The sequence below is a fragment of the Cupriavidus sp. HMR-1 genome (assembly GCF_000319775.1).
GTDB classification, from domain to species: Bacteria; Pseudomonadota; Gammaproteobacteria; order Burkholderiales; family Burkholderiaceae; genus Cupriavidus; species Cupriavidus metallidurans.
In genome coordinates, this window is sequence record NZ_ANKP01000039.1 from 1 (window position 1) to 48,837 (window position 48,837).

Consider the following 48,837-nt stretch of genomic DNA (forward strand, 5'->3'; position numbering starts at 1 on the left):
CTGGCGTCCGAGATCGGCAGGGAGGTATTCGCGATGCCGGGATCGATCCATGCCGAGCTGGCCCGAGGCTGCCACAAGCTGATCCGTCAGGGCGCCAAGCTGGTCGAGACACCGGCCGACGTGTTCGAAGAGTTCGGCGATCCGGGCGGGGCGGCTTCAGTCGCTCCGGTACCCGTACCCGATTCGGCGCCAGCGCCCGGTGATCCGTTCGGCGCCGCCCTCGCCTATGATCCTGTCACGTTCGATGCGTTGTGCGAGCGGTCTGGTCTCGCGCCGCATATGGCGGCGGCAATGCTTCTGGAGCTTGAGCTTGGGGGGACGGTCGAACGCATGGCCGGCAATCGTTACCGACGTCTGGCATGATCCGCGGTATCGCAACCGTCTCATTTTTCGCGCGCAATGACCGTTTACTTCCCCGAGCGAGATCTCGCAGGCATCCGTCAGGCTTTGGCGGCGTGCCCAGGCGGCCGTCTGGTTGCGTGCCTGTGCGCAGACTGGTGTGGGACCTGCAAGGAATATGTGAGCGGGTTTGCGGCGTTGGCGGCACGCTATCCGGACGACTGTTTTGTTTGGGTCGATATCGAAACCCATGCCGATCGGCTGGGTGAGGACATCGATATCGAAAACTTTCCTACTGTATTGATTCAGCCCATTGCCGGAGGGGCACCGCACTTTTACGGAACGGTGTTGCCCCACCTGGAAGTTCTGGACCGGATGCTGGCGCGTGGCAGTGCGATGCCGGCAACGGCGTCGGAGATTCCTCAAGTGCTCGACTGGTTGCTTGGGTAGGAAGCAGGCCGGCGTTGCGTGGTGCCGCGTTTGGGCGCGGCATCAGCTTGCACCGCCGTCCGAACCGCGCTTATTATTGGCGCCTCAAAGCCCAGCCGTGCTGTTTACATAGTTTGTCGTGAATTTCAAGAGGCGCGCACTGCCCTTGCGCAGTGGTGCCACAAGGACCCGTTGAATGTCTAAAGCCCTCATCATCGCGGAAAAGCCATCGGTCGCCGCCGATATCGCGCGCGCCCTCGGGGGCTTTACCAAGCACGACGAGTATTTCGAGAGCGACGACTACGTGCTGTCCTCGGCCGTCGGTCACTTGGTAGAGATCGCGGCGCCCGACGATTACGAGGTGAAGCGTGGCAAGTGGAGCTTCGCCAATCTGCCGGTGATCCCGCCGCACTTCGATCTGCGCCCGATCGCCAAGACCGAGTCGCGCCTCAAGGTGCTGAACCGCCTGATCAAGCGCAAGGACGTGACCGCGCTGATCAATGCCTGTGACGCGGGGCGCGAAGGGGAACTGATCTTCCGACTGATCGCCCAGCAGGCCAAGGCCAAGCAGCCGGTGCGCCGCCTGTGGCTGCAGTCAATGACGCCGCAGGCCATCCGCGACGGGTTTGCCGCGCTGCGCGAGGACGAGGAAATGCTCCCGCTGGCCGACGCGGCCCGCTGCCGTTCCGAAGCCGACTGGCTGGTCGGCATCAACGGCACGCGCGCCATGACGGCCTTCAACAGCAAGGGCGGCGGCTTCTTCCTGACCACCGTGGGCCGGGTACAGACGCCGACGCTGTCGATCGTGGTCGAGCGCGAGGAGAAGATCAAACACTTCGTCCCCCGCGACTACTGGGAGGTGCGGGCCGAGTTCATCGCCGCCGCGGGCCTCTACGAAGGCCGCTGGTTCGACCCGAAGTTCAAGAAGAACGAGTTCGATCCCGAGGCGCGCGACTCGCGCCTGTGGAGCGAGGCGGAAGCCAAGAGCATCGTGGCGGCCTGCCGTGACAAGCAAGGCACGGTCACCGAGGAATCCAAGCCGTCGACGCAGCAGTCGCCTGCCCTGTTCGACCTGACCACGCTGCAGCGCGAAGCCAACTCGCGCTTCGGATTCTCGGCCAAGAACACGCTGGGCCTGGCCCAGGCGCTGTACGAAAAGCACAAGGTGCTGACGTACCCGCGTACCGACGCGCGCGCGCTGCCGGAGGACTACCTGGACACGGTCAAGCAGACCATGGACATGCTGGCCGACAGCTCGCCGAACTATCTGCCGCACGCGAAGAAAATTCTGTCGAGCGGCTGGGTGAAGCCGAACAAGCGGATCTTCGACAACAGCAAGATCAGCGATCACTTCGCTATCATCCCGACCCTGCAGGCGCCCAAGAACCTGTCCGAGCCCGAACAGAAACTGTACGACCTGGTCGTGCGACGTTTCCTGGCCGTGTTCTTCCCGACCGCCGAGTTCCAGGTGACCACGCGGATCACCGAGGTTGCCGGCCACCACTTCAAGACCGAGGGCAAGATCCTGGTCAATCCGGGCTGGCTGGTGATCTACGGCCGCGAGGCACAGGGCAAGGACGACAAGGACGCCAATCTGGTGCCGGTGCAGAAGGACGAGAAGGTCAAGACCGACAAGGTCGAGTCCGTCGGCCTGACCACGCGCCCGCCGGCCCGCTATAACGAAGCGACGCTGCTGTCGGCCATGGAAGGTGCCGGCAAGCTCGTGGACGACGATGCGCTACGCGAGGCGATGGCAGGCAAGGGCCTGGGCACGCCGGCCACGCGCGCGGCCATCATCGAAGGCCTGCTGGCTGAGAAGTATCTGGTCCGCGAAGGCCGCGAGCTGATTCCCACGGCCAAGGCGTTCCAGCTGATGACGCTGTTGCGCGGACTGGGTGTGGAGGAACTGACCCAGGCCGAGCTGACGGGTGAGTGGGAACACAAGCTGTCGCAGATCGAGCGCGGACGTCTAAAGCGTGACGAGTTCATGCGCGAGATCGCGCAGATGACGCAGCAGATCGTCAAGCGTGCCAAGGAATACGACAACGACACGATTCCGGGCGATTACGCGACGCTCGACACGCCGTGCCCGCAGTGCGGTGGCCAGGTCAAGGAGAACTACCGTCGCTTCGCCTGCACGGCCTGCGAATTCTCGATCAGCAAGATCCCTGGCGGCCGCCAGTTCGAGATCGAGGAAGTCGAGGAACTGCTGCTGAAGAAGGAAATCGGCCCGTTGCAGGGATTCCGCAGCAAGATGGGCCGGCCGTTCGCGGCCATCCTGAAGTTGGCCAAGGATGACGACGGCAACTGGAAGATGGAGTTCGACTTCGGCCAGAACGACGACGAAGGCGATGGCGAACCGGTGGACTTCAGCGAACAGACCCCGGTCGGCAAGTGTCCGAAGTGCGGCGGCTCGGTCTACGAGCACGGCATGAAGTACGTCTGCGAGAACGCCGTGGGCAGTGCGAAATCGTGCGACTTCACCAGCGGCAAGATCATCCTGCAGCAGGAAATCTCGCGTGAGCAGATCGGCAAGCTGCTGACGGATGGCAAGACCGACCTGCTGACTGGCTTCAAGTCGTCGCGTACGGGCCGCAACTTCAAGGCTTTCCTGGTCAAGCAGCCGGACGGCAAGATCGGTTTCGAGTTTGAGGCGCGTGAACCCAAGGCGGGCGCGGCGGCCAAGACCGCGAAGCCTGCGGCCAAGTCGGCGGCCAAGGCAGAGTCGGCGCCTGCAAAGGTGGCCGCCAAGAAGGCGCCGGCAGCGAAGAAGGCCGCCACGAAGACGGCGACAAAGACGGCTGCTACAAAGACGGCTGCTGCCAAGAAGACGCGCGCAACCACAAAGCAGACAGCCGACGCCGAAGAGTAATCACTCACCTTCTGGCATCACGGGAAGGTAAAACGGCGGGGCGTGAGCCCCGCCGTTTTCATTTTGCCGCGGTCATCTGCGGCTTGTTCTCCGTGTCCACCGCCCGTTGCTGGCTTTCCTCCAGCAGGAAGTCGATGAAGGCCCTGACCTTGGTCGGCAGGAACTTGCGGCTTGGATAGACCACGCTCACGTCGCGGCGCGGCAACTGGTACTGGGGCAGGATATGCGTCAGCCGCCCTGCCTCGATGTTCGGTCGTGCCAGGTACGACGACAGCATCGCGATGCCCATATTGGTCAGCGCCGCCTGGTGCGCCAGTTCGGCATTGCTGCACAGCAGGCCTGGGCGAATCGGCACGGTCACCTCGCCTTCGGGGCCGGACAGTGTCCATTCGTGCTCGGCGTTGGGCAGCCGCATCGCGATGGCGCGGTGGTTGGACAGGTCATGCGCATTGCGCAGCGGCGGGTGTTCGCGCAGATAGCCCGGCGAGGCGCAAAGAATGACTTCGGCGGAGATCAGCGGGCGCGCCACGAGGTGCGAGCCGAGCCCGAGATCGGACAGCATCACGCCTACGTCCCGCCCTTCCTCGACGATGTCGATCATTCGGTCCGAAAGCTGCACGTCGAAAACGACCTCGGGATACAGCTGCTGGAAGCGTTCCAGGATCTGCGGCAGCAGATGCAGGCCGAACATGACCGGGGTGACAAGCCGTAGCGTGCCGGATAGTGACTGGCTGCGCGCGGCAACGATCGACTCGGCTTCCTCCACGTCTTCGAGAATCTGCGAACAGCGCTGCAGATACGTCTCGCCGGCGTCGGTCAGGGAGAGGCTTCGGGTGGTCCGGTTCAGCAACCGGGTGCCGAGATGGCTTTCCAGATCAGCGACATAGCGCGTCACGACCGCATTGGACATTTCCAATTGCTGCGCCGCACGGGCAAAACTGCCCAGTTCGACGACTTTGGCGAAGACGCGCATCGATTGAAGCCGATCCATGACATAGTCTCCCTGTTCACCGGTGAATTTTTACACGATCCGGGTGATTTATTGTTGAAAGCACAACCAATCATTGTGGACGGCGCTATTTATTCATATCAGGGAAATGCCTAATATCGCACCATCTGATGCCGCATTGCAGCACCGGTCCTGGGACCACCGGCATCCTTGAATGTGAAAAAGGATTCCATCATGAAGCGCCAATTCGCCCTGATCGCTGCCCTGACCGTTGCCCTGTCGGCAGCTCCCGCCTTCGCCAAGGCAGGCAAGTTCGATACCTACACCGACGGTGCCAAGGCAGGCAAGTTTGACACCTACACCGATGGCGCCAAGGCCGGCAAGTTCGATACCTACACCGACGGCGCCAAGAGCGGCAAGTTTGACACGTACACCGATGGCGCGAAGGGCTTCGACGTCTACTCGGACGGCGCCAAGCTCTGATCCCAGCCAGGCATTCCGCAAAAGCCCGTACCCTCACCGGTACGGGCTTTTTGTTTGGGCTTCGGCCAGAGACCGGCCGGACAAAAGAAAACGGGCCCGTTCAGGGCCCGTAGTCTATTCCTTTGTGACTCAGTCGTCGTGGTGGTGGTGACGGTGCTTGCTGCGCTTGTACCCACGGTTGTATCGACGATCATCGTCGTACGAGTTGCTGCGCGACACATTGCCACCCAGCGCCGCGCCTGCAGCGCCACCCAGGCCAGCGCCAACCAGGCCGCCGGTACGGCCGCCCATGGCGTTGCCGGCCGCTGTACCTGCACCACCGCCCAGTGCGCCACCAATGATGGCGCCGGTGCGTTCGCGACGGTTCGAAGTGATGGCGCCACCGGCACCACCGCCCACGGCGCCACCGATCACGGCGCCGGTGCTACCACCCAGCGCGCCGCCCACCGCGGCGCCAGCGACGCCGCCCAGGCCACCGCCCAGTGCGTTGTTCAGATCTCCCCCTGCGAACACCGGCAGCGCAGCTGCCGAAAGGGCAAGGGCCAGGGTCAGGTTGCGAAGAGGACGAGACATCGTTTTTCCTTTATATGGCGGGTATCTGGTTCGAGAGTGTAGAGAAGGAGTCCCCCCGTTGCTGTAACGAGTTGTGAGGCCCTGTAACCCTCTGCAGAAACGGTATCAAGGCGTTAGCAGTCGATGTGCTGGCGCAACGCCATATGGCATTTGCGTCGCATATGGCCACCAGTAAAAAAGGCGACCCAGGTGGGTCGCCTTGTCTTGCCTGCGCCAGAGGCGTCAGGTGAGTCTGGTCAGCAGCACTTTCCCTGTCCGCCACCGTAGCGCGCCTCCTGACGCTCGCGGAAGAATTCCTCGTACGTCATCGGCTCGCGGTCGGGGTGGGTGCTTTCCATATGGGCCACGTAGGTCTGATAGTCGGGCAGGCCGACCATCAGACGCAGCGACTGGCCCAGGTAACGTCCCATGGTTCCGAGCTGTTCCAGCATGATGGCCTCCAGGTGATCATTGCGACCCTGCCGAAGCCTGGGCCGGCATCGGCTCGAACGGCGTTTCGCGGTCCGTGCGCTTCGAGATGGTGCGGGCCGACATCGCGGTCTTGAACCCATAGAACACGATCGACAGCACCACGAACATGAACAGCGCGCACAGGCCGGCATCCAGGTAGTCGTTGAAGACGATGCGCTGCATCTGCTCCATCGTCTTGGCCGGAGCCAGTACCTTGCCTTCGGCGATTGCGGCGCTGAACTTCGATGCGTGGGTCAGGAAGCTGACCTTCGGATCGGCGTCGAACAGCTTCTGCCAGCCGGCGGTCAGCGTGCAGATCAGCAGCCAGCAGGTCGGCAGCAGCGTTACCCAGGCGTACTGCCCGCGCTTCATCTTGACCAGCACGCAGGTGCTCAGCACCAGCGCCACGGCGGCCAGCATCTGGTTGGAGATACCGAACAGCGGCCACAGCGTGTTGATGCCGCCCAGCGGATCGACCACGCCCTGGTACAGGAAGTAGCCCCAGGCCGCCACGGTCAGCGCGGTGGCGATCAGGTTGGCCGGCAGCGAGTCGGTACGCTGCAGGGACGGCACGAAGCTGCCCAGCAGATCCTGCAGCATGAAGCGGCCGGCACGGGTGCCCGCGTCCACGGCGGTCAGGATGAACAGCGCCTCGAACAGGATCGCGAAGTGGTACCAGAAGGCCATCATGGCCTGGCCACCCACCACCTGATGCAGGATGTGGGCGATGCCGACGGCCAGCGTCGGGGCGCCACCGGCGCGCGAGATGATCGTGTTCTCGCCCACGTCCTTGGCGGTCTGGATCAGCACGTCCGGCGTGATCACGAAGCCCCAGGTGGAGACCACGTGCGCCACGGCTTCCGGCGTATTGCCGATCACGGCCGCCGGGCTGTTCATCGCGAAGTACACGCCCGGCTCGATCACCGAGGCGGCCACCAGCGCCATGATGGCGACGAACGACTCGGCCAGCATCGCGCCGTAGCCAATGAAGCGCGCGTGCGATTCATTTTCCAGCAGCTTCGGCGTGGTGCCCGACGAGATCAGCGCGTGGAAGCCCGATACGGCGCCGCAGGCGATCGTGATGAAGAGGAACGGGAACAGGTTGCCCGACCACACCGGACCGCCACCTTGCGCGAACTGCGTGAACGCCGGCATCTTCAGTTCCGGCGCGACGATCAGGATGCCGATGGCCAGCGCGATGATCGTGCCGATCTTCAGGAAGGTCGACAGATAGTCACGCGGGGCCAGCAGCAGCCACACCGGCAGCACGGCGGCGATAAAGCCGTAGATGATCAGCATCCATGTCAGGGCCTTGCCGTCGTACGTGAACAGCGGCGCCAGCACAGCGCTTTCATGTACGTACTGGCCGCCGATAATGGCGAGCATCAGCAGCACGAAGCCGATGACCGACACTTCGCCGATGCGGCCCGGACGGATGTAGCGCGTGTAGATGCCCATGAACAGCGCGATGGGAATTGTCACCGCCACGGTGAACGTGCCCCACGGCGAGCCGGCCAGTGCCTTCACCACGATCAGCGCCAGCACGGCCAGGATGATGATCATGATCATGAAGCAGCCGAACAGGGCGATCATGCCCGGCACGGTGCCCATTTCGGACTTGACCAGGTCGCCCAGCGAACGGCCGTCGCGGCGCGTGGAGATGAACAGGATCATGAAATCCTGCACCGCACCGGCGAATACCACGCCGGCCAGAATCCACAACATGCCCGGCATATAGCCCATTTGCGCGGCCAGCACGGGGCCCACCAGCGGCCCGGCGCCGGCGATGGCGGCGAAATGGTGGCCGAACAGCACCGCCTTGTTGGTCGGCACGTAGTCCAGGCCATCGTTGTGGCGCCAGGCGGGCGTCATGCGATTGGGGTCGAGCTGCATCACCTTGTCGGCGATGAAGCGGCTGTAGTAGCGGTAGGCGATCAGGTAGATGCAGAGCGCGGCAACCACGATCCACAGGGCACTGACGGCCTCGCCACGCGACAGCGCGACAGTGGCAAAGGCGAAGGCGCCGAGCACGGCGACGGCCAGCCACAACAGGTGTTGTCCGATGCGATTCATTTGAAGGGTCTCCTCAGACCGGCTGAAAAGGCCTGCGGCGACGGGAGGCGGGCAGCGGGGGCGTGCCGGATGGCGGCCGCCGACGATCGCTTGGAAGATTGCCTCCTGGATGTCCGCGGCGCCCGGTCTGTTCTCGTCTGAACCGGATCTTGTCGTGCAGGTGGTCAGTGCGCTCGACAGCGAGATCACCGAGATTCGCAGTGGATCGAGGCACACCAATTGTGTCAGATCGCGCCAAGGGCAGGGCCCCCGGATCAATCCGGCGTGTAGTATTGACACCCGCCCAGGCCGCCACAAGCGCGGAACTACGCAACGCACCTGCGTAGTAGTGCGTAGATCGACGGTTTCATGCGGTCTTCCCGGCGTCGGTGTTTACCCCCGGTTCAGATGAAACTCCGCCAAAAGATACTTTTGCTTGCCGTGGCGCCGCTGGCCGTTGCCATGCTCGGCATCGCGCTGGCCGTCCGTTTCCAGGCCACTGCGCTGGTCCGGCACGAGCGCATGCTGGTGGAGGCCGCCTACCTGCAAAGCAAGGAAACCGAGCTGCGCCACTACGTAGAGCTGGCGCAAAGCGCGATCGCGCCGATGGTCCAATCCGGCCGCACGGACGAGGCCACCCGGCAGGCCGCCATGGACGCGCTGGCCCGGCTCGATTACGGCCGGGACGGCTATTTCTTCCTATATGACCTGCAGGGGCGCAACCTGATGCACCCGCGCCAGCCCGAACTTGTGGGCCAGGACCTCTGGCTGATGCGCGACCCCGAAGGAGCGCTGACAATCCAGAAGCTGGTGGCTGCCGCCAAGGCGGGTGGTGGCTCGGTGCGTTATCTGTGGAAAAAGCCGTCCTCGCAGCAGGTGGCGCCCAAACTGGGCTATGTGGTGGCCGTGCCGGCCTGGAACTGGATGCTCGGCACCGGCATTTATCTTGACGATGTAGAGCAGACGCTGCGCCAGCTCGACGCGCGCGCCGAGACCGACATCCGCGAAACCATGGCCTGGATCGGGGTGATCGCCGCCATCAGTATCCTGCTGGTGGCCGCCAGCGGCCTGGCGCTCAACGTCAGCGAACACCGCGAGGCCGACGCCAAGCTACGGCAGCTTGCCCAGCGTGTGGTGCAGTCGCAGGAAGAGGAACGCGCGCGATTGTCCCGTGAGCTCCATGACGGCATCAGCCAGTTGCTGGTGTCGGTCAAACTGGTGCTCGAAGCTGCAACGAACCGCATCCGCCTGGCCCCGACCGAGGGAGCGTCGGTGGCGCCGATCCTCGGCATGGCGCTGAACCGGCTCGATTCCGTCTTCAACGAAGTGCGCCGCGTGGCGCGCAACCTGCGCCCTGCCTTGCTCGACGATCTTGGCCTGTACGCCGCGCTTCAGCATCTGGCGCGCGAGATGCAGGCCGGCAGCTCGCTTATGATCAACGTGACGCAGACCGGCAAGCCGCGTCTGCTGGCCGACGAGCCGGCGACCGCGCTGTTCCGGATTGCGCAGGAGGCGCTGACCAATGTCGAGCGCCACGCCCATGCCACGCGCGTCGATGTGACACTCGACTTTGCCGACCGTGCCACGCGCCTGACGGTGCGGGACAACGGCACGGGTTTTGACGTGGCCCGCATGCAGATCGATCCGAGCCGCGGCATCGGCCTGCGCAACCTGCGCGAGCGGGTAGCCGCGCTGGGCGGAAGTTTCGAAATCCTCTCCGCTTCCACCGGCACGCTGCTCACCGCTTCGCTGCCCACCGCTCCGCAGCCCTTTTCCCCCGAGACTTCGCAGTCATGATCGCACCCCACGACGCCGATCCGGCCGTCACCACCTCCTCCGCCGCACGCGTATTGCTGATCGACGATCACGCACTGGTGCGCGACGGCATGCGTATGCACCTGACGCTGCAACCGGGGCTGGAAGTGGTCGGGGAAGCCGACGATGGCGAGGCCGCGCTGGCGTGGCTGGCGGCAGCCGAAGCCGGACGCATGCCGGACCTCGTGATCACCGACATCGGCATGCGCGGCATGGGCGGTATTGCCCTGGCGGGCGCCCTGCACGATCGCTACCCGGAACTGGCCGTGCTGATCGTGTCGATGCATGACAACCTGGAATACGTGCGCCAGGCGATCCGCGCGGGCGCGCGCGGCTACGTGCTCAAGGACGCACCAGCCGATGAGTTACTGGCCGCGATCCATGCGGTGCTGGCGGGACGTGTGTTCTACAGCGCCCGTATCGCGCGCGGCATGGCGGAGCAGGCTGTGAGTCCGCTCGACGCGCTGACACCGCGCGAACGCGACATCCTCCACGGCATCGGACGCGGACAGGCCAACAAGGACATCGCGGTTCAACTCGGCGTATCGGTGCGCACGGTTGAGACCCACCGCCTCAACCTGAAACGCAAGCTTGGCATCGAGGGCCGGGCGGAACTGGTGAAGTATGCGGTGCAGCAGCTTGGGCTGGATGTCGAGGGTGGTTGAGGGGCCGTTCACGAGAAAACGATAGCCCAAACAAAAAAACGCCGAACGGCGGCAAGCCGTTCGGCGTTTTTCCTTAACGCGGGAAGACTCAGGCCGACAGGCGCTTGGCCAGTGCGTCCTTGGTTTCCGCCAGCGCTTGCGGCAGGTTGTGCTTGAGCTGCGTGAACAGTTCGTCGTGCAGCGCCAGTTCCTTCTGCCATGCGTCACGGTCGATCGACGTGACCTGGGTGAATTGCTCGGCCGTGAAGGCCAGGCCGTCCCAGTTCAGGTCCGTGTAGCGCGGCGACGTGCCGAACACGTGCTCGGCGCCTTCGCCACGGCCTTCCACGCGGTCGATCATCCACGACAGCACGCGCATGTTCTCGCCAAAGCCCGGCCACACGAAGTTGCCGTCGGCATCCTTGCGGAACCAGTTCACGCAGTAGATGCGCGGCAGCTTGGCGCCGGCGGCTTCGAGCTTCTTGCCCAGTGCCAGCCAGTGGCCGAAGTAGTCGCTCATGTTGTAGCCGCAGAACGGCAGCATCGCGAACGGATCGCGGCGGACCACGCCTTGCTGGCCGGCAGCGGCGGCGGTGGTTTCCGAACCCATCGTGGCGGCCATGTAGACGCCTTCGGTCCAGTTGCGGGCTTCGGTCACCAGCGGCACGGTGGAGCTGCGGCGGCCGCCGAAGATGAATGCATCGATGGCCACGCCAGCCGGGTTGTCCCAGTTGTCGTCGATCGACGGGCATTGCGAGGCCGGCGCCGTGAAGCGGGCGTTCGGGTGGGCAGCCTTGGCGCCGGTCGACTTGGCGATCTCGGGCGTCCAGTCCTTGCCCTGCCAGTCGATCAGGTGCGCCGGGGCTTCCTTCGTCATGCCTTCCCACCACACGTCGCCGTCGTCGGTCAGCGCCACGTTGGTGAAGATGACGTTTTCCTTGAGCGTCGCCATCGCGTTGAAGTTGGTCTTCTCGCTCGTGCCCGGGGCCACGCCGAAGTAGCCGGCTTCCGGGTTGATGGCGTACAGGCGGCCATCGTTGCCCGGCTTGATCCAGGCGATGTCGTCACCGATCGTCGTGACCTTCCAGCCCTCGAAGCCCTTGGGCGGGATCAGCATGGCGAAGTTGGTCTTGCCGCAGGCCGACGGGAACGCGGCGGCCACGTGGTACTTCTTGCCTTCCGGCGAGGTCACGCCGAGGATCAGCATGTGCTCGGCCAGCCAGCCTTCGTCGCGGCCCATCGTCGAGGCGATCCGCAGGGCGAAGCACTTCTTGCCCAGCAGCGCATTGCCGCCGTAGCCCGAACCGAACGACCAGATTTCGCGCGTCTCGGGGAAGTGCACGATGTACTTGGTCGGGTTGCACGGCCATGCCACGTCCTTCTCGCCAGCGGCCAGGGGCTTGCCCACGGTATGCACGCACGGCACGAACTCGCCGTCGGCGCCCAGCACGTCGTACACGGCGCGGCCCATGCGGGTCATGATGCGCATGTTCACGGCGACGTACGGCGAGTCGGACAGCTCGACGCCGATGTGGGCGATCGGCGAACCCAGCGGGCCCATCGAGAACGGCACCACGTACAGGGTGCGGCCACGCATGCAGCCGTCGAACAGGCCGTTCAGCGTCTGGCGCATTTCGGCCGGTGCGGTCCAGTTGTTGGTCGGGCCGGCGTCTTCCTGCTTCTGCGAGCAGATGAAAGTGCGGTCTTCGACACGTGCCACATCGGAGGGATCCGACAGGGCCAGGAACGAGTTCTTGCGCTTGGCCGGGTTCAGGCGGCGCATCGTGCCGGCGGCGACCATCTGCTCGCACAGGCGGTCATATTCTTCCTGCGAGCCATCGCACCAGTAGACCTGGTCGGGCTTGGTCAATGCGGCGATGTCGGCAACCCAGGCGACCAGTTTCTGGTTCTTGACCCAAGCCGGCACGTTCAGTGCCGGAGTGCCTTGCATTGTGGGGTGGTTCATACTGCGACTCCAAAGCGAAAAAGAAATCGTGCAATGTCCGAGCGGCGGTTCGCGGATGAGCGGGCCGGGAAAGTCGGGGCCGGGCCGGCTGCCTGCCTTGTTCGGCATGGCGCACTTGCCTTCTGACCGTGACATCCCGTTACAACTCGGCGGCGACCAAATTCTTTCAAATGGTCGCGAGGGGCCCTGTTGCTGCGATACAGTTGCGCTTCGCCTGCTTTTGGCGGGCGACAGGGGCCGGGCGGGCATTGTCCGGCGACGAACGGGGTGTGGGAGCGTAGCTCAACCGCACTGTGCGCGTCGCGGGAGCGGGCAAGGATACCATTGCACGGATCACCTGTTTTTTGCTGCGCAACATTGTTACCTCAGCCGACATGCCTTTTCGCCACCGCCGCGGGTCGTCGCGGACACGGTTGGGGACGATGATGTTCGCTTTCAATGTTGTGTCAGGACATCCAACAATACTGTCGGTTGCGCACTGATTCTGTGGCCGTGCGCACCGAGCCCGAGGTCAAAGAGTCACCAATGAAGATTGCAGTTCTCGACGATTACCAGGACGCCGTGCGCAAGCTGCCCTGCTTTGCGCTGCTCGAAGGCCATGACGTCAAGGTCTTCAACAACACCGTGAAGGGCGTGGGCCAGCTGGCCGCGCGCCTCTCGGATGTCGAGGCATTGGTGCTGATTCGCGAGCGCACCCGTGTGACGCGTCAGCTACTCGAGAAGCTGCCCAAGCTCAGGATCATCAGCCAGACCGGCCGGGCGGGGAACCACGTCGACATCGAGGCCTGTACCGAGCGCGGCGTGGTCGTGCTGGAAGGCGTCGGTTCTCCTGTGGCGCCCGCCGAACTGACCTGGGCGCTGATCATGGCGGCCCAGCGCCGCATTCCCCAGTACGTTGCCAGCCTCAAGCACGGCGCCTGGCAGCAGTCGGGCCTGAAATCGACCACGATGCCGCCGAACTTCGGCCTGGGGCAGGTTCTGCGCGGACAGACGCTCGGCATCTGGGGCTATGGCAAGATCGGCCGCCTGCTGGCGGGCTACGGCCGTGCCTTTGGCATGAATGTGCTGGTCTGGGGCCGCGAGGCTTCGCAGCAGGGCGCCCGGGAGGCGGGCCTTAACGTGGCGGAATCGGTCGAACAGCTGTTTGCCGACTCCGACGTGCTGTCGCTGCACCTGCGCCTGAACGACGAGACGCGCGGCATCGTCAAGCTGGCCGATCTGCAGCGCATGAAGCCCACATCGTTGTTTGTGAACACCAGCCGCGCCGAGCTGATCGAGGAAAACGCGCTGGTCGCCGCGCTGAATCGCGGGCGTCCGGGCATGGCCGCCATCGACGTGTTCGAGTCCGAGCCCATCCTGCAGGGTCATGCCCTGCTGCGCATGGAAAACTGCATCTGCACGCCGCACCTGGGCTATGTGGAGCGCGAAAGCTACGAACTCTACTTCCGCGCGGCGTTCCAGAACATCCTTGATGTGCTGGCCGGCAAGCACGACAGCATCGCCAATCCCAAGGCACTCACCCCCACGCTTGCACGCTGACTCGAGCGCTGGCTTCAGTCAAGTCACATTCTGACGCCGTGAAATGATGTTTGGAGCGCAGGGCGCGCGTGACTATTATTCCTCTTGGTCGCCTGCTTTCGGCGGGCGGTCCTGACATTGCCAGAGCAGGCAATGCTGAACCGTAAATTTCAGGAGGAGAGGGAAAAATGACTGTCCGTACACCTGTAGTTGGTTTGGCCGTAGCCGTAACACTGGCGCTCGCTGCTTTCGGGGCGAACGCTCAGCAGACACAGCAGCCCGCAGCGCAACCGGCGACGGGGTCCGCCGAGGTTCCTCCGATGCCGCCAACCTCCCAGGCCAAGGCCATGATTTCCGAGAAGTTCAAGGCCGCGGACACCAACCATGACGGCAAGCTGACCCGCGACGAGGCCAAGGCCGGCATGCCGGAGGTCTACAAGCGCTTCTCTCAAATCGATGTGAAGAAGAAGGGCTACGTCACCGAGCGTCAGATCGGTGCCTACTGGCATTCGAAGACCGCCGAGCAGATGCAGAAGGAAAATCCCATCTGGAACTGAGCGTTCGAGCGCTTCCCGGACCCGCGCCATGAGGCATGGCGCGACGTCCGGGCGGGACGCCTGACCGGCAGACGCCCCGCCCCGCCAGACGCCTGGAACGTGCGTCTGTTTCCCCACATTCCCTTGCTCAAACGAGCGCCCAAGTCGGTACACTCGGTGCAAAGCCGACGCGCGGCAGCATGACGCGCGCGCAGCCCCGCACACGCAAGGAGAGCGTACCGTGGCCGAAACCGATCCGCGTCCGAACCCCGCCGGCGCCGGTGGCAGGAGCATTGGCCGTGTGCTGGCCGTCAATGTTGGCACCGCACTGCCGCTCGTGGTGGCAGGCGCAGGCACGGAGGCGGTGGTGATGTCGGCCATCCGCAAACACCCGCTCAGTACATTGCATCATCCGATTGCCGTGGGCGTGCACCGCCTGGGGCTGGCCGGCGACGAGCAGGTGGACCGCAGCGTCCACGGCGGACCCGAGCGGGCCGTCTATGCCTATCCGATCGAGCACTACACCTGGTGGAACACGCGCCGGCGCGATGCCGGGGTCGAGGAATCCGAGCGTCCGCTGGCGTTCGGCGCGATGGGCGAGAACCTGACGACCCAGGGCTTGCTGGAGTCCGCGTTGTGGGTGGACGACCGCCTGCTCATCGGCGACGTCGAACTTGTGGTGAATGCGCCACGGCGGCCCTGCTACAAGTTCAATGCGGCGATGGGGTACGCCCACGCCGCGCGCGACATGCTGGAAAGCAGTTTTTCCGGCGTGTACCTGGGCGTCGTCCAGCCTGGCGTGCTGCGTGCAGGCGACGCCGTGATCCTGGTTCCCGGCCCGCGCGATGTGCCGCTGAATACCCTGCTGCACCGGAACGGCCGGCAAATCTCCCGCTAGATTGTTGCCAATCCCGCGTTAGTCCGGGGTGGCCGCCACTGGCTTTTCTGCTAATGTTTTAGAACTCATACAAGCGGTTCGGCCATCCCTTCCCTGTCGGCCAGACATCCATCCCCAGCGGAGCTGTAATGGGTTGTAATACAACGCACTAGCCGGAAGCGGCCTAGGCGCGGTACTAGTAGCGGTTTGCGCGGATAAAGCCGGCCCCAATGAAGCCGGCGCCAAGGGGGAGTCGCGCGCCGTGCAGTATTTGAGGGTCCTCATAATGAAAACAGATGGAATCGACCAGCCGAAGGGCTTTGTCGATGGCAACTGGAGCGCGGCCGCCGGTACGGGGCGCGGCCGCACTTCGCGCTGGCCAGTCGTCGTGGCCGTGCTCGTGATCGTTGTCGCCGGCTGGTTTGGCTGGAAGCACTGGTTCGCGCCGAAGCCGGCCGCCAAGGGCGCGGCCGTGACCACGGTTGCCACGGCGGTCGTCCAGCAGGGCGATGTGCCGCTGGAAGTGAACGCCAACGGCAATGTGGTGGCGATGCAGACCGTGGAGGTGCGCCCGCAGGTGTCGAGCACCGTCCGCGCGGTCCATATCAAGGAAGGTCAAAGCGTCAAGCCGGGCGACCTGCTGTTCTCGCTCGATACCCGCATGGACGAGGCCAATCTGGACAAGGCGCGCGCCCAGCTCATGCGCGACCAGGCCGATTTGTCCGACGCACGCCGCACGCTGACACGTAGCCAGGAGTTGCTGCAGCGCAACTTCATCTCGCGCAGTGCCGTGGATACGGCACAGGCCAAGGTCGACGGTTTCGAAGCGACGATTCGCGCCGACCAGGCGGCCATCGAAGCGAGCCGCGTGGCCATCAGCTACGGCACGATTCGCGCGACGATCGGCGGCCGGACCGGCGTCATCAACGTCTTCCCGGGCTCGCTGGTCACGCCGACGACTGCGACGCCGATGGTCATCGTGGCGCAGATCGCGCCGATCACGGTCATGTTCACGCTGCCCGAACGGCAGCTTGCCGCCCTGCGCGAGGCACTGCGCAGCGGACCGGTATCGGTGACGGCGCTGCCTAACGACGGCAGCAAGCAGCCCGTGACCGGCAAGATCACGTTCGTCGACAACACCGTCGATCCGCAGTACGGCAGCATCCGCGTCAAGGCGATGTTCGCCAACGAGGAGCACCGCCTCTGGCCCGGCACCTACGCCAATGTCAACGCGACGGTGCAGGTGCTGAAGGATGCGCTGTCCGTGCCGCCGCAGGCCATCGTGGCCGGCCCCGAGGGACGCTTCGTCTACACCGTGCAGGCCGACAACAAGGTGGCGCGCGTGCCGGTGCAGGTCATCGCTACCACGGCCGCTGCCGCCGTGATCGAAGGTGTGCAACCCGGCGCGCGCGTGGTGACCGAGGGCGCGCAGAATCTGCGCCCGGGAAGTCTGGTGCGGGAAGCCGCCGCTCGCGGCGCGTCGGCCCCGGCCGCCGCCACCAAGCATTGATGCCATGACGCTGTCCGAGCTTTGTATCCGCCGGCCCGTCATGACGGTGCTGCTGTGCCTGGCCGTCATCGTGACCGGTATCGTGCTGTATCCGACGATTCCGATTGCGGCGCTGCCCAGTTTCAATTCGCCCGTGATCCAGGTCACGGCCACGCTGCCGGGGGCGAGCCCGGAGACGATGGCGGCATCCGTCGCCACGCAGCTCGAGAAGCAGTTCGCAACGATTCCGGGCGTCTCGGTCATCAGCTCGTCGAACACGCTCGGCAATTCGAGCATCACGATCGAGTTCAACAACGACCGCGATATCGATGCCGCCGCCGTGGACGTGCAGGCCGCGCTGTTCCGCGCGCAGCGGTCGCTGCCGATCGAGATGACGCTGCCGCCGTCGTATCGCAAGGTGAACCCTGCCGATGCGCCGGTGATCCTGCTGGCGATCAATTCGCCGTCGATGAGCCTCGGGGAGCTGAACGCGTTTGGCGATAACCTGATTTCGCCGACGCTGGCCACACTGCCCGGCGTTGCGCAGGTGCAGATTTTTGGCCAGAAGCGCTTCTCAGTGCGCGTGCGCGCCCACCCCGACGCGCTGGCCGCGCGCGGCCTGACGCTTGATGAGCTAGCCACCGCGCTCAATCGCGCCAATGCGAACACGCCGGTCGGCACGCTCGACGGCGCGCGCCAGACGCTGACGATCCAGGCCAACCGCCAGATGACCAGCGCGGACGCGTTCCGCAACATCATTGTGGCCAGCCAGCCGAGCGGCGCCGTGGTGCGGCTGTCGGACGTGGCGGAAGTGGAAGACAGCGTCGAGACGATCAAGACCGGCAGCTGGCTCAACAACGAACGCTCGATCGTGCTGGCTGTGCAGCGCCAGCCAGATGCCAACACGGTGGCCGTGGTCGATGCGATCCGGAGCGCCCTGCCGCGCCTGCTGGCGCAGATGCCGGGCTCCGTCAACGTGAACGTGGTGAACGACCGGTCGATGTCGATCCGGGAATCGATCCACGATGTGCAGTTCACGCTGGCGCTGACCGTCGCGCTGGTGGTGATGGTGATCTTCCTGTTCCTGCGCCGCGCCGCCGCGACGCTGATTCCCACGGTATCGCTGCCGATCTCGCTGATCGGCACCGTGGCGCTGATGAAGGCATTTGGCTACAGCCTGGATAACGTGTCGCTGCTCGCCATCACGCTGGCCGTGGGCCTGGTGGTGGACGACGCGATCGTGATGCTCGAGAACATCGTGCGTCATATCGAGGAAGGCGTGCCGCCGCTCAAGGCAGCGCTGGTGGGCTCGCGCGAAATGGGTTTCACCATCCTGTCGATTTCGATTTCGCTGGTGGCCGTGTTCATCCCGATCTTCTTCATGCCGGGTGTGATCGGCCTGCTGTTCCACGAATTCGCCGCGGTGGTGTCGCTGTCGATTCTCGTGTCGGCGCTCGTGTCGCTGACGCTGATCCCGATGCTGTGCGCGCGTTTCCTGTCGGCCGAGAACGTGCCGGTGGACGAATCGCAGCACATGTATGGAGAAACGGCAGGCGATCACGCGACGGGCGCGCCCGTGCATCGCGTAGAGCAGAAGCAGACGATCGGGATGCGTTCCACGCAGTGGTTCGAGGACCTGTTCGAATGGACGCTCCGCAAGTACGCGAGCGGACTGGACTGGTGCCTGGCGCACCGCCGCGTGGTGCTTGCCGCAGCCGGCCTGACTTTCGTGCTGACCGCTGTGCTGTTCGTGAAGATCCCGAAGGGCTTCTTCCCCGAGGAGGACATCGGCCAGATCCAGGTCAACGCGGAAGGCCCGCAGGACATCTCGTTCGATGCGATGTCCGATCGCCTGCGCGATGCCGCCGAACGTATCCGCGCGAATCCGGCCGTGAAGAGCGTGGTGGCGTCGATCGGCGGTGGCCCGTCGCCAGCCATCAACACGGGCCGGATGTTCGTCGAGCTGAAGCCGCTCGGCGAGCGCCCGAAGATGCCGCAAGTGGTGGAGTCGCTGCGCAAGGATGTTGCCGGGGTGCCCGGGCTGGCGGTCTACTTCTCGCCGGTGCAGAACCTGCGCCTCGGCGGGCGTCAAAGCAAGAGCCGCTACCAGTACACGCTGCAGAGCGTGAAGCCGGGGCAGTTGCAGGAGTTCAGCGACAAGCTCATGGCCAAGATGCGCACCGAGCCGATCTTCCGTGACGTGACCAGCGATTCGCAGCAGTCGGGCCTCGAGGCGCAACTGACGATCGACCGCGACAAGGCCAATGCGCTCGGTGTGCAGATGCAGGACGTGCGCACGGCGCTGTACACCGCGTTTGGCGAGCGTCAGGTATCGACGATCTACACGCCGATCGACAACTACTACGTGATCCTGACCGCGGCAGATATCGACCGCGCGGATGAGACGGCGTTCTCCAAGCTTTACGTGCGCAGCCGGACGGGCCAGATGGTGCCGGTGTCGGCGTTCGCCACGACCGAGCGCCGCGTGGGACCGATCGCGGTGAACCACCAGGGTCAGTTGCCCTCGGTCACGGTGTCGTTCAACCTCGCGCCGGGCGCCGCGCTTGGCGATGCGTCGAAGCTGATCGACCGCTATCGCGAGGAGATCGCGATGCCGACATCGATATTCACGAGCTGGGGTGGCGATGCGGCGGTGTTCCAGTCGTCGCAGGCCACGCAGGTGGTGCTGCTGGTGGCCGCGATCGCGGTGATCTACACGCTGCTGGGCGTGCTCTACGAGAGCTACATCCACCCGCTGACGATTCTGGCTGGCCTGCCCTCCGCGGCCGTCGGCGCGTTGTTGACGCTGTTCCTGTTCAACGTGGAGCTGTCGCTGATCGCGACGATTGGCGTGCTGATGCTGATCGGCATCGTCAAGAAGAACGCGATCATGATGATTGACTTCGCGCTGGCGGCGCAGCGCGAACAGGGCATGGCGCCCGCGAAGGCGATCCGGCAGGCGTGCCTGCTGCGCTTCCGCCCGATCATGATGACCACGTTCGCGGCCGTGATGGGCGCTCTGCCGCTGGCATTGGGCCTGGGCGCAGGCGCGGAACTGCGCCAGCCGCTCGGCTTGGCGGTGGTGGGTGGTTTGCTGTTCTCGCAGGTGATCACGCTGTTCATCACGCCGGTGATTTACCTCGCGCTCGATCGCTACTCTGGCACCGGCCCGTTGCAGATCGATTCGGAAGGCAATCTGCTGGACGAACAGCAGCCGGCAACGGTGGCGCACTGATCGCCAATCTCGCCGAGAGTTGTGCCGTTGCTGTGCTGTGGCCGTGCTGTAGTTGTGCCGCAGTGTGTTTGCTCTTATGCGCCGGTTCCCAGATCGTAACGGGACCGGCGCACCTTCCCCGATTCAGCCGCAATTCGCGAGCGTTCTCCTCCCCCAGCCTCAACATGCCGACAGTCCTCGCCACCGAGGCTTGTCATGCCTTTTGTAAACGCGAATAATCTTCACCTGCATGGGTGTGGCCAAGAATCAAAAACATAAGGCCTGCCCGCTCACGCCAGCCAGTCATCGCCTCCCGACGCGCGCGGTCTTCGATCGCGATCCGCCGTAGCCAGCCAGCGTTTCGTTTTCTTTCAAAGGAAAATCCAATGAAACGCTGTTTCCTGGCGCGTCGCCTGCGCGCCTCAGTCAGGGTCACGCCGGTCGCGGCGGTCTGGGCCACGTTCTGCACGCCGCTCTGGGCAGAAGACGTCCAGCAGCTTCGCGAAGTGGTGGTCACGGCCACGCGCACGGAAGAACGTGCCGATGCCGTGGCCTCGACCATTACCGTGGAAGATCCACGCAAGATCGAACGGTCGATGCCGGTCGATGAAACGGGCCTGTTCGCCGACGAGCCCGACATCGATGTGCCGCGCGACCGCCGCCGTTTTGGAGCCGGCAGCATCAACATCCGTGGCATCGAGGACAACCGTGTGCTGCAGATGGTTGACGGTGTGCGGCTGCCAGACTTCTACAACGGGGGCGGGCCGTCGAACATCACCACGTCCACGCGTGACGCGCCGGAGTTCTCGTTCCTGAAGCGCGTGGAAGTGCTGCGCGGCCCTGCATCGAGTTTGTACGGGTCCGATGCGATCGGTGGCGTGGTCTCGTATGCCACGAAGGACCCAACGGATCTCATGCGCGACAAGTCGGTCGGTGCTGAAGTCGGGCTGAACTGGAACGGCATCGACAATGGCTTCGGTCAGACCGTCGGCGTGGCCGGTGGCAACGATCTGATCCAGGGGTTGTTCATGTACGCGCACCGTCGCGCACACGAGACGAAGAACATGGGTGGCGACGATTCGGTGTCAGTGTCGCGCACCGCGCCTAACCCGCAGGATGTTGATACCAACGCCTACCTCGGCAAAATCGTGCTCAATGCCACGGCACGGCAGCGCCTCAGGCTGAGCTACGAGCACCGCGATGCCGCCAGCGATACGGACATGTTGCGCTTGTCACGGTCGCTACCGCGTGTGACGTCCGCCAACGGTACGGAGGACCTGGCGCGCGACCGCGTATCGCTTGACTACGAGTGGCGTCCCGACAGCGGCGCGCTCGATCGCCTGACCGCTGCGATCTACTATCAAAAGAGCCGCACCACGAACGTCACGAACCAGGTGCGCAGCCGTACCAGCCGCGGCTGTTCCGCTACCCTCGCCGGTGCCAACCTTTGCGATGTGAGGCTCGATTTCGGCTTCGAGCAGCAACAGACCGGTTTCAACTTCCAGGCCGACAAGTCGTTTCACACCGGCAGCGTCGAACATCGCCTGATCGGAGGCGTCGACTTCATCCGCACGGAGTCCGAGGAGTATCGCGATGCCACGGTCGTCAACGTCACCACCAGTACGCGCACGAAGTCACTGGCTGGCGAGACATTCCCACTGCATGACTTTCCCAAGGGCGCGACGCGGCAGGTGGGTGTGTTCGTGCAAGACGAGTTGCGCTTGATGAACGGGCGGCTCACGCTGACGCCGGGTCTGCGTTTCGATCACTACTCGCTTGGGCCCGATGACGACTCGCTCTACAACAGCGTGGCGGCGAAGCCCGCGGTCAGCCAGAGCAATTCCAACCTGTCGCCGAAGTTGTCCGCGCTCTGGCAGGCCACGGATCGCGTCAACGTCTGGGCGCAGTACGTGTTCGGCTACCGTGCGCCGAACTATCGGGAAATCAACGGCAGTTTCCGCAACCTGGTGCAGGGCTACGGCGCGGCGCCGAACAGCGAACTCGATCCCGAGAAGAGCCGCTCATTCGAGGTCGGCGTGCGGTACACCGGCGAGAACGTTCAGACCAGCGTGGCCATGTTCGACAACCGGTACCGGGACTTTATCGAACAGGTTCAACTGGCGTGTCCGTCCGACCCCGCATGTTTGCCGGCCATGCGCGCGACCTATCAGTTCCGCAATCAGGCCAAGGTGCGCATCTACGGTGCGGAATGGCGTGGAGTGTGGCGCTTCCTGCCGCAGTGGCGTGTCGATGGCGCGGTAGCCTATGCGCATGGCACGAACGAGCAAACGGATCAGCCGTTGAACAGCGTGTCGCCGCTGCGTGCCTCCGCAGGGCTGACGTGGGAGCCTTCGGTCAGCGAAGGACCCGGCGCCGCATTGCGCTGGCGCGGCGCCAGAGCAGTGACGCGGACTGACGACACACGACGCGTGACGTACTTCAAGCCAGGTGGCTATGGCGTGGTCGATCTGCAGGCCTGGTGGCGGCTTGGCAAGCGGGCCACAATTGCGCTGGCCGTGAACAACCTCTTCGACAAGACCTACTGGCTTTGGGGCGACGTGCGCCAGACAGGCGTTTCCGCGTCGGAACCGGGTCTCGCTTTCTACACGCAACCAGGCAGAACCTTCGCAGCGAGTGTGAAGTTGGCGTTCTGACGCGGCGCAGCGGTCCCCACAATCGACGAAATGAACGTCGCTGCGCGTCGCGCGTATCCCGGGCTACCAGCCACCTTGATGCACATGCTGTGGACAATCGGCTCGTGTCGCGTCAAGCTCCCATCCCAATGGCCTGGCGCAAGTGCCGGGCAACCGGAGAGACCACAGCGATGAACCGATTCGTAGCCTGTATCGCGATGGCAGCCCTGACCGCCGGATGCGCGTCGACTGGACCTTCGCCAGATGCCTTGAGCCAGCGCTTCCCGAACAAGACCTACGTATTGCTCGGAGAGGTGCATGACAACGCGGCGGGCCAACGGCAGCGGCTGCAGGCGCTGACGCAGGCCGTGGAGGCGGGCTGGCGGCCCGCGATCGCGATGGAGCAATTCGACCGCGAACGGCAGGGCGATATCGACCGTGCGCGTCGCGAGCGTCCGCGCGATGCGGACTATGTCATCGCGCAGGCGACGGGCCCGAAGAGTGGCTGGGACTGGGCGCTCTACCAGCCGGTGGTATCACTTGCATTGCAATACGACCTGCCGTTGCTTGCCGCGAACCTGTCGCGTGGCGATGCCGCGAAGATCGTGCGCGGCGGGCTCGGGCAAGTTTTCGCACCCCAACAGCAGGCCGAGTTGAAACTGGACAAGCCCTTGCCTGCCGACCTCGTCGCCTTGCAGACAGCGACGCTCGATGCCGGGCACTGCGGCAATTTCCCGAAGGCGATGTTGCCAGGGATGCTCGACGCGCAAGCCGCCCGCGATGCCGTGATGGCGCAGATCATGAAGGCGCATGGCGACCGGGGCGTGGTGCTGATCGCAGGGAACGGCCACGTGCGGCGCGACATCGGTGTGCCCCGCTGGCTCGATCGCGCCAATCAAGATGACGCGCGTGTGCTCAGCGTCGGTTATGTGGAGTCAGCGGCCAACGGTAAGGCATTCGATGCGCTCGTGCGTGTCCCTGCCGTGGATCGTCCCGACCCATGTGCCGATGCGGTGATGAAGAAGTAGCAGTGAGTCGGTGTGCGCGGCTTATCAGGCCGTCGGCTTCACCAGCGGCAAGCTGAGTTCCGCGCGCACGCCACGCCCCTGGGCGCCTTCGCGCAAGACCACGGTGCCGCCGCAGCGCATCGCCATCTCACGCGAGATGGCAAGTCCGAGGCCCGACCCCGTTTCCGTGTGGCCGACCCGGCGATAGAAGCGCGCGAACACCTTCTCGCGTTCGGCCTCGGGAATACCGGGGCCGTCATCCTCGACGATGAGCATGGCGCTGTCGTCGACCTGTGTGGCGGAGAGCGTGATGCGGCTGCGGCGTCCCGAGTACTGGATGGCGTTGTGGACAAGGTTGGCGAATGCCTCGCGCAACAGCGCGGGATCGGCCTGCACTGGCAGTTCCAGTCCGGCCGGTCGCTCCCAGCCGAAATCCTGCTGGCGTCCGCGAGCGAGTGGCAGGTAGTCCAGCGCCACCTGCTCCGCCACGCCGATCGCGTCGATGATCTCCACTTCCGTGGCCGGGGCGGTGCCGTCCGGCGCGTGCTGTCTGACGCGCGCCAGTGCCAGCAACTGGTTGGTCATCCGCGCGGCCTGCTCCAGTTGCTTGACGATGCCACCAACGGCCTCGGCGGCGCCCGAATGCGCCGCGCCTTCGCCGCCGAACGTGTCGAGCTGCCGCTGCGCGAACTCGGCCTGTGTCTTCAGGATGGCCAGTGGCGTGCGGAGCTGATGGGCGGCATCGGCGATGAACTGGGCCTGCGCCTGCGCCATCGCGTCGGAGCGCGATACGTGCAGGTTCACCGCGTCGACCAGCGGGCGCACCTCGACCGGCACATGGTCGAACTCGAGCGGGGTCAGATCCTCGGGCGAGCGCGCGCGCACATCGTCACGTACCTGTTGCAGCGGGCGGAGCACGTAGGTAATGCCGCCGACCAGGATCAGCGCCGATACGATGATCAGCGCGATGTCGCGCAGCAGTGCGCTGCGCCAGACGTTGCCGATCAGCGCCGCGCGCGGCTCGGCGGTCTCCGCCACCTGGATGATCACGCGCATGTGCGCGTCGGGGCGATAGACCGGGCGGGCCATCGCCGCGATGCGGACCCGGTCGCCGCGATAGGTGGCGTCGTAGAAGCGCGGCTGGCCGTTCCGCAGCGCTCCCGTCGGCAGCGGCAGATCGTCATATCCGGTGACAGTCTCGATCTGGCCGGCCCGCTCCATCGACACGCGGTAGAACACGTGTGTCTGCGCCGCGGTTTCGAACATCTCCATGGCCGCGTCGGGCAGCGATAGCTGGATGCTCTCGCCGGCCATCCCGATGGCGTTGTCGATGGTCAGCACGGAGCCGTACAGCGAGCGGTCGTATGCCGTGTTGGCGGCATCGCGCAGGGTGCCGTAGGTGAACCAAGTATCGACCGCCATCATGAGCGCCAGCGCCGGGACCAGCAGGATCAGCAACTGGCGCCGCAGGCTGCCGCGCAACCAGGACCGCACAGGCAGGCGCGCGCGCTGGCGCAGGCGGCGAGGCCACATCAGGTGGCGGCCTCTGGCTCGAGCAGGTAGCCGAAGCCGCGTAGCGTGACGATGGTCACGCCGTGGCCGGACAGCTTCTTGCGCAGGCGATAGACCAGCACCTCGATGGCGTCCGGGCTCACGTCCGCGTCGAGCGAAAACACCTTGTCGAGCAATTGGGCTTTCGTCAGCGGTTGGCCGCTTCGGGCCAGCAGCGCGCCGAGCAGCGTCGATTCGCGCGGGGTCAGGGACAGCGGCGCGCCAGCCAGTGTGAAGCTGCGCGCTTCGCCGTCGAATACCAGCGTGCCGCATTGCAGGCGCGGATGCGCCCGGCCACGGCTGCGCCGGATCAGCGCCAGGATACGGGCTTCGAGTTCCGCGATGGCGAATGGTTTGGGCAGGTAGTCGTCGGCCCCGAGATTGAGACCGCGCACGCGTTCGTCCAGGGTGTCCTGCGCGGTGAGGATCAGCACGGGCGTGCGGTCGTCGCGGCCACGCATGGCCTTCAGCACGGCCAGGCCGTCCTTGCCGGGAAGGCGCAGGTCCAGCACGACGGCATCGTATTCCTCGGCCATGAGTCGGGCCTCGGCCTTCAGACCGTCGGTGACATGCTCGATCACGAAGCCGCCCTGCTCAAGTGCGCGTGTGACCCAGCGGGCCAGTTCCACTTCATCTTCCACCAGCAGGATGCGCATGGGACCCTCCTCTGCCCGCTCTTGATCTGTCTCCGGGGGCTGCCCCCGAGGGCGCCTATGATACCGCCTTGGCGGCGGGTGTCGGGGGCGCCGCTCGCGCCCTATAATGGCGGCGCTCCTCCCCGTGTACAACACGCGTGTCTACTGTGCCAGAAACCAAGTCGCCTCCGGTTCATGCTTCTCGCCGTCACCTGCTGATGGCGGGCGCCGTCATGGCTGCGGGTGTGCCGTCGTTTCCGGCCCGGGCGCAGCCGACGGCGCGGGTGCCGGCGGGGTATCCGAGCGACTATATCGAGGTGATCGCGCGCGCGCAGCGCGAGGGATCGGTCACGGTCTATGGTTCGACCGATCTGGAGATCGCGCAGCCACTGATCGACGCATTCGAAGCCCGCTATCCGGGTATTCGGGTGCGATATCAGGACCTGAACACAATCGAGCTGAACAACCGCTTCCTGGCGGAGAGCGCCAGCCTCGGCGCGAACCGGCCGGCAAGGGACGCGGATGTGGCCGACGTGCTCTGGAGCACGGCGATGGACCTGCAGATCAAGCTCGTCAACGACGGCTACGCGCAGCGCTACGAGTCGCCGGAACGCGATGGCCTGCCGGGCTGGGCGGTCTGGCGCGACGAGGCGTTCGGCACCACGTTCGAGCCTGCGGTGATCGTCTACAACCGGAAGCACTTCGCGGGCACCCATATTCCGGGCAGCCGCAGCGGCCTGGCGCGTTTGCTGCAGGACCGCGCGCCGCAATGGCGGGGCAAGATCGTGACGTACGACGTGGAGCGTTCTGGCGTTGGGTATCTGCTCGCCCAGCAGGATGCGCGGATGGGCAGCGAGTTCTGGTATCTGGCTCAGGCGTTGGGCCGCGCGCGCGTGCAGTTGTCTGCATCGACGGCGGACATGATCGAACGCATCGCCAGTGGCGAGCTGGTGCTGGGCTACAACCTGCTGGGTTCCTATGCGCTGTCGCTGATGGAGCGCGGGGCCGGGATTGCCGTCATCGCGCCGCGCGACTACACCCTGGTGATGTCGCGCGTGGCGTTCATCGCGCGGCAGGCGCCGAGGCCACACGCGGCGCGACTGTGGCTCGATTTCCTGCTGTCGCGCGATGGGCAGGTCCTGCTGAGTCAGACCACGTCCCAGCTGTACACGATTCGCACCGACATCGACAGCACGCACACTGCCAACGCACTGGCGGAACGGCTGGGCTACGCGCTCAGGCCGATCAGCGTCGGGCCGGGTCTGCTGGCGGCGCAGGATGCCCTGCGCAAGAAGGCGTTCATCGCGCGTTGGCGCGAAGCCATGCGCGGTTGACGGCTCATAGCCAGCTCGGCAATCAGTTCGGGAGTCAGTTCGGGAATCAGTTCGGGAATCAGTTCGGGAATCAGTTCGGGAATCAGTTCGGCGCCAGGGCCTGCTGGGGCTGCCGTTCGCACAGCGCCGCCATTTCCGCATCGAGCGGCGCCATGGGGCGTGGCACGTAGCCCACGCGCAGAGCCGGCGAGAGGCGCAATGTGTCGATGAATGCGTCCGCCAGGCGTTCGGCCTCGCGGGCCAGTTCGAAATCCTCGGGGGAGAACAGCCAGTGCGCCAGCACGCCACCGATCGCGGCGTGGAAGGCATTGACGGCCAGTGGCAGGTCGAGGTCGGCGGGCAACTGGCCGCGCTCCATCGCCAGCCGCAGATGCTCGCGCATCTTCACCGTGCCTTCCTGGTGCGACTGGCGCTGGCGCACGAAGATGGCGCCGTTGTCCTCGACCATCTCGCACTTGTGGAAGATGATTTCGAACACGCGACGCCATTGGGGATTGTTGACGGTCTGGCGGAACACGAATGCGCAGATGTCGCGGATGCTCCCGAGCGGGTCTTCCTGCGAGGCAATGCGCTCGGGTGAGCAGAGCGCCTCGACTGGCAGGTTGACGCGATCGCACATCGCGGCGAACACGTCGCTCTTGTTCTTGAAATGCCAATAGATCGCGCCGCGCGTGACGCCTGCCGCCTCGGCAATGTCCGCCAGCGAAGGACGTGCCACGCCACGGGCGTGGAACACGGCCTCTGCCGCATCCAGAATGCGGTTGCGCGTCTCTAGCGCTTCTTCCTTGGTACGTCTGACCATTTCCCTCTTTACCCGGACGGTGGTGGTCGCCAGGTCTCCATGGGCGCTGCCGGTGGATGGCAAGGCGCTTCTCTCTCCAAATTGCGCAACGGCACTAGGCGGGGCGCATCGTACCGTGAATGGAACAATCGTGCTCGATTTGCAGGAGCATTCCACTACACGCAACCATTGCCATGTGTTGTAAACGCCCCAAAATTTATCCGGGTACTTACATACATGCGCGAATGTATCTATAATACGCCCCTGCCCGAGTTTCAGCCAACCTGATTTGTGTGATGGCGCGCGCGCAAAGCGACGCAGCCATGAGCCGAAACCGGGAAATCCTGCCTGTAGAAAGAAAAGCGTTTCCATCCACCGACTTGCGAGCGGCGGCTGGCAACGAGCAAAAACCTGTTTGGCCGCCATGCCCCGCCCCCGGAGTGTGTTGCCCTTTGCGACTGTTCGCGTCGCGGGCATTGCGGCAGATCTCAAATTGCCATCATGGGGTTATCGATGAGGAAGTCCCAACAGATCCGTAGTGTTGCCGCCGCTGTGGCGGTACTGGCGTTGTCCGCCTGCGGCCAGAAAGCCCCGCAGGGCGGCGCGATGCCGCCTCCGGAAGTGGGTGTCGTGACCGTCACGCCGTCCGCAGTTGCCGTCGTCAATGAATTGCCGGGTCGTCTCGAGGGTGTGCGCACCGCCGAGGTGCGTGCCCGCGTGGAAGGTATCGTCCTGTCGCGCAATTACACCGAAGGCGGTGAAGTGAAGGCCGGTCAGGTGCTGTTCCGCATCGATCCCGCCCCGTATCAGGCGCAACTGGCTTCGGCCAAGGCCCAGCTCGAGCGTGCAGAGGCCAATGCCGTGTCCGCGCGCCAGAAGGCCGAGCGCTACAAGCCGCTGGTGGCCGCCAACGCCGTCAGCAAGCAGGAATACGACGAGGCGGTTGCCGCCGCCGGCCAGGCCAATGCCGATATCGCCGCCGCCAAGGCGGCTGTGACGACCGCGCAGATCAATCTGGGCTACACCACCGTCACCGCGCCGATCTCCGGCCGCGTCGGCCGTGCGCTGATCACGGAAGGCGCGCTGGTCGGCAAGGGCGAAGCCACCAAGCTGACCACCGTCGAGCAAGTCGAGCCGATCTGGGTGACCTTCACGCAACCGGCGTCGGAAGTGGCGCGCCTGCGTCGCGCCATCGAGGCCGGTCAGGTCAAGGGTGTGAACGGCGGCGCGCGCGTGCACCTGTACCCGGAAGCCGGCGACAAGGAATACGGCATGACCGGCAAGCTGCTGTTCTCGGACATGACCGTGGACCCGACCACCGGTTCGATCACGCTGCGTGCCGAGTTCCCGAACCCGAAGCGTGAACTGCTGTCGGGCACCTTCGTGCGCGTGAAGATCGAACAGGGTGTGGACGAAAAGGCGCTGACCGTGCCGCAGCGCGCGCTGATCCGTGGCGCGCAGGGTGCGAGCGTGCTGGTGGTGGGCGATGACGGCAAGGTAGCCGCGGTGCCGGTCAAGGCGCCGCAGGCGATCGGCGATCGCTGGGTGGTGACCGAAGGCCTCAAGGGTGGCGAAAAGGTCATCGTCGAGGGCCTGCAAAAGGTTCGCCCGGGCGCGCCTGCCAAGGCCGTGCCGTTCCAGAACCCGCAGACCGCGGCTGCGCCGGCATCGGGCGCGGGCGCGCAGGGTGCTGAAGGCGGCAAGTCCGAAGCCAGCAACGAAGCCAAGCCCGCCGAGCAGACGCCGGCCAAGCAAGGCTGACCACGCACACTTAGGGAGCCAGTTTCATGGCGAAGTTTTTCATCGACCGGCCGGTGTTCGCGTGGGTGCTCGCGCTGATCATCGTGCTGGGCGGGGCACTCGCGATCCTGCAATTGCCGATCGCGCAGTACCCCAATATCGCGCCCCCGATCATCACGGTCAGCACGACCTACCCTGGTGCATCGGCCAAGACCATTGAAGACACGGTGGTGACGCCGATCGAGCAGGAGCTCAACGGTGCGCCGAACCTGCTCTATTACGAGTCGCAGAGTGAGTCGTCCGGCCTGGCCACGATCAATATCTCGTTCGCGCCGGGCTCGAGTTCCGACCTGAACTCCGTGGAAGTGCAGAACCGCCTGAAGCGCGTGGAAGCGCGTCTGCCGGCGGAAGTGCGCCAACAGGGTGTGAAGGTCGACAAGGCCGGCAACAACTACATGATGTTCATCACGGTCTCGTCCAAATCCGGTAACTCGGATGCGATCGAGCTCGGTAACTTCGTGTCCGCGCAGGTCGTCGACTCGATCCGTCGCGTGCCCGGTGTGGGTGCGGCCGACTTGTTCGGTACCGAATACGCGATGCGGATCTGGCTGGATCCGGCCAAGCTGACCGGCTACAACCTCACGCCGCTAGACGTGAAGGCCGCAGTGGCCGAGCAGAACATCCAGGTTGCCGTGGGCGAACTGGGCGGCACCCCGTCGCCGTCTGGCACGGAGCTTAACGCCACGGTGAGTACCGAAAGCCGTCTGAACACGCCCGAGGAATTCGCCAACATCCTGTTGCGCGTGAATCCGGACGGTTCGTCGGTGCGCATCAAGGACGTCGGCCGCGTGGAACTGGGCGGCGCCGACTACTCGACGCTCGCCCGCATCAACGGCAAGCCGGCCTCGGCCATCGCCATCAAGCTGGCCCCGACCGGCAACGCGCTGGCCACCGCCACCGCGGTGCGCGCCAAGATGGAAGAGCTTTCGCGCTTCTTCCCGCCGGACTACGAGTTCAGCGTGCCTTACGACACCTCGGCCTTCGTGAAGATCTCGATCGAGGAAGTGGTCAAGACGCTGCTGGAAGCCGTGGTGCTGGTGTTCCTGGTGATGTACCTGTTCCTGCAGAACTTCCGCGCGACGCTGATCCCGACGCTGGTGGTGCCGGTGGCGCTGCTTGGCACGTTCGGCGCGATGCTGGCGTTCGGCTTCTCGATCAACGTGCTGACAATGTTCGGCATGGTGCTGGCGATCGGTATTCTGGTCGACGATGCCATTGTGGTGGTCGAGAACGTCGAGCGGATCATGAGCGAGGAAGGACTCTCGCCACGTGAAGCCACGCGCAAGGCGATGGGACAGATCACGGGCGCCATCATCGGCATTACGCTGGTGCTGACGGCGGTGTTCATCCCGATGGCGTTCTTCTCGGGCTCGGTCGGCAACATCTATCGCCAGTTCTCGCTGTCGCTGATTGCTTCGATGGGCTTCTCGGCGCTGCTGGCGCTGACGCTGACCCCGGCACTGTGCGCCACGATGCTCAAGCCGGTGGAAGCAGGCCATCACCACGAGAAGAAGGGTTTCTTCGGCTGGTTCAACCGTACCTTCACCACCGCATCGGGCAGCTACCAGGGCATGGTCGCGCGCATTCTCAAGCGCACGGGCCGTTACGTGATCATCTACCTGGTGATCATTGCCGGGGTGGTGGTGCTGTTCAAGCGCCTGCCGTCGTCGTTCCTGCCTGATGAGGACCAGGGCTACATGATCACCGTGGTGCAGTTGCCCACGGGCGCGACGCAAGAGCGCACGATCGGCGTGCTCAAGCAGATCGAGGACTACTACCTGCAGAAGGAATCGAAGGTGGTGGACCAGATGATCACGGTGGCGGGCTTCTCGTTCTTCGGCCGCGGCCAGAACGGCGGTATCGCGTTCGTGCGTCTGAAGGACTGGAAGGAGCGTCCGGGCGCGGATCAGACCGCGCAGGCGCTGGTGGGCCGTGCGTTCGGCGCGCTGTCGTTCATCAAGGACGCGATCATCTTCCCGCTGAACCCGCCGGCCATCTCCGAACTGGGTAACTCGTCGGGCTTCGACTTCCGTCTGCAGGACCGCAGCGGTCAGGGCCACGCGAAGCTGATGGAAGCGCGTAACCAGATGCTGGGCATGGCGGCGCAGTCGCCGGTGCTGCAGGGCGTGCGTCCGGAAGGCCAGGAAGACGCGCCGCAGTTGCGCATCGACATCGATCGCGAAAAGGCGCGCGCGCTGGGCGTATCGGTGGCCGATATCAACTCGACGCTGTCGATCGCATTTGGCTCCTCGTACGTGAACGACTTCATCTATGAGGGTCGCGTGCGCCGTGTGATCGTGCAGGCCGAGGGTGCGGATCGCCGTCTGCCGGACGATCTGACCAAGCTGCGCGTGCGCAATGCCAATGGCGACATGGTGGCGTTTGCCGCGTTCGCGACGTCGAAGTGGATCATGGGTTCGCCGCGCCTGGAGCGATACAACGGCATGCCGGCCGTGAAGCTCGCGGGCCAGGCCGCGCCGGGCAAGTCCACTGGCGACGCCATGCGCGTGATGGAGGAAAACTTCGCCAAGCTGCCGCCGGGCTTCGGTTTCGAGTGGTCGGGTCAGTCGTATGAAGAACGCCTGGCCGGCTCGCAGGAACCGATCCTGTACACGTTGTCGCTGGTGATCGTGTTCCTGTGTCTGGCCGCGCTCTATGAGAGCTGGTCGATTCCGGTGGCCGTGCTGCTGGTGGTGCCGCTGGGTGTGATCGGCGCGCTGCTCGGCGTGACGCTGCGCGGCATGCCGAACGACGTGTACTTCAAGGTGGGCCTGATCGCGACGATCGGTCTGTCCGCCAAGAACGCCATTCTGATCGTGGAATTTGCCAAGGACCTGCAGGCGCAGGGCCGTAGCCTCGTGGATGCGACGCTCGAAGCGGTGCACCTGCGGTTCCGCCCGATCCTGATGACGTCGATGGCATTTATTCTGGGCGTGCTGCCGCTGGCGATTGCCACTGGTGCGGGCTCGGGCAGCCAGCGCGCAATCGGTACCGGCGTGATGGGCGGGATGATCACGGCAACGCTGCTGGCGATCTTCCTGGTGCCAGTATTCTTCGTGGTGGTGCGTAGCCGCTTCAAGGGCAGCAAGGCCCAGCACGAGCGGGAAATGGCACGCCTGGAAAGCCAGAAGGAAATCTGACTATGACAAAGACTTTGACCACTCTGCTGCTGGTGGCCGGGGTGCTGAGCGGCTGCACGATGGCGCCGCACTATGACCGCCCCGCCGCACCTGTGGCGGGCGGCTACCCGGCAGCGCCGGAAGGTTATGCCTCGGCCGAGGTGAAGAGCGGTGAAACGCGCCGCGCCACCGAGATCGGCTGGCGCGAGTTCTTCACCGACCCGCGCCTGCAAGGGCTGATCGAGGCGGCGCTGGAGAACAACCGCGACCTGCGTACCGCCGCGCTCCGCATCGAAGAGGCGCGCGCGCAGTACCAGATCCAGCGCGCCGACCTGCTGCCGACCGTGAATGCGAATGCCGGCTTCCAGCGCGGCCGCTTCTCGGGTGCCTCGTCGGGTATCGACCAGTCGTTCACGGGTAACGTGTACCAGGTCGGCCTGTCGGTGACGCAGTGGGAGCTCGACTTCTTCGGCCGCGTGCGTAGCCTCTCGAACGCCGCGCTGGCGCAGTACCTGGCCACCGAGGAAGCACACCGCGCCGCGTATATCTCGCTGGTTTCGGAGGTTGCCAAGGCCTATCTGGCCGAACGCGCCTTTGCCGAGCAGTACGATCTGGCCCGCGACACCTACAAGGCGCGCCAGAGCACGTACGAACTGGCGCAGAAGCGCTTCAGCGCCGGCGCGACGTCCGCGCTGGACCTGCGCGACAACGAATCGCTGGTGGCGCAGGCCCGCGTGGCCGCAGCGCAGCTGGCGCGTCAGCGCGCGCAGGCGCAGAACGCGCTGGAAGTGCTGGTGGGCAAGCCGATCGCCGAGATCCCGAACCTGCCTGCGCCGATGCGTCTGTCGGACGAACACATCATCAGCGATATTCCCGAGGGTCTGCCCTCGGAACTGCTGACGCAGCGTCCGGACATCCGTCAGGCCGAGCAGCAGTTGTTGTCGGCCAATGCCAACATCGGCGCGGCGCGGGCCGCATTCTTCCCGCGCATCACGATGACGGCCAATGCCGGCACCATCAGCACGTCGTTCACGAACCTGTTCGACTCGGGCGCTCACGTGTGGTCGTTCGCGCCGCAACTCGTGCTGCCGATTTTCGACTACGGCCGAAACATGTCGAACCTGGACCTGTCCAACGTCCGCAAGAACATCCAGATCGCCAACTACGAGAAGACGATCCAGACCGCGTTCAGCGAAGTGGCCGATGCCCTCGTGGCACGCGGCACGCTCGAGGACCAGGTGGCTGGCCAGGAACAGCAGCGTAACGCGGAAGCCGCGCGCTACGAACTGGCGCGGATGCGCTTCCGCAGCGGCGTGGCGAGCTACCTCGACGAACTCGACGCGCAGCGCCAGCTGTTCTCGGCCGAGCAGGATCTGGTTGCGGCACGGCAGTTGCGGTTGGTGAACTCGATCGACCTCTACCGCGCGCTGGGTGGCGGGCTGGTGGAGAAAGGACCGGTGGCGCAGCAGCCGGCACCGCAGACAACGACGACGCAGTAAGTCATCGTTTCGGTTCAGCAAAAAAAGGGCGAAGCTTTCAAGGCTTCGCCCTTTTTGCGTTGTGGCCGACGTCGATCAGAACTTGTAGGTCGCCGCGAGGAAGAACACCAGCGGGTTTGGCCGCAGTGTCGTCTTCGAGGTCGACAGCACGGTGCCGTCCGACGCCTTGATCGTCATCGTCGATTCGCTCTTGAGCGGGATGTACGTGACCGCGCCAGTGACACCCCAATGCTCGGTGAAGTTGTAGGTGCCGCCGACATTGAAGACCGGCGCCCACGACGACGACGCATCGGCGTGGACCGACGTTGGTCCCGGAATGCCAGCACCCGCAGCCAGGATCGCGCCGAGGTTATTGTTCACCGATGCAGCGAACGCCGGATTGACGTCGATATTGGTGAAGAAGTTGTACGAGACACCAACACCGACAAACGGTCGGAATGTCACATCCGGAGCGCGGAAGTGATACTGCACCATTGCCGCAGGGCTCCACTGACGCGCGCGCGTGATGATCGGATTCAGCGACGGGTCGCCCAGGCTCTGGTGACCCAGTGCGCCGGCCGGGCCCGGCGGAATCAGATAACCGTGTCCGTAGATCTTGAACTCGGGCGGAATGCCGCCCACGGCTGTGATCGCGATGTTGTCGGTGACGAAGTGGCTGAACGTCAAACCTAGCGTGTCGGCATTCGACGTCGACAGGCCACTGCCTGGCGCCGAAAACGACGTCGGCAGGCCAAGCGGATAGTTGATCGGCACATCGAGCAAGGTAGTGGTCAACGGGCCGCTGGTACCGAAAGTCTCGATGTGGAACCAGCCCGCGGAAACGACGTTGTCCCCGGCCTTTTGCGCGTGCGCGGTGGTGGCCATGAAGGCGCTGCAGGCGAGAAAGGCTGCGGCGATCGAAAGCAGGCGGGCCAGCGAGAGGCGTTTGTTATGCATGTCGGTCCCCTGGGTTGTTATTGCACGAAGGCGCCGACCGTGAAGTACGGGCCGGTGGTGCGGTTTTCGAGGAAGCCGAACACGCCGCCGGTGAACATGAACTTGCCCGTGATCGTGGCGTTGTCCTTGCGCGTGGTGGTCACTACGCCAGCGGTGGTCTGCGAGTAGTCGAGCTTCAGCGCCGTGGCCAGCGTGGCGTCGGACGCGCGGAACGGGTCCAGTTGCGCGGCATCGGCACCCACCAGCGCCGTGGTGCGGTAGTCGAAGTTGCTGTCCACGCCGATGTACTCGCCATTGACACTACCCTGTGTGATCGACACCGCCGGCGCCATCATGCCGATGCCGATCTCGTCATCCGCACCCACCGGTTGCAGGTTCGTGAACGACGCATTGGCATAGCCGACGCGAATCATGATCGGCACGAGTTGTCCACGCAGCTTGCCCACGATCAGGTACGCTCGGCCCAGCACGCCGCCGAGGCTTGGTTGCTGCTCGCCTTCGTAGTTGGTGGAAAGCAGCGAGCCGTTGCCTTGCGGCACGAACTTGTTGCCCTTCTGCTTGCAGGTGCCGCCGGTCTTGTTGTCGCAGACCGTGAATGAACCATCGGCGGCCAGGGACATCTTGTAGTCCTGCGCGACCTGCGCGAAATTCTTCGATGGAATCTCATGGAAGCCAGACCCGTTGTAGACGCCCGCGATCTTGCTCAGGTCCGTCTCGGTCTGCGCGAAGCCGATGAACTGGAAGTACGGGAACGTCGTGTCGGGCACGGCGCCGGCACCGGCAATGCCGTTGAACTGGATGCGCGCGCCAGGGATCGTGCCGCCCATCACGCCTTCACCCAGGAACAGGCGTGCCGGGCGCGATGCATCGAGACTCGCGCCGAGCAACTGGAAGGCGCATTGATTCAGCTTGTCGGTGGGCAGGCCAGTTTCCTGCGCGAGCTTGCCGGTCATCACGTTCTGCCCGTTGGTGGCGTCGGAGCGCGTTGGCTGCACCGTGCCCGTGGTGCGTGGGACCGATGAATCCAGAAACGTGACGGCCCACGTCATCTTCGCGGTATCGATCTGCACGCTCACCAGTTCTCCCGATCCGGTGCCGCCGACATAAGGCGTCGAATAGTCGACCGATGCAGGACAGAGTCGGGCAGGCACGGCAGCGGGCACTGCGGTTTGCGCGCTGTCGCCATCGCCACCACCGCCGCATCCGGCGAGTGCCGCGGTGGTAACCAGTGCCAGCGCCAGGCGTGGCGCCCAGGGCCGCAGCGGAGCTGCGGAACGTGGTTGATGCGATTGCGGCAGCGGCATGATGATGTCTCCTATGGGGTTCTTCTAGGTGTGAGGCAGTGGATGTTTTGCGTCAGCGGCTGGCCAGCGCGCTGACACGGAACGTTGGATCTGCTGCGGGGCCGAACAGGTGGGCATACACGGGGCCAGTAGTGACGACCGATCCCGTGACGCCGCTGTTGTCGACAGTGGCTACCACGCCGGGCCGCGTGGCCTGCGTGAAGTCCATCTGGAATCCGCCGACCGGCTTGAGCGACGGGTCCTGCGGGTCGATCAACGCAACGAGGTTGTTCTGGACCGTCGAAGACAGGTACTTGAAGTCGCTGCCCGAGCCGATGTAGCTGCCCTGCATGCTGGCCTGGGTGGCCGTGGAGGTTGGCGTCATCAGGGCCAGGCCGGATTCGTCGTCGACCCTGATGTCCAGTCCGTTGATGTAGGCGTAGCCCACGCGGACCAGCAGCGGTACCTGTTTGCCCTCGAGCTTGCCGACCACCAGCACGCCGCGTGCGCGTGCGTTCGCGGGCGCGAGCGCGTTGGCATAGAAGTGTGGATAAGGCTGGCTGCCCGCCCCGCCATCGTTGTCACTGCCGAACGCGCCATCGTTACCGGCACGCAAATGCCAGGGTTGGCCCGTCGACAGGCAGGACCCGCCGCTGGCCGGCGCGCATGATCCGTCGGCGTTGAGCGTTTCCACGGTGTTGGCAGTAGCGGGCGCGTAGTTCGTGGCGCCAGTCAACTTGCCGCCGGACGGTACCAGGTGATAGCCGAGCAGGTTGTACGTGCCCGCGACCTTGCTGAAGTCGGTCTCCGTCTGCGCAAATGCCAGCACCGGGTACATCGGGAACGTGCGCTGTGGGATCTTGCCGAGCCCCAGCAGGCCGCCATACTGGATCGTCGCGCCAGGAATGCCGCCGCCCGCCACGCCATTGCCGATGAAGATGATCGGCGGATTGGCGGGGTCGATGATGGCCTGCGATGCGCCGTCGGATGCGGTGGCCGTTTTCAGTTCATACGCGCAGTTGTTCTGCGCCGCAGTCGGCAGCGGTCGGGTCGGATGCGTCATCGTGCCAGTCAGCGTGACGCCCGCGCGTGTCGGCGATACCGTTCCCGGCGCCTTGGGCACCGCCGATTCGATGATCGTGATCTGGTACGTGCCCTTGGTTGAATCGAACTGCATTTTCAGGAATTCGCCCGCGCCGGAACCGCCGGTGTACGTGGTGCCGTAATCGAGTGTGCTTGGGCACAGCGAGGCCACGGGCTGGTTTTCGGTAGCCCCTGAAGTGGGACAGTTGCCGACGGTGGCGCATTGCTGCGCAGCGGCGGCTGGCGTTGCGCTACTGGAGGCATCGCCATCTCCACCGCCGCCGCAGGCAGCGAGCGTCATAGTCAGGCTTACCCCTGCAACAGCAAAAAATGCGTGTCGAGCATGCGACATCTGCATGGTTGTCTCCTTGTCGTTATGACCGGCGCTCCGGCGATTGCCGGGATAGCTCACGGTGCGTCGGAATCTCGCGTTTCAAGCGGTCGAGCGCAATAGAGCGCTCGTTCCAAACACCGTGGCCGCGCGGCGTGCCGTTGTCACGCAAGCCTCTCCCGTCATTGTTCAAACCGCGTTTGCCATGCATGGCACGCCAATTCAAACGGACGGGATGGCCCACATTCGGCATCTTCAGAACTTGTATTCGCTGTTCGAGGGATCGAACGTCGATGCGTCGAAGGTCTTTTTCTGGGCCTTCTCGAAGACGATCTTCTCGACCATGTTGCCGTCCGCGTCCCACGCGGTTTCCGCGCGCGGCCAGGGGTGCTTGAGATCGAACATCAGTTGCACTTTCTTCGCGTAGTACTTCGGCGCGCCTTCCGGCAACTCCCATGTCAGCGCCACCATGCGAACGCCCTGCTCCTGCACGATTTCGACGCGGCTGTACTTCTCGGGCAGCCCCGCCGCGCGTAGCGTCTTCGCATCGCGCTCGAGCATCGACAGCACGAACTGGAAGCCGAGGTCGCGCACGGTGTGATTCGACTGGGATTTGGCCAATGTGCCGTCGATTGCGGTCCAGATCGACGTGAAGCCCATGATGCCGCCGAGGTGCCCGTACATCTCGTCCTTGCGACGGGTCTCGTCATAGATGATTTCCTGGCCGGCCTGCACGCCGTTTGGCAGCCACTTCGCGTAGAGCTGGCGTGGCATATGGCGGTAGCGGATCATCATGCGCGCTGGCTTGTCTTGCCATTGACCGTTGAGTCGTTCCTGGCGCGTCATCGAGTATTCGTACTCGGGGTAGCGATTCATTTCCGCGCGTGCCCACGTCAGGATGGCTTCGGGCTGCAGCGCATCGAACGTGGCCAGTACCTGCGCGTCGGATTGCGCGGCAAGCTCGCCGCTGGCTACCTGTTTCGAGAGCATCGTGGCCTGCTGCGAGGTGGGCAGACCATCGTATGGCGTGGCGACGCGCGGGGTCTGCGTGGCCGGCGCGGATGCGCCCTGGGCGTACGCCGTGGTGCCTCCGGGCGGTGCCGCAAGAATCCCCAGGATGCCGCCGAGGGCGGCTGCCGCGTATAGCTGTTTCATCGCATGTCTCCTTTTGCGGGCAAGACGTGGCCCTCCCGCGGGCTGCCGTGGCAGGCGGGTGAAGACGCGCCATGCGTGGCGCGCAACGGGTCACGCCTCGCAAGTTGCGTGGCGAATCACGTTGTCGGTATCGATAGCGACGGATGCCGTCGCCGCTCGTTGCCGGTGTGCGGCGGCCCCGGTGAGGACCACCGCTTCACTTGTCGGCTAGGACCTGGGGCGGGTTCGCATCCAGTCGTCGAGCGGGTTGCTTGGGAAGGTCGCGCAGTGCTCGCGGCGTACCGCCATGCTGGCGGTGGCCGCTCGCGCCGCTCCCTCGTTGCGCACTTGTCGCGCACTGCGTCTGGCACGTCCCAGCGCGGCTGCGGCGGCTGCCGCGGCCTCGTGGGATTCGCCCTCTACAGTGGCGGCCAGCGCCGCGAGGTGAGCCTGCTCGTCGGCGTGCTGCGTCTCGCCGATCTCGAACACATCCTGCAGCGCACCGAGTTCCTGCGGCGCGGGTGAAGGCGCCTTGAGGGCCGCCACCACCATCGACGTCAGTTGCGCCAGCACCTGCGCATCGCTCATCCGCCTGCCCTGCGTGAACGCCGGCATCAGGTTGCCGAGTTCGTCGCCGGCCAGCACGCCTGCCAACGCCTTGAGGGCGAAATGCAGGCGCCAGCCGAGCTCCTGACGTGGCACGTCCGGCAGCGCGTGGGCGAACGCTTCGAAGAAGCGGCCGAACACGGGTGCGTAGTGCCCCATCAGCCAGGACTGGATGAACGGGGATGTATCCGAATACACGCGCCCTAGCAGGCGCAGGAACGATGGGCCGCCGATCTCGGGCTCGCGCGCCATCTGGAGCGCGGGCACGAACAGGGCGCCCATCACGTGTTCGCAGCGAATCTCGGCACCCGGCCAGCGTGCCTCGCAGGCGTCCAGCAACGCGAGGCGACGGGTGTTGAGGGGATCCAGCCGGCGGCCAAGCACCGACTGCATCATGATTTCCTTGCTGCGGAAGTGATAGTTGACGGCAGCGAGGTTGACGATTGCCCGCGACGTAACCTGTCTGAGCGATGTTGCTTCGTAGCCTACCTCGATGAACAGCTTCTCGGTCGCGTCAAGAATGCGAGCCTTGGTGTCTCCTGCCGTGGTTTTCCCGGTCTTCATGGGGGCGTCTCTCGCTATGAAACCGCAGTGGACCCCTGCAATAAAAATAAAAATCCACGACCGCTGTGGCTCCGTGCTCTAACGGCATACGGATGCTTGAAACGGTTGTGGGAGCCTATCCAGCGCCACGACCGTTTCACAAGACTTATATTCGAATAGATCCTCTAAATTGCAAGCCCGACTGCGACGGACTTGATTTGGATCACGGCTTGATGCTTCGGGATAGGGCCGAGACATTCTGCGCCGTCAGTGCGAATACTGACAACTGAGGGTTCGCACCAATACTGGTTGGAAATACCGAGCCGTCAAACACGGAGAGATTCTCGAGCTGGTGGTGGCGACCCGCGCTGTTCACCACGCCCTGCTTGGGATCGTCGCTCATGCCGCAGCCACCCATCAGGTGCGCGGTGAAGAGCAACGCGCGGAATTTCTTCAGGGGCAGTTGGCCGATGGCTTCGCGTGCCTGGGTCCAGCTCGTGTAGTCCTGACCGTCGAGATGAGCGGGTCGTACCCGTTTCGCACCTGCAGCAAACTGGGCTTCGGCCATGCTCAGGTAGGCGCGGCGCACGCCGTCCCAGACATAGTCGCTCACGTCGTAGTCCAGCACGGGACTGCCGTCGTCGGCAATGCGCACGCGCCCGCCGGGGCTCTCCGGCACGAAGCCGTCGCGCAGCAGCGCCAGCATCGCGTTGGTATGCGGCAACGCGGCCATCTGACGCCGCAGGTCATCGCCCAGCGCATTGAAAACGCCCGAGCTGATGCCCGGGAACATCGGCGGCACTTCGAGCTTGTAGCCCATCGGCCCCGTTGCGCCATCGCGCCATTGGAAATAATCGGACGCGATCGACTGCGGCGCGCCATAGTACGGATCGATCTTTTCCGGCATCTCGGCAATGGTCAGGTTCACCGGATGGATGAACGTGCGCAGGCCGATCCGCCCATGCGGGTCCGGTACGCGCGAACGCAGCAGCAACGCGGGCGTATTGATGGCGCCGCCCGCCGCGATCACATGTCTTGCCCGGACGGTGACCGTGACGCCGGTGGCCGTGTAGCCATCGATGCCAAGCGCATCGCCTGTGAGGCCGCGCACGGTCTTGCCGTCATGGTCGATCGTGCGTACGCGCAGCCGATGCACGAGCGTGGCCCCGTGCGCGAGCGCGTTGGGAATCGTCGACACCAGCATCGACTGCTTGGCGTTGACCGGGCAGCCCAGGCCGCAGTACCCGGAGTTCCAGCAGCCTTTCACGTTACGCGGAATCACGTGCCATTCCCAGCCGAGCTTTTCGCAGCCGCGCTTGAGCACGGTGTTGTTCGGATTCGGGTCCATCGACCATGGCGCCATGTTCAGGCGGGCTTCGATTTTCTCGAACCACGGCACCATCTCGGCTTCGGAATGCCCGGTTACGGCGTGCTCCGTGGCCCAATGCGCCAGCGTTTTCGGGGGCGTGCGGAAGCTGGACGTCCAGTTCACGGTGGTGCTGCCGCCCACGGAGCGCCCCTGCAGGATCGAGATGGCGCCATCGGACGTCGCACGCGCGGCGGCCTCCTGGTAGAGCTCGCGATACGCGCGCGCTTCATCCATGTCCTTGAAGCTGTCCGAAGTGCGCAGTGCCCCTTCCTCGATCAGCAGTACCTTGAATCCCGCCTCGGTGAACATTTCGGCGGCAATGCCGCCGCCCGCGCCGCTGCCGATGATGGCGACGTCCGTTTCAAACGTGCGCGGCGCGGTGAACGTGGCGGCGTCGAGCACCTTCCAGCCGGACGCGATGCCGGCGCTGTAGATATCGTTGATGGCCATGGTGGGTGTCAGCTGTGGATGGCGCGATAGACCGCGGGATTGGGGCCGGGATAACCGGCGGCGGCCCACGCATCGGGCAGCACGAAGTAGCCGACACTGGTCAGCTTGGCCAGCACCACGCCGCCCGCGTTGAGCGTTGCGAAGCGGCTGGTACGCCAGCGCGTCAAAAATCCGCGCACCTGCTCGGGCGTGGCCTGGTCCCACGGCGCGCGCAGGCCGGCCAGGGCCCAGCGCAGCGGCGTGCTGGCCAGCAGATCGAGCAGCTTGCGCAGTTCCGCGCGGCCGTTCAGACCCATTGCCGCGATCGACCCGTCGATGAACTGCACGGCGGCGGCGATGCGCTTCTCGCGCTGGGCCGGGTCGACCGATTCCAGCTCGCTGACTACCGCTGGCAGCAGTGCCCGGAACAGCGCGACATCAGCCGGCCGCAGGAAAGCCATGCCGGCCTGCGGTGGTGTGCTGGCGGGCGAACAGCCCGTTAGCGAGGGAAGAAGCGCCGAGCAGGCGATCGCGGCGGAAAACCCGGCGCCGACCTTCAGGAACTGGCGGCGTGATGATTTCTCCACAGCGGGTGGGGCGGGTACGGGCATCGTGTCTCCGTCTTCGTTTGTGTTTTCGATGTCGTTGCCAGGCCGTGCGAGTCGCACTGGCCAAGGTGCGTTGCGATTCTGCCGAAGCGCTGGATTTTTTTTCATCCCCCCGACAGGTTTCAAACGCGCGACTGACTGCCGCCGCCGATGCGGATTTCTCGGCGCGCACCTTGTTTCATGTGCGCCAAGAGCCGCTGGAAATTGCCAAAAAATAGAGCAAATCTTCAAACCAGCGCATTGACCCATGCCACAGCGATACCTACGATGACATCGTTCAATGTCACAATCAATGGTGTCGTGATCGTGTCGCCGCCTTCGAAGGCGACACCCGCGCACCCACCGGAATGCGCCAAATGAATGCACCCGTGGATCTGCCCGACCGTCTCATCCCCACCCGTCCCAACGACGCTGCCTGCGACATCGCCATCATCGGCAGCGGCTTCTCTGGGCTGGCCATGGGTATCCGTCTCAAACAAGCTGGCGTCGATGATTTCCTGATCTTCGAGAAAGCCGGTTCGGTCGGCGGCACCTGGCGCGATAACCACTATCCCGGTTGCGCGTGCGATGTGCAATCCCATCTCTACTCGTTCTCGTTCGCGCCGAATCCGAGCTGGTCGCGCATGTTCTCGCCGCAGCCGGAGATTCGCCGCTACCTTGAACACAGCGCCGAGACGTTCGGCCTGAGCTCGCATTTGCGCTTCGGCCATGAACTGAAGCAGGCCGTCTGGGACGCGTCCGCTGGGGTCTGGCGGCTGGAAATGGCCGATGGCCGGCGCGTGCGCGCCCGGATCCTGGTCTCGGGGATGGGCGGGCTCAGCCGCCCTGCCATTCCCGATATTCCCGGTCTCGATACTTTCGCCGGCACCACGTTCCACTCCCAGCAGTGGCGCCATGACTATCCGTTGGCGGGCAAGCGCGTGGCCGTGATCGGCACTGGCGCCAGCGCGATCCAGTTCGTGCCGCAGATCGCGCCACAGGTGGATCGCCTCGACCTCTACCAGCGCACGCCGCCGTGGGTCATGCCCAAGCCGGATCGCGACGTGTCCGCGCTGGAGCGCTGGATGTTCCGCCAGTTCCCCTTCACACAGTGGCTGGTACGGGCCGGCCTGTACTGGATGCTGGAAATGCGCGTGATGGGCTTCGTGATGCATCCGAAGCTGATGAAGGCCGTGGAGCGGATGGCGCGGCGCCACCTCGCGCGGGAAGTGCGCGACCCCGGACTACGCGCGAAGCTGACGCCGGACTACACGATCGGCTGCAAGCGCGTGCTGATGTCCAACGACTACTACGGAGCGCTCGCACGCGCCAATGTCGAGGTGGTGACCACGGGCATCGACCATGTGGAACCAGACGCCCTGGTGATGCGCGATGGCAGCCGCAGGCCGGCCGATTGCATCATCCTGGGCACGGGCTTCCGCGCCACCGATCCGCTGCCGCGTGGCGTGATCATCGGGCGAGACGGCCGTGACGTGCTCGATGCCTGGCGCGATGGCGCGGAGGCGTACCTCGGCACCACGGTCTCGGGCTTCCCCAACCTGTTCCTGATCATGGGGCCGAACACCGGACTGGGACACAGCTCGATGGTGTTCATGATCGAGTCGCAGGTGCGCTACGTGCTCGACGCGCTGCGGCAGATGCGCGAGGAACGCGTGCAGGCCGTGGACGTGCGCCCGTCGATCCAGGATGGCTTCAACCGCGGCATCCAGCAGAAGCTGGATCACACGATCTGGTCGGCAGGCGGCTGCGCGAGCTGGTACATGGACCCGCGCAGCGGCAAGAACACCACGCTGTGGCCAGGTTTCACATGGCAGTTCTGGCGCGCGACGCAGACCTTCCGCATGGCCGACTACGAACGCTGGCCCATGCGCGAACAAGGCGTCGCGCCGCTACCCGATGAGGCCGAGACCGCTCGCGCCTGAGATCCGATCGCGCGCATCCACAACCCTGCGCCCTCATCCACACCGCAACACCCCATAACGATATCGGGAGACATGCATGAAGGATTTCCACAACAAGGTTGCCGCGATCACCGGCGCTGGCTCGGGCATGGGGCGCTGTCTGGCCATCCAGCTCGCGCAGTCCGGCTGCCACGTGGCGATATCGGACTGCAATGAAGCGGGCCTCGCGCAGACGGTGGCTGAAGTGCGCTGTGTGGCGCCCTTGGTGCAGATCACCAGCCATCGCGTGGATGTCGCGGATCGCGCCGCCGTCCATGCCTGGGCGGATGACGTGGCGCGCGCGCATGGCCGCGTGAACCTGATCTTCAACAATGCCGGCGTCGCGTTGTCGAGCACGGTCGAAGGCATGGCCTACGACGATCTCGAATGGATCATCGGCATCAACTTCTGGGGTGTGGTGTATGGCACGAAGGCATTCCTGCCCCATCTCAAGGCCAGCGGCGAAGGCCATGTGGTGAACACGTCGAGCATCTTCGGCCTGTTCGCGCAGCCCGGCATGGGCGCGTACAACGCCAGCAAATACGCGGTGCGCGGATTCACGGAATCGCTGCGCCAGGAACTCGATCTGATGGACTGCGGCGTGTCCGCGACCACCGTGCATCCAGGCGGCATCAAGACCAATATCGCGCGTGCCAGCCGGGTGTCGTCGAGCGTGAACGGGCTGCTGGTGCGCGACGCGCAGCAGGGCCGCGAGGAGTTCGAGAAGTTCTTCATCACCACGGCAGACAAGGCCGCGCGCGTGATCCTGGACGGTGTGCGCGCGAACAAGCGCCGCGTGCTGATCGGCCCGGATGCCTACGCGGCGGATGCCCTCTCCCGCATCCTGCCTGCCGCGTACCAGTCGCTGGTGGTGCGCGATACGCGACGCAAGAGCAAGCGACTGCTGTCCGATACGGCGGGCGCGCCCGCACGCGGAGAACGCGCATGAATCGCGCCACGCTTTCACGTGAGGCGGCATTGCAGTCGCCGCCGGGTGCGTTCACGCGCTGGTTCGGGCAGGGCCGCATCGGCCTGTTCAGCCTGTCGCGCGAAACGCTGGCGCTCCGCCACGCGTTGCCCGCGTCCCGCTGGGTATCGGTGATGGGCACGCTGGTCCACTACACCGAGGAAGGCGTGCCGGAGGGCGAGCCGCTGGTGCTGATTCACGGATTCGGCGCGTCGCTGCATACGTGGGAGGGGTTGATGCCGATGCTGCGTCGCCGCTATCGCGTGGTGCGGCTCGACCTCGCGCCGTTTGGCCTCACCGGTCCGCTGCGTGACGCGCATGGTCGCATCATGACGATGGATGTCGACGTCTATCGCGCGTTCATCGACGGCTTCCTGGCTGCGGTGAACATCTCGCGTGCAACGGTGATCGGCAACTCGCTCGGCGGACTGATCGCATGGGACCTCGCGGCGCGCCGGCCGTCGCTGGTGAACCGGCTGGTGCTGGTCGATGCCGCAGGCTTCCCGATGAAGCTGCCGATCTACATCGACCTGTTCCGGCACGCCGTGGTGCGCTGGTCGGCGCCGTGGATGTTGCCGGAGTCGATCATCCGCGCGGCTACGCGTGATGTCTATGGCGACGCGTCGCGCGTGCCGGAGGCCACGTTCCGTCGTTACGTCGATTTCTTCTATGCCGCAGGCAGCCGTGAAGCCGTAGGCCGCATGGTGCCGAAGCTCGATTTCGATGGGTTGGATACCGAACGCCTGCGCGGCGTGCGTGTGCCCACGCTGGTGCTGTGGGGCGATCGCGACCGCTGGATTCCGCCCGCGCACGCGGCCGAGTTCGCGGCCCGCATTCCCGACGTGACGCTGCGCCGTTACGCGGGGCTTGGCCACATCCCAATGGAAGAAGACCCTCAGCGCGTGGCCGCTGACCTGTTGCCTTTTCTGGACGGTGCACGCGAGGCACGTCCGTCATTCAGCAAGGAGTTTGCATCATGATGCCTGTCCGCCGCGACGTACATCCCCATCTCCCGCCGGAGCGCATTTGCGATTGGCATCAACGCGGCCGGCACGTCACCCACTTCATCAACGCGCTTTCGATTTTCTTCCCGGCCGGCGAACGCTTCTTCATGGACAGCGTGCGCAACTATCGCGACCGCATCACCGATCCAGAACTCAAGCAGGCCGTGGCCGGCTTTATCGGACAGGAAGCGATGCACACACGCGAGCACATTCTTTACAACCGTTTGCTCGATGATGTTGGCCTACCTGCCAGCAAGCTCGACAACCGCGTGGCCAGCCTGCTCAATCTGCTGCGCAAGATCCTGCCGAAATCATGGCAGCTCGCGCACACGATCGCGCTGGAACACTACACGGCGATGCTGGCTGCCGGCATGTTGGCCGATCCGCGTCAAATGGGCGATTCGGAGCCAGGCTATCGGCAGGTATGGACCTGGCACGCGCTGGAAGAAACCGAGCACAAGGCCGTGGCCTACGACGTGTGGAACGTGGTCATGAAGCCCGGCCCGTACCGCTACTTCGTGCGAACGTTCACGATGCTCACCACCACCGTGACGTTCTGGGCCATGGTGTTCGCTTTCCACGTCAGGCTGGTGATGGCGGACAAGTCATGCCGCAACAAGCTGCTCGGCTTTGGCAGCGTGATGAACTTCCTGTGGGGATCGCCGGGCACGCTGCGCAAGATGATTCCGGAATGGTTCGCCTACTTCCGGCCTGGGTTCCATCCTTGGGATGACGACAATCGCGCGGAGCTCAGCCGCATCGCGCCGCTGATCTCGGAGATCGAGGACACGGCGATTCGCGCGGGTGCCAGCACGCGCGCGCCGTCGATCCGTAGCGTGGCGTGACGCGGTAGGTGGCAAGCGGCAGGCGGCAGGCGTGCGGGAGATCGGCCGGCGCATCAATCGCCCGCCGATCCTCCCTCTTCATGCAGGTGTTCGAGGATCGCGGCAACGCGGTCCCCGAGATACTTGTTGGCCGAGATTTCGAGCGCCCGCATCATCTCGGTTTCCAGCGCCACCAGCGCGAGTGGCCGGATGCGCCAGAGCACATCCACGATGCGCGGCACTTCGGATGGCGGCGGCAGCTTGCCTTCGCCGAAGCGGTCCAGTTCGCGCACTACCATGCCGACGATCCGGTCGGACACGGCCTGGAAGTGACCGCGCGCCTGCTCGATGATGTCGAGCACGTCCTCGAGCGGAAACCCGGCTTTGGCCATCTCGGCACCCGCCGCCAGCGCGCGCGGGCTGCGGGCCAGGTAGCCGAAGCCATCCGGTTCCAGCAATCCCAGTGAAATCGCCTTGGCCAGCGCCGTGCGCGAGATCGCGCGGCCGAACAGCCGTGCCAGCGCCAGGTACGAGTAGTGGCGCGGCGCTTCGCTGTTCCAGGGGCTGCTGATCGCCGTCTCGAGACCCAGGATCGATCGCAGGTCGTGGCCTTCGACGATCGCCTTGAGCAGTTCCATGATGTTGGCGAGCGTGTAGCCGCGCGCCAGCAGATGGTGGATCAGCCGCAGTCGACCCAGATGCGCCTGCGTGTAGATGCCAACGCGGCCGCGCCGCTCGGGTGGGTCAATGAGCCCGCGGTCCTGATAGGAGCGGATATTGCGGACGGTGGTGCCGGCCACACGCGCCAGCTCGTCGATGGTGTATTCGGGAAAAGCCTTGCCGCCCGTCTGCGCTGAGTCGGAATCGGTAGGACTGGAAGGAGTGGGCGTGCCGCCGCGCTTGATCGAGACCATGGCGAAAATTCTAACTGAGTCGGCGACGTTACAATGCGGCATCACTTCCCGCCGTCCCCATGCATATTCGTTGGCTCGAAGATTTCGTCTGCCTGGCCCAGGCCGGGAGTCTCGCGCGTGCCGCCGAGTTGCGCAACGTCACGCCGCCCGCATTTGGCCGTCGGATGCAGGCGCTCGAAGTCTGGGCCGGCGCGCCACTGATCGATCGCAGCACGTTTCCGGTGCGGCTGACCGCCGAGGGCCGCCAGTTCCTGGAGGCCGCGCAGGCGGCGCTGCGCACGCTGGAGGACGCACGCCTGTC

38 protein-coding genes and 1 pseudogene are annotated in these 48,837 nt (G+C 64.8%); 23 read left to right on the top strand and 16 right to left on the bottom strand.

Features of this window, described 5'->3' with window-relative positions; genetic code table 11:
• The 3 genes and pseudogenes from D769_RS05175 to D769_RS05185 all read left to right on the top strand — a co-directional run.
• Positions 1–363, top strand: a pseudogene (locus D769_RS05175) (DNA-protecting protein DprA); the annotation flags it as partial.
• 36 nt (positions 364–399) lie between these two features.
• Positions 400–789, top strand: coding sequence for a thioredoxin family protein (locus D769_RS05180; protein ID WP_008642747.1), 390 nt, complete (start codon positions 400–402; stop codon positions 787–789).
• 175 nt (positions 790–964) lie between these two features.
• Positions 965–3,640, top strand: a complete 2,676-nt coding sequence (locus tag D769_RS05185; protein ID WP_008642749.1) for a DNA topoisomerase III — start codon at positions 965–967, stop codon at positions 3,638–3,640.
• A gap of 58 nt (positions 3,641–3,698) precedes the next feature.
• Here the strand turns inward: D769_RS05185 and D769_RS05190 are convergent, their stop codons facing one another.
• Entirely contained in the window at positions 3,699–4,631 is a 933-nt protein-coding gene (locus D769_RS05190) for a LysR family transcriptional regulator (RefSeq protein ID WP_008642751.1), read from the bottom strand.
• 192 nt (positions 4,632–4,823) lie between these two features.
• Between D769_RS05190 and D769_RS05195 the strand changes: the two genes are divergently transcribed.
• The gene (locus tag D769_RS05195; RefSeq protein WP_008642752.1) at positions 4,824–5,072 is read left to right on the top strand and encodes a hypothetical protein; all 249 of its coding nucleotides are present in this window, start codon (positions 4,824–4,826) and stop codon (positions 5,070–5,072) included.
• 129 nt (positions 5,073–5,201) lie between these two features.
• On the opposite strand, the gene D769_RS05200 is transcribed toward D769_RS05195, so the two are convergent.
• From D769_RS05200 to D769_RS05210, 3 genes are all read right to left on the bottom strand, one after another.
• Positions 5,202–5,645, bottom strand: coding sequence for a membrane protein (locus tag D769_RS05200; protein WP_008642753.1), 444 nt, complete (start codon positions 5,643–5,645; stop codon positions 5,202–5,204).
• A 236-nt stretch (positions 5,646–5,881) separates the two neighbouring features.
• Positions 5,882–6,076, bottom strand: a complete 195-nt coding sequence (locus D769_RS05205) for a YbdD/YjiX family protein (RefSeq protein ID WP_008642754.1) — start codon at positions 6,074–6,076, stop codon at positions 5,882–5,884.
• 16 nt (positions 6,077–6,092) lie between these two features.
• A complete protein-coding gene (locus D769_RS05210) occupies positions 6,093–8,168 on the bottom strand; it encodes a carbon starvation CstA family protein (RefSeq protein WP_008642756.1) in 2,076 nt (691 codons plus the stop codon).
• A gap of 387 nt (positions 8,169–8,555) precedes the next feature.
• Between D769_RS05210 and D769_RS05215 the strand changes: the two genes are divergently transcribed.
• Positions 8,556–9,944: a cache domain-containing protein gene (locus tag D769_RS05215; RefSeq protein WP_008642758.1), complete on the top strand. Its 1,389-nt coding sequence runs from the start codon at positions 8,556–8,558 to the stop codon at positions 9,942–9,944.
• Complete coding sequence (locus D769_RS05220; RefSeq protein WP_008642759.1) at positions 9,941–10,627, top strand: response regulator transcription factor; 687 nt, start codon at positions 9,941–9,943, stop codon at positions 10,625–10,627. The genes D769_RS05215 and D769_RS05220 overlap by 4 nt, the downstream gene beginning before the upstream one ends.
• 88 nt (positions 10,628–10,715) lie before the next feature.
• Here the strand turns inward: D769_RS05220 and D769_RS05225 are convergent, their stop codons facing one another.
• Positions 10,716–12,572: a phosphoenolpyruvate carboxykinase (GTP) gene (locus D769_RS05225; protein ID WP_008642762.1), complete on the bottom strand. Its 1,857-nt coding sequence runs from the start codon at positions 12,570–12,572 to the stop codon at positions 10,716–10,718.
• Between the two features lie 525 nt (positions 12,573–13,097).
• On the opposite strand from D769_RS05225, the gene D769_RS05230 reads away from it, so the two are divergent.
• The 7 genes from D769_RS05230 to D769_RS05260 all read left to right on the top strand — a co-directional run bounded on the left by D769_RS05230 (position 13,098) and on the right by D769_RS05260 (position 23,867).
• Positions 13,098–14,111, top strand: coding sequence for a D-2-hydroxyacid dehydrogenase family protein (locus tag D769_RS05230; RefSeq protein ID WP_008642764.1), 1,014 nt, complete (start codon positions 13,098–13,100; stop codon positions 14,109–14,111).
• 167 nt (positions 14,112–14,278) lie between these two features.
• Positions 14,279–14,647 carry a hypothetical protein gene (locus tag D769_RS05235; protein WP_011517993.1) on the top strand — a complete coding sequence of 123 codons (369 nt, stop codon included), beginning with the start codon at positions 14,279–14,281 and terminating at the stop codon, positions 14,645–14,647.
• A 220-nt stretch (positions 14,648–14,867) separates the two neighbouring features.
• Entirely contained in the window at positions 14,868–15,524 is a 657-nt protein-coding gene (locus D769_RS05240) for an MOSC domain-containing protein (protein ID WP_008642768.1), read from the top strand.
• A gap of 265 nt (positions 15,525–15,789) precedes the next feature.
• The gene (locus tag D769_RS05245; protein WP_008642769.1) at positions 15,790–17,013 is read left to right on the top strand and encodes an efflux RND transporter periplasmic adaptor subunit; all 1,224 of its coding nucleotides are present in this window, start codon (positions 15,790–15,792) and stop codon (positions 17,011–17,013) included.
• A gap of 4 nt (positions 17,014–17,017) precedes the next feature.
• Complete coding sequence (locus tag D769_RS05250; protein WP_035881176.1) at positions 17,018–20,227, top strand: efflux RND transporter permease subunit; 3,210 nt, start codon at positions 17,018–17,020, stop codon at positions 20,225–20,227.
• A gap of 365 nt (positions 20,228–20,592) precedes the next feature.
• Entirely contained in the window at positions 20,593–22,860 is a 2,268-nt protein-coding gene (locus D769_RS05255) for a TonB-dependent hemoglobin/transferrin/lactoferrin family receptor (RefSeq protein ID WP_008642772.1), read from the top strand.
• A gap of 170 nt (positions 22,861–23,030) precedes the next feature.
• A complete protein-coding gene (locus tag D769_RS05260) occupies positions 23,031–23,867 on the top strand; it encodes a ChaN family lipoprotein (RefSeq protein WP_008642774.1) in 837 nt (278 codons plus the stop codon).
• Positions 23,868–23,891: 24 nt separating this feature from the next.
• Here the strand turns inward: D769_RS05260 and D769_RS05265 are convergent, their stop codons facing one another.
• Complete coding sequence (locus tag D769_RS05265) at positions 23,892–25,379, bottom strand: sensor histidine kinase (protein WP_008642775.1); 1,488 nt, start codon at positions 25,377–25,379, stop codon at positions 23,892–23,894.
• A complete protein-coding gene (locus D769_RS05270; RefSeq protein ID WP_008642777.1) occupies positions 25,379–26,053 on the bottom strand; it encodes a response regulator in 675 nt (224 codons plus the stop codon). Before D769_RS05270 ends, D769_RS05265 begins: the two co-directional genes overlap by 1 nt.
• A 197-nt stretch (positions 26,054–26,250) precedes the next feature.
• Here D769_RS05270 and D769_RS05275 point away from each other — a divergent pair, with 197 nt between their 5' ends.
• The gene (locus D769_RS05275; RefSeq protein ID WP_008642778.1) at positions 26,251–27,366 is read left to right on the top strand and encodes an ABC transporter substrate-binding protein; all 1,116 of its coding nucleotides are present in this window, start codon (positions 26,251–26,253) and stop codon (positions 27,364–27,366) included.
• An 82-nt stretch (positions 27,367–27,448) separates the two neighbouring features.
• Here D769_RS05275 and D769_RS05280 read toward each other — a convergent pair whose 3' ends face one another.
• Positions 27,449–28,168: a TetR family transcriptional regulator gene (locus D769_RS05280; protein WP_008642780.1), complete on the bottom strand. Its 720-nt coding sequence runs from the start codon at positions 28,166–28,168 to the stop codon at positions 27,449–27,451.
• A gap of 492 nt (positions 28,169–28,660) precedes the next feature.
• On the opposite strand from D769_RS05280, the gene D769_RS05285 reads away from it, so the two are divergent.
• From D769_RS05285 to D769_RS05295, 3 genes are read left to right on the top strand one after another with little or no spacing between them, the layout of a single operon-like run.
• Positions 28,661–29,908, top strand: coding sequence for an efflux RND transporter periplasmic adaptor subunit (locus D769_RS05285; protein ID WP_040010893.1), 1,248 nt, complete (start codon positions 28,661–28,663; stop codon positions 29,906–29,908).
• A 26-nt stretch (positions 29,909–29,934) separates the two neighbouring features.
• Entirely contained in the window at positions 29,935–33,087 is a 3,153-nt protein-coding gene (locus D769_RS05290) for an efflux RND transporter permease subunit (RefSeq protein ID WP_008642785.1), read from the top strand.
• A gap of 2 nt (positions 33,088–33,089) precedes the next feature.
• Positions 33,090–34,565: an efflux transporter outer membrane subunit gene (locus tag D769_RS05295; protein ID WP_008642787.1), complete on the top strand. Its 1,476-nt coding sequence runs from the start codon at positions 33,090–33,092 to the stop codon at positions 34,563–34,565.
• 75 nt (positions 34,566–34,640) lie between these two features.
• Here the strand turns inward: D769_RS05295 and D769_RS05300 are convergent, their stop codons facing one another.
• From D769_RS05300 to D769_RS05330, 7 genes are all read right to left on the bottom strand, one after another.
• Positions 34,641–35,501, bottom strand: a complete 861-nt coding sequence (locus D769_RS05300; RefSeq protein ID WP_008642789.1) for an OmpW family outer membrane protein — start codon at positions 35,499–35,501, stop codon at positions 34,641–34,643.
• Positions 35,502–35,518: 17 nt separating this feature from the next.
• Positions 35,519–36,805 carry a DUF2957 domain-containing protein gene (locus D769_RS05305; protein WP_008642792.1) on the bottom strand — a complete coding sequence of 429 codons (1,287 nt, stop codon included), beginning with the start codon at positions 36,803–36,805 and terminating at the stop codon, positions 35,519–35,521.
• A gap of 52 nt (positions 36,806–36,857) precedes the next feature.
• Entirely contained in the window at positions 36,858–38,168 is a 1,311-nt protein-coding gene (locus D769_RS05310) for a DUF2957 domain-containing protein (protein ID WP_241227839.1), read from the bottom strand.
• A 285-nt stretch (positions 38,169–38,453) separates the two neighbouring features.
• On the bottom strand, positions 38,454–39,353 hold the full coding sequence (locus D769_RS05315; RefSeq protein ID WP_008642796.1) for a DUF1571 domain-containing protein: 900 nt from the start codon (positions 39,351–39,353) through the stop codon (positions 38,454–38,456).
• Positions 39,354–39,560: 207 nt separating this feature from the next.
• On the bottom strand, positions 39,561–40,502 hold the full coding sequence (locus D769_RS05320) for a TetR/AcrR family transcriptional regulator (protein ID WP_008642798.1): 942 nt from the start codon (positions 40,500–40,502) through the stop codon (positions 39,561–39,563).
• 202 nt (positions 40,503–40,704) lie between these two features.
• Complete coding sequence (locus D769_RS05325) at positions 40,705–42,300, bottom strand: GMC family oxidoreductase (RefSeq protein ID WP_008642800.1); 1,596 nt, start codon at positions 42,298–42,300, stop codon at positions 40,705–40,707.
• An 8-nt stretch (positions 42,301–42,308) separates the two neighbouring features.
• Positions 42,309–42,890 (bottom strand): hypothetical protein, encoded by a 582-nt coding sequence (locus tag D769_RS05330; protein ID WP_008642802.1) that lies wholly within the window; start codon positions 42,888–42,890, stop codon positions 42,309–42,311.
• A gap of 44 nt (positions 42,891–42,934) precedes the next feature.
• On the opposite strand from D769_RS05330, the gene D769_RS32235 reads away from it, so the two are divergent.
• The 5 genes from D769_RS32235 to D769_RS05350 all read left to right on the top strand — a co-directional run bounded on the left by D769_RS32235 (position 42,935) and on the right by D769_RS05350 (position 47,643).
• Positions 42,935–43,105 carry a hypothetical protein gene (locus D769_RS32235; protein WP_160172179.1) on the top strand — a complete coding sequence of 57 codons (171 nt, stop codon included), beginning with the start codon at positions 42,935–42,937 and terminating at the stop codon, positions 43,103–43,105.
• 138 nt (positions 43,106–43,243) lie between these two features.
• Positions 43,244–44,809 carry an NAD(P)/FAD-dependent oxidoreductase gene (locus D769_RS05335; RefSeq protein ID WP_008642804.1) on the top strand — a complete coding sequence of 522 codons (1,566 nt, stop codon included), beginning with the start codon at positions 43,244–43,246 and terminating at the stop codon, positions 44,807–44,809.
• A gap of 76 nt (positions 44,810–44,885) precedes the next feature.
• A complete protein-coding gene (locus D769_RS05340) occupies positions 44,886–45,776 on the top strand; it encodes an SDR family NAD(P)-dependent oxidoreductase (RefSeq protein ID WP_008642807.1) in 891 nt (296 codons plus the stop codon).
• On the top strand, positions 45,773–46,774 hold the full coding sequence (locus D769_RS05345; RefSeq protein WP_008642809.1) for an alpha/beta hydrolase: 1,002 nt from the start codon (positions 45,773–45,775) through the stop codon (positions 46,772–46,774). The genes D769_RS05340 and D769_RS05345 overlap by 4 nt, the downstream gene beginning before the upstream one ends.
• Positions 46,771–47,643: a metal-dependent hydrolase gene (locus tag D769_RS05350; RefSeq protein ID WP_008642812.1), complete on the top strand. Its 873-nt coding sequence runs from the start codon at positions 46,771–46,773 to the stop codon at positions 47,641–47,643. Before D769_RS05345 ends, D769_RS05350 begins: the two co-directional genes overlap by 4 nt.
• A gap of 53 nt (positions 47,644–47,696) precedes the next feature.
• On the opposite strand, the gene D769_RS05355 is transcribed toward D769_RS05350, so the two are convergent.
• Positions 47,697–48,536 (bottom strand): MerR family transcriptional regulator, encoded by an 840-nt coding sequence (locus D769_RS05355; RefSeq protein WP_008642813.1) that lies wholly within the window; start codon positions 48,534–48,536, stop codon positions 47,697–47,699.
• Positions 48,537–48,595: 59 nt separating this feature from the next.
• Between D769_RS05355 and D769_RS05360 the strand changes: the two genes are divergently transcribed.
• Positions 48,596–48,837: LysR family transcriptional regulator (locus D769_RS05360; RefSeq protein WP_008642815.1), on the top strand; the 242-nt coding region annotated here is incomplete at its 3' end.

What these genes read in the sequence shown, in the direction of transcription:
- D769_RS05305 (WP_008642792.1), bottom strand. Translation starts at nt 36,805, where the DNA reads ATGCCGCTGCCGCAATCGCATCAACCACGTTCCGCAGCTCCGCTGCGG.
- D769_RS05285 (WP_040010893.1), top strand. Translation starts at nt 28,661, where the DNA reads ATGAGGAAGTCCCAACAGATCCGTAGTGTTGCCGCCGCTGTGGCGGTA.
- D769_RS05255 (WP_008642772.1), top strand. Translation starts at nt 20,593, where the DNA reads ATGAAACGCTGTTTCCTGGCGCGTCGCCTGCGCGCCTCAGTCAGGGTC.
- D769_RS05190 (WP_008642751.1), bottom strand. Translation starts at nt 4,631, where the DNA reads ATGGATCGGCTTCAATCGATGCGCGTCTTCGCCAAAGTCGTCGAACTG.
- D769_RS05355 (WP_008642813.1), bottom strand. Translation starts at nt 48,536, where the DNA reads ATGGTCTCGATCAAGCGCGGCGGCACGCCCACTCCTTCCAGTCCTACC.
- D769_RS05295 (WP_008642787.1), top strand. Translation starts at nt 33,090, where the DNA reads ATGACAAAGACTTTGACCACTCTGCTGCTGGTGGCCGGGGTGCTGAGC.
- D769_RS05205 (WP_008642754.1), bottom strand. Translation starts at nt 6,076, where the DNA reads ATGCTGGAACAGCTCGGAACCATGGGACGTTACCTGGGCCAGTCGCTG.
- D769_RS05275 (WP_008642778.1), top strand. Translation starts at nt 26,251, where the DNA reads ATGGCGGGCGCCGTCATGGCTGCGGGTGTGCCGTCGTTTCCGGCCCGG.
- D769_RS05235 (WP_011517993.1), top strand. Translation starts at nt 14,279, where the DNA reads ATGACTGTCCGTACACCTGTAGTTGGTTTGGCCGTAGCCGTAACACTG.
- D769_RS05210 (WP_008642756.1), bottom strand. Translation starts at nt 8,168, where the DNA reads ATGAATCGCATCGGACAACACCTGTTGTGGCTGGCCGTCGCCGTGCTC.
- D769_RS05195 (WP_008642752.1), top strand. Translation starts at nt 4,824, where the DNA reads ATGAAGCGCCAATTCGCCCTGATCGCTGCCCTGACCGTTGCCCTGTCG.
- D769_RS05350 (WP_008642812.1), top strand. Translation starts at nt 46,771, where the DNA reads ATGATGCCTGTCCGCCGCGACGTACATCCCCATCTCCCGCCGGAGCGC.
- D769_RS05185 (WP_008642749.1), top strand. Translation starts at nt 965, where the DNA reads ATGTCTAAAGCCCTCATCATCGCGGAAAAGCCATCGGTCGCCGCCGAT.
- D769_RS05245 (WP_008642769.1), top strand. Translation starts at nt 15,790, where the DNA reads ATGAAAACAGATGGAATCGACCAGCCGAAGGGCTTTGTCGATGGCAAC.
- D769_RS05260 (WP_008642774.1), top strand. Translation starts at nt 23,031, where the DNA reads ATGAACCGATTCGTAGCCTGTATCGCGATGGCAGCCCTGACCGCCGGA.
- D769_RS05225 (WP_008642762.1), bottom strand. Translation starts at nt 12,572, where the DNA reads ATGAACCACCCCACAATGCAAGGCACTCCGGCACTGAACGTGCCGGCT.
- D769_RS05345 (WP_008642809.1), top strand. Translation starts at nt 45,773, where the DNA reads ATGAATCGCGCCACGCTTTCACGTGAGGCGGCATTGCAGTCGCCGCCG.
- D769_RS05265 (WP_008642775.1), bottom strand. Translation starts at nt 25,379, where the DNA reads ATGTGGCCTCGCCGCCTGCGCCAGCGCGCGCGCCTGCCTGTGCGGTCC.
- D769_RS05250 (WP_035881176.1), top strand. Translation starts at nt 17,018, where the DNA reads ATGACGCTGTCCGAGCTTTGTATCCGCCGGCCCGTCATGACGGTGCTG.
- D769_RS05310 (WP_241227839.1), bottom strand. Translation starts at nt 38,168, where the DNA reads ATGACGCTCGCTGCCTGCGGCGGCGGTGGAGATGGCGATGCCTCCAGT.
- D769_RS05340 (WP_008642807.1), top strand. Translation starts at nt 44,886, where the DNA reads ATGAAGGATTTCCACAACAAGGTTGCCGCGATCACCGGCGCTGGCTCG.
- D769_RS05300 (WP_008642789.1), bottom strand. Translation starts at nt 35,501, where the DNA reads ATGCATAACAAACGCCTCTCGCTGGCCCGCCTGCTTTCGATCGCCGCA.
- D769_RS05325 (WP_008642800.1), bottom strand. Translation starts at nt 42,300, where the DNA reads ATGGCCATCAACGATATCTACAGCGCCGGCATCGCGTCCGGCTGGAAG.
- D769_RS05220 (WP_008642759.1), top strand. Translation starts at nt 9,941, where the DNA reads ATGATCGCACCCCACGACGCCGATCCGGCCGTCACCACCTCCTCCGCC.
- D769_RS05270 (WP_008642777.1), bottom strand. Translation starts at nt 26,053, where the DNA reads ATGCGCATCCTGCTGGTGGAAGATGAAGTGGAACTGGCCCGCTGGGTC.
- D769_RS05280 (WP_008642780.1), bottom strand. Translation starts at nt 28,168, where the DNA reads ATGGTCAGACGTACCAAGGAAGAAGCGCTAGAGACGCGCAACCGCATT.
- D769_RS05180 (WP_008642747.1), top strand. Translation starts at nt 400, where the DNA reads ATGACCGTTTACTTCCCCGAGCGAGATCTCGCAGGCATCCGTCAGGCT.
- D769_RS05215 (WP_008642758.1), top strand. Translation starts at nt 8,556, where the DNA reads ATGAAACTCCGCCAAAAGATACTTTTGCTTGCCGTGGCGCCGCTGGCC.
- D769_RS05335 (WP_008642804.1), top strand. Translation starts at nt 43,244, where the DNA reads ATGAATGCACCCGTGGATCTGCCCGACCGTCTCATCCCCACCCGTCCC.
- D769_RS05290 (WP_008642785.1), top strand. Translation starts at nt 29,935, where the DNA reads ATGGCGAAGTTTTTCATCGACCGGCCGGTGTTCGCGTGGGTGCTCGCG.
- D769_RS05200 (WP_008642753.1), bottom strand. Translation starts at nt 5,645, where the DNA reads ATGTCTCGTCCTCTTCGCAACCTGACCCTGGCCCTTGCCCTTTCGGCA.
- D769_RS05320 (WP_008642798.1), bottom strand. Translation starts at nt 40,502, where the DNA reads ATGAAGACCGGGAAAACCACGGCAGGAGACACCAAGGCTCGCATTCTT.
- D769_RS05230 (WP_008642764.1), top strand. Translation starts at nt 13,098, where the DNA reads ATGAAGATTGCAGTTCTCGACGATTACCAGGACGCCGTGCGCAAGCTG.
- D769_RS05315 (WP_008642796.1), bottom strand. Translation starts at nt 39,353, where the DNA reads ATGAAACAGCTATACGCGGCAGCCGCCCTCGGCGGCATCCTGGGGATT.
- D769_RS05330 (WP_008642802.1), bottom strand. Translation starts at nt 42,890, where the DNA reads ATGCCCGTACCCGCCCCACCCGCTGTGGAGAAATCATCACGCCGCCAG.